The sequence below is a fragment of the Azospirillum sp. P4_B5 genome (genome assembly GCF_056402275.1).
On record NZ_JBFUHT010000043.1, the window covers coordinates 1 to 41,672 of the forward strand.

The following is a 41,672-nucleotide window of genomic DNA, read 5'->3' on the forward strand; positions in this document are numbered from 1 at the left end:
CACAACACGGTATCAACGATATCCAAGATCCCGCGGCTCCAGGAGAACCGCAATACCCCGCGCCCAGCCCCTTCGAGGAGCGGGCCGCCAGGGCCAGAATGTCTTTGTGTCCCGACCCGTCGGCGCCTCGTTGGCGGCCACCGCGTCGGTGGAGGGGGTTATAGGCGCCTCCTCCACGAACACGCAAGCGCTTTTTTGACAGGATGATGAAAATTCTGCCCGATTGTGAAAAATCAATGGGTTGGCGGGCCGCAGCCGGGCGAACCGATTACAGCAGGCCGAGAGACCGCAGTTCTGCGGCCAGATGGGCGGGCAGTTCATCGCCTTGCCCGCCCGCTTCGGACAGATCCCTGGGCGCCGTTTCCGGATTGAAATAGCGCCATCCCTGGAACGGGCGGTGGGGTGTCGGCACGGTGGCGACGAGCTGAGGGTCCATTCCAAGAATGCAGCAGCTCTCCCCTTCCTCGTCCACGGTGGTGTCGATGGAAATCACCCGCTGGCGGGCGGCGACGGCGCCGCGGACCACCCAGTAGATTGACCCACCGGCGAGGATTTCCTCCCCCCGCTTCGGCACACGGCGCGTAAAAACGGGAACCATCGACCGGCCGTCGACGGCCTGCGCGCGGCGCGCCTGCACCGCCGCCAAGTGGTCGAGGTCGTCGATCCCTACGGCGAGCTTGATGAGATGCAACGGCATGAACGGCTCAGGGAGAGAGGTTGGCGGAACGGGTTCGCTGCCGCAGATGGGAATCCACGGCGGCGTTTCCAGTCATGCGCTGTTGAATACGCGGCGCGCGGGTCAGGCCGGCACTTTGTTGAGGGAGCGGCAGCGCTCCTCAAACGGCGGCGTGACGAAGTCCGGCTTCTTGAAGAGGCCGCGCATCCAGGCCGTCAGCGTGCAGAGGTCTTCCAACCGCACGGTTTCGTTCAGGGTGTTCTCGGGAAAGGTCAGCTCGAAGGTTTCAGCGATGTGGTCCAGTACCTGTTCGAGCTGCTCGGCGGTGAGGCCGATTCCGCCGTCCAGCACGGCGTTGCGGGTCAAGACCTTTTCATCCACACCGTATTCGTCACGGATCAGCTTCACGATCCAGCGGAACAGATGCATCCAATTGGTGATCCCCAGGATCGGCTCCGACATACCCCGCCCCTTGTGTACCGCGACCTTGGCACGAAGAATGGCACGCATTCTTTGCAAATTCATTGCGTGAAAATGCCGCTTCCGTAAGACGGCGCCGGCGCCCATAGAATGCGGCCCATGCGCGCCGCTTATCTCAACCTCGCCCTGTCGATGACCCTGGTCGGCCTGTCCGTTCCGGCCTCCAAGGTCATCGTATCCCACATCCCGCCGCTTGTGGCCGCGGAAATGCGCTTCGCGCTTGTCGCGGCGCTGCTGGCGCCCTTTGCCCTCAGGGGTGGAGCGGCGGCGCTGCCGCGCAACGGTCGGGACTGGACGAGCCTCGCCCTGCTCTCCCTGTTCGGCATGGTGCTGTTCAACCTGTTCCTTCTCTATGGGCTGCGCGAGACCAGCGCGGTGGCCGCCGGAATCATCACCAGCACCATCCCGGCCATGACGGCGCTGGGCGCGGCGCTGATCCTGCGCGAGCGGATCGGAGCCGGCAGCACCGCGGCCATCGCCTTGGCGGTCGTTGGCATGGTCGCGCTGAATTTACGCCCCGGGGGCGGCGGTGGACCCGACGATTCCGTCGTCGGCAACGCGCTGGTTCTGGGCGCGGTGGTGTCGGAGGGGCTGTACGGGGTCTTCGCCCGGCAGCTCGGCGGGCGGATTCCACCTTTGGCGCTGACCTGTCTGGCAAACGTCCTGGCCGCCGCGATGATGGCGCCGGGTGCGCTGGCGACGCTGGACGGCTTCGATCCGGTCATGGTGCCCGGCTGGGTCTGGCTGCTGTTCGTGACGTCCGGCCTGACCGGCGGTTTGTTGGCGGTGGTGCTGTGGATGCGCGGAATCGCCCATGTGCCGGCCAACCGGGCCGGGTTGTTCACCGGGCTGATTCCGGCAGCGGGCGTGCTGGCCGCCGTGCTGTTCCTGGGCGAGGCCTTCACGCTCGCCCACGCGGCGGGGCTGTTGTGCGTTCTGTTCGGAATCGCGATGGGAACGGGGGCGCTGCGCCTGCCCAAGCGCTTCACGCCGGGATAGGCGCAGCGCCCGTCCGAATCACATCGATTCCTGAACCAGAGCCACACCCTTGATCTGAGCATAGACCGGCTGGCCCGGCGACAGCCCGAGGGCGTCCCAACTCTTGCGGGTGACACGGGCGAGCATGCGCGCGCCCCTGCCTTCCTCGCCCAAGGCGACGACGGCCATCATCTGGACGTCGTCGTGCCGCTCCGCCGCGACGATGCGGGCGGGAAGAGCGTTCAGGATGGTGCTGCCTTCCGGCGGGTTGCGGGCGAGGCTGACGTCGGATGCGGCGATGCGGGCACGCCGCGCCGTCCCCTGCGGCCCGAGGTCTCCTGGAACGAGCAGGTGACCGCCGTCCAGCCGCAGCAGGGTCAGGCCGTAGGCGTCCTCCCGCCCCGCCACCACCGCGGGCAGGGTCACCCCGGCTTCGGGCATGCGGGCGATGGGCAGGGTCGGATCGGCCTGAAGCTCCTGCATCGGGCCGGCGGCGACGACGCGCCCCTGGCGCAGCAGCACCAGATGGTCGGCCAGCCGTTCGACCTCCGCGATGTCGTGGCTGACATAGAGGACGGGGACGGACAGCACGCCGTGCAGCCGCTCCAGATAGGGAAGGATCTCCTCCTTGCTGAAGCGGTCGAGCGCCGCCAGGGGCTCGTCCATCAGCAGCAGCCGCGGTTGCGAGAGCAGCGCGCGGCCCACGCCGACCCGCTGGCGCTCACCGCCGGACAGATGCGCCGGCGAACGGTCGAGCAGATGCCCCAGCCCCAGCAGGTCCACCACGTCGCCCAGGCGGATGTGCTCCGGCACGCCCCGCCCCACCGTCCGGCGATGGCCGAACAGCAGGTTGGTGCGCACCGACAGATGCGGGAACAGGCTGGCCTCCTGGAAGACGTAGCCGATGGGCCGCTTGTGCGTCGGCCGGAAGGTCCGCCCCTCCTGCCAGACCTCGCCGTCCAGGGCGAAGCGCCCGTTCAGCCGCTGCAGCCCGGCCGCGCAACGCAGCACCGAGGTCTTGCCGCAGCCGGACGGGCCGAACAGCGCGGTGATGCCGCGGCCCGGCGCTTCGAACGCCACGTCCAAAGCGAACTGCCCGAGCGTCCCGTGGAAATGCACCGACAGGCTCATCGCCCGCCCCGCCCAATACGCTTCTCCAGCAGCATCATCGTCAGGATCACCGTGAAGGAGAAGACCAGCATGCCGCCGGCCAGCAGATGGGCCTCGTCCCATTGCAGCGTCTCGACATAGTCGTAGATGGCCACCGAGAGGACCTTGGTCTGGCCGGGGATGTTGCCGCCGATCATCAGGACGACGCCGAACTCGCCCATGGTGTGGGCGAAGCCCAGCACGGCGCCGGTCAGGAAGCCGCGGCGGGCCAACGGCACCGCCACGGTGAAGAAGGTGTCGAGCGGCGAGGCGCGCAGCGTCGCCGCCGCCTCCAGCGGGCGGTCGCCGAAGGCCTCGAAGGCGTTGCGGATCGGCTGCACCACGAAGGGCATCGAGTACAGCACCGACCCGATGACCAGCCCTTCAAAGGTGAAGGCCATGGAGCGGGCGCCCCACAGGGAGGCCAGCCACCCGCCGGGGCCGTTCGGTCCCAGCAGCATCAGCAGGTAGAAGCCCAGAACCGTCGGCGGCAGCACCAGAGGCAGCGCCACCACCGTGGCGACCGCCTCCTTCCACCAGGCTCCGGACCGCGCCAGCCACCAGGCCAGGGGGGTGCCAACGATCAGCAGAATGACCGTCGTCAGCGCCGCCAGCTCCAGGGTCAGGATGATCGGTTGCCAGCTCATCGGCGGGCTGTCCTTACCAGGGAGACCGGCATGATCAGTTCGGCGCCCTCGTGCCGTAGCCGTACTTGGAGATCGCCGCGGCGGCCTCCGGCCCCTTCAGGAAGGCGAGGAACGCCGTGGCGGCCTCGTTGCCGGCGCCCTTCTTCAGCAGGACAGCGTCCTGGAAGATCGGATCATGCAGAGCCTCCGGAACCGGCCAACGGGTGCCGTCCGGCTTGGCGATCACCTGGGACAGGGCGACGAAGGCCAGCTCGGCAGCCCCGGTCTCGGCGAACTGGAAGGCCTGGGCGATGCTGTTGCCCTGGACGATCTTTGGTTGGATCGACTCGAAGACGCCCATCTTCTTCATGGCCTGCACCGCGGCGGCGCCATAGGGCGCGGTCGCCGGGTTGGCGACCGACAGCTTCTCGAAAGCGCCCTTGCGCAGCGTGTCCTCGCCCAGCGGGGCGTCGCTGGCCTTGGTCCACAGCACCAGACGGCCGACGGCATAGGTGAAGCGGGAATCCGGAACGGCCAAGCCCTCCTCCACCGCCTTCTTCGGGGTCTCGTCGTCGGCGGCGAGGAAGACGACGAAGGGCGCGTCCTGCTTGATCTGGGCGTAGAACTGGCCGGTCGCGCCGAAGCTCAGGACGGCCTTGTGGCCGGTCTTCCGCTCGAAGGCGGCGGCGATCTCCTTCGCCGGGGCGGTGAAGTTTGCGGCGACCGCGACGTTGAATTCGTCGGCCCGGGCCGGTGCCGAGACGGACAGCAGAGCGACGGTGGCAAGCAGGAAATGCCTCATTCGAAAACTCCTTCCGATCCTATCGTCAATCCACCGCAAGAATGATGTGCGATGCGTCGATCAGCGCGCAGGCCGGGTCGCCGGGCTTCAGGCCGATGTCGTCGGCGCTGCGCAGCGTGATGATGGCGGTCAGCGTCTTGCCGCCGCCGATGTCCAGAGTGATCTCGCTGTTCACGGCGCCGTCCTCGCGGCGGGCCACCACGCCCTCCACCCGGTTGCGCATCGAGGTGCGCTTCGCCTCGTCCGCCGGGGCGAGGATCACGAAGGGCGCCTTGATCAGCGCCGTCGCCGCGCGCCCTGGGAACAGGCCCAGGTCGCGCACGCTGTCGCGGGTGATGATCGCGACGATCGAGGTCTGGCCCGAGACGGCCAGGGTGACTTCGGAGTTCACCGCCCCGTCGGTGATGGCGGTGACGGTTCCACGGAGGGTATTGCGGGCACTGGTGCGCATGAAGAATCCCCACATCAGACTGGCCGCCGACAGGCTGGTGCCGTTCAGTTCCGGTTCCAGCACCTGGAAGGCGCGGACCATCTCGCTCTGCAGACGGTGGAAGGTGGCGACCAGCCGTACGCCGTCCGGCGTCAAGGCGGTTCCGCCGCCGCGCTTTCCGCCGGCCTGCGCCTCGACCAGCGGGCGGCCGAACAGGTTGTTCATGGCGTCGATGGCGTCCCAGGCCGCCTTGTAGGTGACGCCCACCGACCGTGCCGCGCCGGAAATGCTGCCCTCGCGCCCCACCGCCTCCAGCAGCCGGATGCGCTCGGCGCCGATCGGCGACGCTTGCGGCCCGGCGAACGACACCTGCGGTTGGACGGACATGAGCGGGCACCCCGATTCGCTATATATGTTGGCTATATAACCATGCTCGGCGCAGGTGAACTAGCGCTTTCTGCCAATGCCGTCATTTCTTGAGGGATAGCGATGAGAGGGCGCTCGAAGCCGACTTGAGGATCGGGCCAAACCAAGAGGCGCGCCGCGCAAACAATGCACGTGATCTGTTCATTGTGCCTAATTTGCGGGCCTATTCTGGCGCTGATCGAAGCGTTATTGCTTCTCCGGTGTCGGACTCGATGGATTACAGACGCAAGATTAGCAGCTTCGACGTCAGAACGCCTCATGGAGCGGTGACACGCAACGCCGTCCGCCCCCCTCTGGCCGAGGGCGGTCTGATGCCGGGAACTTGATATATAGGATAACTATATAGCGGATGATGCGGGCGGAGCGCTATCGGCCCATCAATCCACCAATTCCCAGTCGAGCGTCGACACGACGCGGACGACCTTGTCGATCTGCCTGCTTTCCATGATGCCGGGGGCCTCGTCGCGGGCGAGGATCTGGAACAGGCCCTGGTTGGCGCGGCGGATGCCGCCCAGCGTCGCGCCGCTGTCGGTCGCGAACTGGGTCGCCGCCTCGCGCGCCTTGGCGGTCGCCTCGGCGATCATCTCGGTCTTCACGTCGTTCAGCCGCGTGAACAGGTAATTGGGGCCGGAGCCCATGCCCGGCTCCCCGCCCAGGGTCACGCCCTGGTCGAGCAGTTCCGCCAGATTCTGGCTGGCGCGGTCGATCCGCTCCACGTCGGGGCTGCGGATCATCAGGGTTCGGGTGAGGATGTAGCGCTGGTCCGCCGGTCCCTGGCGGTAGGCCTGGGCGAGCAGGTCCACGAGATCGAGCGACCGCGAGACGACGGCGTCGGCGCCCAGCCCGTAGTGCTCCAGAAAGGCCAACACGGCCTTCTCGTCGGCCGCCGTCTTCGCCTGGACGGCGGCCAGGTCATCGCCGGTGGCGACGAAGCGCACCGGCCAGAGGGCGAGGTTCGCCTTGACCTCGCGTTCGGCGGAGCCCTTCACGGTGACGAAACGGTCGGCCAGCCGGACCTGGGCGACCTCCCGCCCCGCCGACCAGCCCGCCACCGCGATCCCGACGGCGAGAAACCCCGCCGCGGCCAGCGCCGTCCGGTTTCCGATCATCCCACTCTCCCTCGTCGATCCGCACGGAGCGTGAAGGAGGATTGTGGCGAAGCTCAGGCCGGCCGGCGCCCGGACACCGCGTCACACCATCGTCAGCCAGACGCACATCAATCCGTAGGCGGCCGGAAACAGGACGAGGCACACCCGGTCGAGCAGGATCGACTTGGCCGCGTTCCGCTCGTAGATCATCAGCGACACCGCGCTCTGCATCAGGCTGAGGAAGATCATGCCCATGGAGGCGAGGTTGACCCGGTCCGACAGGGTGAATCCGCTGCTGCGCGGCAGGTCGCTGGCGATGACGAAGTAGCAGGCGACCACGGCGAACAGCGCGCCGATGCCCAGGCCGAAACGGGGGTCGAGGTCCACCGGCTTCACCAGGAAGGCCAGGAAGGCCACCACCGAGGAGATGAAGATGGTCGAGAAGGTCTTGATGTAATAGACCGAATCCGGCCGCTCCAACGTGATCGCGTGGGTGTAGCGGGAATAGACCGACTCGTGGTTCTTCGGCAGGGTGATGTCGCCGTAATTGGTGCGGTAGCGGTGCGCCGAGATGGTGGCGCCGTTGCTGGTCAGAGTGTAGCCCGAGACGTCGACGTCGGGATCGAGGGTGCTGTTGTCGGTGTCCGGCACATAGACGAAGTGCTCGGCCGTCAGGTCGCTGTCCTCGATCACCAGACGAATGGTCTGGGTGTCCAGGGGGAAGCGGCTCACGTCCCAGGGCTGGTTCAGAACCGCCTGGACGCGCGCCTGCCCGTAATTGGTGTCCTTCAGCTTGCGGACCGGGGTCGGCGTGCGGGATTCGATCCGCCCGTTCATCAGTTCGAACGTCTCCAGCGGGTTCAGGGAGTCGTCGTCCCAGCGGAACCAGACGTAGAAGTCCACATTGACCTGATTGTCGCGGAGGTTCACCCCGGTGATCTGGTTGACGTAGGTGCCGACCACCACCTTCGCCGGCCCAGGGGGCGTTTCCGCCCTCGACGCTCCGGGCAAGCCGGTCAGAAGGATGGCGAGGAACGCCAGCGCATACCGAATCATGATGCCATCTCCTTTCGTGCCGGACGTCAGTGCGCGTGGCTCTTCTTGACCAGAACGTCCATGGTCGCCAGCAGCACGCCGGAGACGATGAAGGTGACGTGGATGGCGACCAGCCACATCAGGTCGCGGTCGGAGACCTCCGACACGTTCATGAAGGTCTTGAGGATCTGAATGGAGGAGATCGCCACGATGCTGGCGATCAGCTTGACCTTCAGAGCGCTGAAATCCAGCTTGCCCATCCATTCCGGACGGTCGGCGTGGCCCTCGACGTCGATCTTCGAGACGAAGTTCTCATAGCCGCTGAAAATCACCATCAGCACGAGGTTGCCAACCATCGTCAGATCGACCAGCCCGAGCACGATCAGGATGATGTCGTTTTCCGTGCCATGAATCAGAAGCGGCAGTGCGTGCACCATTTCCAGCGCGAAGCGCCAGCCGATCATCAACAGCGCGCCCACCAAGCCGACATAGAGCGGCGCCAGGAGCCAGCGGCTCTGGAACATCACCTGCTCCAGGAAATGCTCGGCCCGGCGCCCTGGGCCGCGGCGCCCCGCGCCGTTGCGGGACAGGAAGGTGGTGTCGCCGGTCAGGGCCGACGGGTTCGACTGGGTCATGACTTGCTCGCCAATGTGATGTCGCCACGGATTTGGCCGATTTTCCGGCCGTCGATCTGGTGCTGGTAGGTCATCTGCAACTGGTCGAAGGCCAGCGAGATGGTCTCGGTCCCGTTGCTGCTGTCGTCGTCGTCGACCGACAGCACATACTCCGTGATCTGCGTGTTCTTCAGGATGATGGTCAGGTACGGCTCGGCGAAGATGTCGCTTTCACCGAAATACTCGCCGCCTTGCAACTGCGCGAAGGTGCGGAAGAAGTGGATCGTCGCGGTGACGTCCTTCTTCTGCGGATCGAAGGCCGCCTGCATCAGCTTGGGCGAGGCGAGGTCGAAGTGACGTTCCAGCTTCAGGCTGTCGACGCCGAGCTTGTCCTGCTTCTGCGCCTTCCGGCCGCTGAGATAGGAGTTGTCCTCGATCGGGTCGTCGTAGTTGAAGCCGCCGACCTCGCGCTTGCCCGAGGACAGGTCGAAGCTGACGCAGTCGGCCAGATTCTTGTAGTTGCGGATCAGCGATTCGCCCTTGATGCCGGGGTAGTCGAGCAGGATGCGGGGCATGGCTCAGCGCTCCTCAAGCCGCAGAAGGCCGAAGATCCGCCCGACCTCGCCGCGGTCGCCCAGCAGTTCGGCGTAAAGCTCCGGCAGGGACAGGTTCCCCCAAGCGGCGGCGCGGCGGACGAGGTAGGAGGTCGGGCTGTGCGGCTCCTCCCGCGCCAGGAAATCGGCGATCTGGTGCAGCATCGCGTAGGCTTCCTGCCGGGTCCGCGGCCCACCGGGGCGGGCGAAGGCGGCGGGAATGATTTCGGCGGACGCGTCGATGGCCCCCCCTTCCTCGCCTTCCGCCTCTTCCGCGGCGGCGGCGCCGTCCGGATCGATGCCGCGCTTGGCGAGCGCGTCGCGGTGGAACTGGATCAGGCTCTCCAGGGTCTTCAGAAGCTGGGTGAAGCCGGGCGCGGCGCGGCCGGCCACGGCGTCCAGCTCCGCCGCCAGGGTGCGCACCGCGGTTACCGTGTCGCGCAGATGACCGTGCTGGGTCTGGTAGAAGTCCGGCGGCGTGCGGTCCTGCGCGGCGAGGATCTGCTCGACCGTGACCTCGCCGTCGTCGACCGCCGCGTGGAAGGCGCGCGGGTCGCGGGTGGCGAGCTTGCGCAGGCGCTGGGCGTTCTGCCAGTCCTGGAAACGGTGCGTCTCGTCGGCGTTCGCCCCCGGCTGGGTGATGGTGGTCGCCATCAGGTCGCGCGACAACTGGCTGTCCAGCCAGACCAGCGGCGCCAGCCGCGGCTCCGGGTCGCCGTCGTCCAGGCGCGGGTAGAGGCCGTCCCAGAAATCCTCGACCAGCCCATGGACCAGCAGAAGGCCCGGCGCCAACCCCGCCGGACCATGCAGGCGGCCCAGCGCCTGGACCAGCCACGCCGCGACCTGGAGATCCTTCGTGCGAGTCGTCAACAGGTCCGAGGACTGCTGGACGACGCCCTTCCAGTCGGCCTTCTTGACGGTGGTCTGCCAGATGCCCTGGTCCAGATCGTCGTCCATCCGGCGCGCCTCGGTCAGCGCGTCGAATTCCGGGCCGTGGCGCAGGTCGTCGCCCGCCGGATCGTCGCCGGGGATGGGCTGGAGCAGGGCGCCGATGTCGATCAGCGGGTGGGACGTGGTGGTCATGGTGCTGCTCACGGGAAGCGTTGGGCCGCGGGGCGGAGCATCGGGGGCTGGGACGGCGGGGTTCCCAGGTCGAAGAAGGCGCGGTCCGCCGGGGCCACCGCGCCCGACGGTGCCGGCCAGCCGGCCAGCCCCGGCATCCGCCGCATGGTGCCGACCGGGGCCAGCGGCGGCGCCTGCGCGGGCAGCGCCGGCACGGCCACCTTCTCCTCGCGCGGCGGCTTGCCGTCGGACAGGACGGTGCGCTTGACCACCAGCGTCATGAAGACCCGCACGTTGGGCTTCACCGCCGGGGGCTGCGCCGCCTGCACGGCCGGAGCGATCGGCATCGGGGCCGCCGCGGCGGCCTCCTTGACCGGGCCGCTTGCCGTGGCCTCGAACAGCAGCAGCGGCTCGGTGTCCGGGCCGGGGCGGCGGTCGCGCTGCGGCGCGGCCTGTCGGCCGGCCAGGGCGAACAGCGCCCATGGACCGTCATAGTCGAAGCGCAGCGAGGGTCCGTCCACCGTCACCCCCGCGCCGACGCCGGACACCGGCAGCACGGTGCCATCCTTGGCCCAGCGCAGCGTCACGCTCAGCTTGTCGCCCGGATACCAGCGCAGCGGCGCCCGTGGCAGCATGCTGGACAGGGCACCGTTCGGCGTGGCGAGCTTCCATTCGATGATGTCGCTGCCCCCGGCCTCGCGCCCACGGTTGACGCGGAAGGCGGGGTCGAGCGCCAGACCGCCGCTCTGGTCCGGGGTCACCGCGGCGATCAGCAGCGGACGCGCCCGCTCCATCGTCTCCACGAAGCGCAGCGCCTCGCGTCCGGCGGTGCCGAAGCGCTCGCCTCGGCGCAGCCCCTCCAACACGAAGGCCGAGCGCGCGTCGAACCGCTCGTAGAAGGCGCGCACCGCCGCCGGATCGGCCTCCTCGCCCGCCACCGCGGCGGTGGCGAAGGGGAAGCGGCCCGCCAGCATCTCGTTGAAGGACGCGGCCATGTCGACATAGGCGTCGTAGACGCGGGCGTCGGCGGCCAGCACGCAGCGCGTGGCGATCCACTGCTTCAGCTCGGCCAGACGGCTGCGGAAGAAGTCGTCCGGCACCCCGTCGATGGCGCCGAGATTCTGGCAACCGGCGGCGTCCACCGCGGCGCTCTCCACCGTCACGAACTTTTCGAGCTGCGCCAGGGAGCTGTTGGGGCGCCCGCCGTCGTACTTGTCCAGCTCGGTGATGATGCGCGCCCACTTGGAGGCGGCGCCCGATCCGGTCCCGGCGCCCATCACCGGGCGCTCCAGGATCTCGACCACCGGGGCGGCGATGTCGCGGGCGAGCACCGTCACCTCCTGCCGGGCGTTGCCGAGATAGAGCGCCAGCCCGGCCGGCGTGGTCTGCCCGAACAGAAGGTGCGGCACCAGCGGCCCGTCCACCCAAACGTCCAGCGCATGCGCGTCGGGCCGGTAGAGCTGGTCGCCCTCCAGCAGCCGGTCGGCCTGGGCAAGCACGGCATTGGCCTGCCGGGCCACCGTGTCGCGGATGGTGTCGGCGGAGGTGGTCAGCCCGATCTGGCGGAAGGACTGCATCGTCTCGGCCAGCACCGGGAAGGCGGTGCGCAGGGCATGGGCCGAGGCGCGGAGCTGCGCCAGCCCGCCGGCCCGGTCCACACCGCCGCCCGCCGGGCTTCCCGCCAGGGCGCGGGCGAGGATGCGCTCCACCCTCTGGCGGAGCTGGTGCTGCGCCGCCGCCCGCATGGAGGTGCGGAGCATGGCCGGCGCCTGCGGCAGGTCCTTGGCGTCGAACAGCAGATAGTCCTCGACCAGCGGCGAGATGCTGTCCAGCGCGGCGCGGTCCCATCCGGCGCCCACGGCGGGCATCGCCAGCGCGCCGGACTCGTCCGTCTTCATGAAGCGGCGGGCCATCCACACCGCCAGGGTGCGACGGAGCTGCTCCGCCGCCGGAGCCAGCCGGGCGCCTCCGTTGGGGGCCTGTTCCAGCAAGCGGCCGATCACCGAGTCCAGGCTGCGGGCGCCGACTCCCGCCTCGTCGTAGCGGCGTTGCGCCAGATCCAGGATGTCGGCGCGCAGGTTGGGTCCGAGCAGGTCGGACTTCTCCAGACGGCCGAGCAGCGCCTCGAACTCCGGCGGCAGGACGGGGCCGTTGGCGCCGATCCAGGCGCCGCGCTCCGCCCCCAAACCGCGCGCGGCGTCCTCCAGGCTCGACAGAACCTCGGCGTAGGCCGCCGCCGCGTCGGCGGCGGAGCGCGCCCCACCGGCCAGCAGCTCCAGTTCGCCGGCGGCGACCGACAGCCGCGCGGCGGCGAGGCCGCCCATCGCGAGGTCGCGCAGATAGGCGTCGGCGTATTGCCGGAAGCGGCGGCCGACCTCCGCCCGATGGGCGGTCAGGTCGATGGGACGCTGCGCCCCCGGCCCCGGCGCCGGGATTGCGGTGCCGCCCGGCGGCTGGTCGATCTCCCAGCCGTGCAGCCGCGCGGAGAAGCCGCGCGCCACGCCGGAGCCCAGCGCGAAGTCCAGCACCTCGTCCAACGGCAGGGCCGGGTCGCGGGCGTCGACGTTGTTGTAGGCGCGGGCCAGCCCCTCGGCGATGCCGATCTCGCCCGCGAAGGCGCGCAGCCGCTCGAAGGCGCCCGCCCCCGCCGCTCCCACCCCGCCGTCGCGGGTCAGGCGGCGCAGCCGGTCCTCGGCCACGTCGCGCACGGTGGACAGGGCCAGCCGGCGGTAGCCGACGGCCAGCGCCCCCGACACCGAATCCGGGACGCCGCTGATCCAGGAGGCCGGCAGCGGGTTGAAGGTCCAATCGGTGGGCAGCATCGTCACGCCCTGCACGAAGCGGGCGGCGGGATCGCCGTAGGCGGCGGTCATCGGCGCTCCGGCCTCGACCGCCGGGCGCTGGTCGGCGAGTTGCTGGAGCCCGCCCGGAATGTCGGCCAGCACCGGAACCAGCCGGTCCGACAGGGTGGAGGCGCGCTGCACCCCCATCCACAGCAGCAGCACCGCGGCCAGCGCGGCGGCCCCCGTCCCCACCGGCCAGGAGTAGCGGCGCCACGCGCGGGACGCGGCCAGCGCGCGGGTCGGCTTGGGCAGGCCGGCTTCGGGGAAGATCTTGCGGTTCAGCAGGTCGCGCCCGAACAGCGCCGCCGCGTCCGGATCGGGACGGCCCGTGAAGTAGATGCCGCGGACGTAGAGAGTCTCCTGATAGGCGGTGCGCTTGAAGGCGGTGCCGAGCAGGGCGCGCAGCGCCGCCTCCGTCCCGGTCAGCCGCTCCGTCAGGGCGAACAACGGGGCGCCGTCCGGCGTGGCCGTGGCGCCGAACACCTCCAGCTCAACCGCCAGCAGGCCGTCCGCCAGCGACTGCAGCGCCTCGCTCACGAAGTCGGGGGAGAAGGCGGTCTCCAGCGCGTAGGGGCTCGACCAGCCGAGCATCCCGCCGGTCAGGGACGGTGGCAGAGCCTCGGCCAGCGTCGCGAAGCCGGGGGCCTCCTCGCAGCCCGTCACCACCACATAGACCGGCAGGGCGAAGCCCAACGTGCGCTGGATCTCCCACAGCCGGGCGTACAGCTCCGTTCCCCGCGCGGTGGCACGGCGCACGTCGTCCAGCTCGGCCAGCGGAACGGTCAGGATCAGCCCGTCGGCGGGCAGCATCGGACGGCGGCGGCCCAGCAGGTCGAGCACGCCCGCCCAGGCGGCGCGGGGATCATCGACATCGATGACCACCGCCCGGTCGTAGAAGCGCCAGGAGAAGCCGGCGTGCCGCTCGGCGGTCACCGGGGGGCGCACCTCCTCCGCGCAGGACAGCAGGCCGGCGTCGTCGGACGCGGCGACCCCGGTGCGCAGATACCAGGGCACCAGATAGACGTTGCGCGACAGCGTCTCGCGATAGGCCGCCAAGCCGTCGCGGAACAGGCGCCGGATGTCGCGGATGGTGACGTCGATCCCTGTGGCGGGCGCCATGCCGGCCAGCGTCGGGACCGCCCCACCCTCCTGCGCCGTCGCGTCGGGCGGCGGCAGGGCGGCGGGCTCCGCCGGGGCGGGCGGCGCCGCGCCGCGGGCGCGCAGCAGGATCGCCGCCATCACCGCGATGATCACCAGCACGAGGACAAGAAGCCCCGCGAAGACCCAGATCTGGTTGCCGGCGATGCCGGACAGGACCGCTGCCAGGAGTTCCATGACCGTCCTCTCCCGTCAGCGGGTCACGCGGACCGATGCCTGAAGCACCGCGTCCGCCGCGTTGGAAAGCTGTGCGGTGGACATCCACCAGAGCGCCTGACCCAGCACCAGCCACAGCCCGGCGATGGCCCCCAGGACCAGCGGCCAGCGTGGCCCGCGCGCCAGCGTGCGCGCCTTGCCGTCGGTCAGCGTGTAGGCGTAGGCGGCGGGGATCAGCGTCCGCCCGCCGGGCAGCACCCCGGCGCCCAGCTCGGACTCGCGGCCGGCGATGAACTCGAACAGGCGGGCGCTGTAGTCGCGCAGGGTGGACTCGCCGCCAGGCACCCGGCAGCGCCCCTTGAAGCCCATGCCGAGGACGCAGAGATAGACCGCCGCCAGCTGGACCAGCCGCCGGTCGTTGCTGGCGAGCAGCGCCTCCATCCGGTCGAACACCCGCTCGCCGGCCAGCCGGGTGCGGAACACCGCCTGCTCCAGCAGCACGCTGCGCCACAGCTCCCGCCCATTCCATTCCACATCGTGGATGAACAGGTCGTCGGCCAGCGCCGCCATGGCGTATTGCGCCTCGCGGTGCTGGCTGATCATCAGGTCGGTGCCGGTGCGCCCGACCTGGACCGCCTGGGCCTCCAGAAACTCCTGAAGGCGGCGGATGATGATCTCGGCGTCGGGCTCCAGCGCCAGGGCCGGCACCGCCGCGGCGGCGCCGCGTGGCGCCGGGACCGCCAGGGCGTCCTCGGTCAGGAAGGCCGGCAGGCTGTCCGCCGTCTCCCCCGCGGCGCCCTCGGGCTTCGCCGCAGCGCCAGGGCGCCCGGCAGCGCCGACGGCGGCGCGGTGTTTCTGGAGTTCCCGCGCGAAGGCGAGGAAGTGATCGACCAGATCCCGACGGTGCAGCATGGCGGTCATTCCCCGGCTCAGGCGCTGACGAAGAGGGTGATCTCGACGGGGCGGAAGCGGCTGCCCAGCGAGTCCGGATTCCAGATCTCCAGCCGCTCGCCGGGGACGATGTAGCGGGGATCGACCTTGATCTCGAACGGCACCACGCCGCGCGGGGCGGCCACCCCACCCTCGCCGCTGTCGTCCAGCGCGACGCGCTCGGCCCCCTTCACGCGCAGGCCGGACAGCGTCTCCAGCCGGGAGCGGGAGGCGACGATGCAGTTCTCCATCCAGGCGGCGACCTCGCTGACCGGAGCCGCGGCCGGGCCGCGCACGCCGACGACCAGCCGGCCCTTCAGCCAGGTCTCGTCCATCGGCAACCCGAACATGCCGTCCTCGAAGGTGAAGGGGATGCGGGCGACGCCCTCCTTCACCCGGTCGATCATGCGCAGGATGAAGTCGCGCACCTCGCCGAAGCTCGCCATCGGGTCGTCGTGGTCGTAGCGCGACAGCTTGGCCGGCACGGCGCCGCTGGCGAAGGCCGACAGATGCCCGGCCAGCGTGCACAGCGACATGTAGACGTCGAACGGGTGGCAGACGCCGACGCCGAGCTGCGCCTCCAGCGGCGGCAGGCCGGTGACGAGGCTGCGGATCTCCGTCCGCGCGGCCTCGGCCAGCTCGGTCGCCGGGTTGCCGTTGCCGACGCCGGAGCGCTCGGCCAGGAACAGCGCCTTCTCGCGCACGCGCCGCACCACCTCCGCCCCCAGCCGGCCGAGCGGCGCGTTGGCGGCGACGGTCAGCGCCGGCGGCACGAAGTCGGTCAACACGAAGGCGTCGTTGCGGAAGGTCGCCTGCGCGATCGGCATGGAAACGAACTTCTGCGGCGGCTTCTGCGTCGGGCCGGTGGTGGCGAACAGCGCCAGCCGCGGGCGCAGCCGGGCGATGGACAGCTCCTCCCCGCCATGCTGGTCGGCGACGGGCGCGCCCTCGACCGAGACGTAGCGCGGCGTCTCCCCCGGCCCCGGCGCGCGGTCGCCGCGGGCGGCGGGAACGATCAGGTGGATGGTGATCTGCGTCTGCCCCACCGGGTCCGCGTAGGCGGAGATGTCCACCTCCAGCGGCTCGTCGGTCCCGGCGCGGTAGTCCACGACGAGACCGTCGGGCAGGATCGCCTCCAGCTCCCGCACCTGGAGCAGCCCGGAGACGAGCTGCACCCGGTCGACCTGGAGATGGACGACGCCCCAATGGAAGGGCCGCGCCTGCCGGACATGGTAGGTCAGCTGCCGTTCGTGCCGCAGCGCCTGCTGCTGGAAATGCTGCGGGGCCAGCAGCATCCCGTCATGCCAGTCGATGGCGTCGGGAATGTCGCGCGCCTCGGTCATGCGGCCCTCACGGAAAAGGAAAGAACATCACGGAACCAGTTCGACATCCTTGTCCCCGGCGGTGAGGGTCAGCGTTCGTGTGTCCGGCACGCGCAGGCGGTGCGGTCCCGGCGTGGAATAGTTGGCGAAGATCAGGATCGCCCAGGCCGGCTCGCCCGGCGGCAGGTCCGTCTTCAGCGTCTGGCCGGGAACCAGCTCCCAGCTCGTCACGCCGAGCGTGGTCGGATGATCGCGCATGGACTGCTCGCGCTGGCCGAACCATTCCGCGGCGGTCAGCGCGCCCAGCTTGTCCACCAGCGCCTTGTCGCGGACGGACACGAGGTCGATGGCGACCGGCGTGGTGTCGTTGGCGGCGGGGGCGACCGTGAAGGACACGCTGTCCAACGCGGCGCGCGGCTTGTCCGCGCAGCCGGCGGCGAGCAGCGCCAGCGCCAGCGCGCCGGCCGTTCCCAATCGCGGGCCCAATCGTTTTCCGTTCACCGGACTCATGGCGTTCAGCGCTCTCCCGCTTCGGCAAGGGTGACGACGGTTCCGGACACGCCGTTGGCCCGCGTCAGCGCGTCGAGAGCGCGGGCGGCCTCGTCGGCGGCGGCGTAGCGTCCGGTGCGCACGGCGTAGGGGGCGTTGCCGCCCGGCAGCGGCGCGAAATCGACCGTGCCGCGCACGCCGCGCTGGGCGGCGGCGGCGGCGAAGGACTCCGCGTTGGACGGGGTGGCGAAGCGCCCGAGTTCGATGGCGTAGTGGCGGACCGGCGCCGGACTGCTTCCTCCACCATCCTCCTTCATCGCGTCCAGCCGGTCGTTCAGCGTGTCCTCGACGACGCCCTCCACGCTGTTGCCGGCGAATTCGGTGACGCGGTAGCCGGTCTTCTCGATGACGTGGGCGGCGGTGCCGGCCATCCAGCCGGGCAGGAAGCGGCGGGCCGCGTCCGCGGCGCCGCGGGTCATCGGTTCGGTGGCCGAGATCGCCCGTCCGCGCGCCTCGTCGCTGAAGATGTCCGCCGTCTCGATCACGCCCTGGCGGGCCTCGAAGCTGTCGGCGATGTTGCTCCGCGCCATCGCCCCCAGTCCACCGCCGCCGGCGGCGGGCGCCGCGGTGGCGGTGGCGGGAGCGGAGACCGACGCCACCGACGTGTCACCGCCGCCGGTCAGGATCAGCGCCGCCATCACCGCGCCCAGCAGCAGGGCCACGACGGTCAGCACGGCGACGCCGGCGGCCAGAGCCGCCACCTGCCATCGTCCGAGCGTGATCGTGGTCATCGCGGGAATTCCTGGGGAAGAAATCATCGGTCGGGCCGCCCACCGCGCAGGGCGGCGGCCCAGCCTGATAGAAGCATCCCGACGGCCCAAATCCGCGCGCTGTCTGGTTCGTTCTGGCGTAGTCCCGCGGGGGCCTCGCGGCGATGGACTGGAAGCCCACCCCGACATGCGGAGAAGCCCGCAAATCCGGCGGGTTACCCCCTTGGTCCGAACTGGATCATTCGCCGCCGCCGGCCTTCGCGGGCTGGGCGGCGGGAAGCGGCTCCTCGACCACCACCCCGCCGATCCCGGCGGTCCGCTCGAAGGACGGGCGGCGCGCCTCGGCCTGCCAGCGGTCGGCGAAGGCGCCGGCGCGCACGCGGTGCCACTGCCCCCCGGCGGCGTCCATGGTCTCGACGATCTCCACCGGAAGGCCCCGCCCGGCCAGCGCCGCCGCGAAGTCCTGGGCGTTTCCGGCGGAGCGGAAGACGCCGAGTTCGATGGAGAAGCGCGCGGTCGCCGCCTTGACGGATGCGACCGGACGGACCGGGACGGCGGCCGGCGCGGCCGTCTCCGGCTCCGCCTTTGCCGTCTCCTGCGGTACAGCGGCGGGCGCTGCCTTCGCTTCGGCGGGCGCGGGGTCGTCCGTGGCACCCGGGACGCTGCCCCCGGCCAGGAAATAGCCGCCCGCGAAGGCCACCAGGAGGAGGAGCAGCGCCAGCACGCCGACCAGGAGTTTCTTCATGGCTTCGCGCTCACGATTCCGGGCCACCGCACAGCCGGCGCATCTCCGCCGTCTCGCGCTGGTAGCCGAGCCGCACCCGCCGGTCGAGCACGAGGCAGAGATAGGTGTCCTGCGCCGTCGGATCGCTGGCGTGGTAGCGGCGCACCGCTTCCGTCCAGGAGCCGTGGCGGTCGTAGAGTTCGCGCAGGAAGCGGGCGGCGTAGGCGACGTTGACCGCGGGGTCCAGCATGTCCTCGCCCCCTGCGAAGGAGCCGGCGTGCCAGCGCGTGTGGATCTGCATGCAGCCGACCGCCACGTCGCCGCGCAGGCCGCCCTCGCCGTCCTGCATCAGCCGCAGCGCCTCGCGCCGCGTCGCCGGATAGTGCGGGCGGCCGGAGACGTTCAGCGCCCAGGGCCAGGGCATCCCGGCCCGCCCGGACTCCACGACGCTCATGGCGTGCAGAATGCCCGGAGGAATGCCGTAGAGCGCCTCCCCGTTGCGCAGGTAGCGGCTGCACTGGAACAGCGCCGGTCCGCCCTCGGACATCGGGCCAACCTCCGCCGCCACCGGCCCGGCCAGCAGGGCGCCCATCAGGGCGAGCGCGCCGGTCAGAATGCCGCGCGCCCTCATGCCCGCACCCGCAGGGCGACGCACAGCCGGTCCACCGCCATCGCGGCGCCGCCGCCATGCTCGGCCAGCCCGGCGGACACCGCCGCGGTGACGCTGGCCGCGGACAGGTCGTCGAGATTGCCGAGGATGCCGGTCAGCCGCGCCCGCCCGAAGGCGACGCCGAAGCGGTTCTCGCCGTCCAGCAGCCCGCCGTTGCACAGCACCAGCGTCGAGGGCACCGGCAGGTCGAGCGCGGTTTCCACCGCTGTCATCGCGGGGTCGAGGCCGAGCGGCGGGTTGGCCGCCACCGGCAGGTCCACCACATCGCCGAAGCGCCGCAGCAGGAAGGGCTCCGGCACGCCCGCGGCGGCGAAGACCAGCCGGCGCGACCGCGGCGACACGATGCCCATGGCGAGGCCGATCGACAGGCCCGCAGCGTTGTCCGCCGCCAGCAGCCGGTTGGCGCCGGTCAGGCAGGCGGCCGGCCCGAGCCCGGCCGCCGCCAGCGTCCGCAAGGCGGCGCGCGCCGTCACCGTCATGAAGCCCGCCGCCAGCCCGCCGCCAGACACCTGCCCGATCAGGACCGCCAGCGACCCGTCCGCCGTCAGGAAGAAGTCGTAGAAGCTGCCGTCGAACTCCGCCGCCGGACGCATCAGGCCAGACGCTTCCAGATCGGGCGCCGAGGTCAGGTCGGGCGGCAGGATGGCCGCCTGCATGCGCCGGGCGATCTCGAACTGCTTCTGCAATTCCAGAAGCTCCGTGCGGGTGTCCAGCGCGGATTGGAGTTGCCGGACCATGGCGTCGAGCGCGGTGTGCTGGTCGCGCACGCGCTCCGCCATTACCTCGAAGGCGACGGCGAGCGCGCCGGGATCGTCGGTGCGCGCGCAGGGCGTTTTGCCCTCCGAGGCGGCCTCGATGCGGGCGAGGTCGGCGAGAAGCTCCCGCCGCCCCTGCTCCGGCAGGGTTTCGGACAGACGCAGCATCTGGCGGCGGATGAAGGACTGCTGGCGCAGCCAGTGGCGGGCGCGCCGCTCCTCGGCGTCGCGCAGCGCGCGGCTGCGGCTGCGGAAGACCTCCACGGTGCGGGCGAGTTGCCCGGCCTCGTCGGTGCGCTCCGCTCCCAGCACGGCGACGCCGGTGTCCCCCGCCGCCAGGGCCGACAGGGCGGACATCGAGGCGTAGACCGGCGTGAAGATGCGCCGGAAATACCAGTCCAGCCCCAGCGTCCCCGCCACCAGAACCATCAGCACCACCAGGATGGCCGAGCTGTCGAGCAGGCTGTCGGCCATGGCGGCCAGCGTGGTCTCGCGCACGGTGACGAGGTACAGCGTGCCGTCCCCCTCCGTGCCGGCCACCTTGGGCAGGCGCAGCTTGCGCACGCCGTAGCCGCGGGCGCCGATGGTCGCCTGCACCTCCTCGCCGCGCTCAGCGGCGGGACGCACGTCCGCCCAGGCCAGCGGTCCGGCGTGGCCATACAATGCGCCGTCGCTGCCGATCAGGAAGGCGGAGCCGCCGAGAATGCCGGCCAGCGCCTCCAGGCTGCCGGTCAGCGGACGGGTGGCGACCAGCGCCCGGTCGGCCGGCCGCTGCGCGCCGAGGGGGCGGGCGAGCAGAAGCTGCGCGGCACCGCCGGTCAGAACCAGCCCGTCCTGCGTGTCGTTGCGGGCCAGCACCTGCCCGATGCGCCGCTCGTCGAGAAGGCGGATCGGCTGGTCGGCCGGGATGGCGAGCAGGGTCTGCCCGGCGCCGTTGATCACCGTTGCCGCCGTGAAGCCCAGAGCGCCGAGCCGCTCCGCCACCGCCGCGGCGTTGCCGCGCTCCAAGGCGTCGGTGAGGCGGGGATCGCCGACCGCCACCCGAGCGGCGGCGGCGGACTGGTCGAGCAGCCCTTCCCACAGCCGGAGGGTCATCCGCCCCTCGTCCTCGGCGTGGCGGGTGGCCCCGCTCTCGATGCGCAGCAGGGCGAAGACCGCGGAGGTGACGAGCACGGCGAGGACCACCGAGGCGGCGGCCACCGTCATGCGCTGGCGAAGACCGGTCATCGCGCGGCCTCCCCTTCGACCGGAACGCGCCGGCGCGGCGCGGCGTGGCGCCACAGGGCCAGCGTCAGCGGCGGCAACGCGGCGATCCCGGCGAGCAAGGCGAGGGAGGGCAGCGTTCCGGCGGCCACCACCGTGTTGCTCCCGCCGGACAGCCACAGCACGCCGAACGTCCCGGCCAGGGTCAGCGCGGCGCGGACCCCGGTCAGCCCCTCCCAATTCCCGGACGCCGCGAAGCCCGCATGGCCGGCGCCAAGCGCCGCGGCGGCGCCCAGCGCGACGGCCGTTCCCGGCTCCACCGGGCCAAGCGCCAGGAGAAGCCCAACCACCGCCGTCGCGCCCAAACCCACCAGCGTCGCCGCCCCCTGAGGCACCAGCACCGCGACCAGCGCCGCGGCCAGCCAAGCCGGGGTGGCGTGCAGCCAGAAAAGTTCCGAAACCCGGCGGGCGTCCATCGCCCCGCTGCCGTCGGCCCGGCTCAACACCGCCAAGGCCAGCGCCGTGACCAGCCATAGGCCCCAGCCTTTGGGCCGCACCGTCCCATCCACCCACCAGCGGTCCACCGCCAGCAAAGCGCGGAGGGTCACGCGCGGCAGCGTCAGACCGCTCCGCCGCTCCAGCCGGACGGCGGCCAGCAGGCCGGCCACCCCCGACAGCACCGCTCCGGCCATAAGAACAGTCGGCACGCCACCGCCGATGCACAGAACCGACAGCCCCGTACCGGCGACCAGACCACCGGCGGCGGATACCGCCGGCCCGGCGCGCAGGCTTTCCGCGGCGGGACGCGCCGACTGGAAGGGAAGCGCCGCGGCAAGCCCGCCCAGCACCGCCCCGCCAAGCACAACGCTGGTCAACCAGACCGCAGCCCCGTCGCCCAGTCCGGTCAACAGTGCCCAACCGCCCAGCGCCAGCGCTCCCGCGACGGGTGCGCGGCGGCCGAGCGCGAGGGCGAGCGGAACCGCCGCGGCCATGCCCAGAACCACCCCGCCGAGCGCCACGCCCGGCGGCAGGTGGCGCGCCGCCATGGCTGCGGCGACCGCCGCCCCCACGCCGGCGCAGAAGGCGGTGGCGTAGGGCAACGACCCGGCGTCCGGCGGCGCCAGCGCGGTCAGCCGATCCGGCGAGAAGCGGCCCAGCCGCTCGATCCGTTCGATCAGCGGCGCCACCTCCGCCGCGGCGTCCTTGTTGAAGCTGAGGTCGCGCACCTCGGCCAGATAGCTGCGCAGGCGGGCGAAGCGGTCGTTCACCCCGGTCACCACCCGGTTCATCTCGGCCAGCAGGGTGCCGATCAGGCTCTGCTCCACCGGCGGGGCGATGCGGTCGTAGGCGGAACGCGCCAGGTTGGCCTCCAGCGAGGCCGCCAGCCGCAGCGGCGCCATCACCTGGGCGTTCAGCATGGTGCGCAGCGCCAGCCCGCCGAGCGCCAGCGCGATGCTCAGCGCCACCGCGAAGTCGATCAGGATGCGCGGCGCGTTGGCCGGCTGCGCCACGGCGCTGCGGCCCAGCAGGACCTCACCCGCCGTCGCGGCACCCTGTCGAATGGGAAAGCGTTGCAGGACCAGCCCCAGGGCGGACCAGTCGGTTTCCGCCGGCACCAGCCGGACCGACAGGTCGGGCCGCGCCGCGTCGGATTTCTGGAACAAGGGACGGCCGGCGCCGTCCACCACCAGGATCAGCTTGATCTCCGGGAAGACCGCGCCGGCCTCGCCCAGATAATCGTCCATCCCGGCCATGCGGTCGAGCGGCAGGCCGAGGGCCAGCGCCTTCTCCAGGTCATGGGCGATGCCCGTCCCGACGATCTCGGCGCGGGAAGCGGTTCCCCGGTCGGCCAGCCCGGCCGCGGCGATCAGCGCCGCCGCCAGCGTGGCGAGCCAGGGCACCACCACCACCACCGCCATCAGCGGGATGAAGCGCCGCAACACGCCGCGCTGGGGGAACAGCGTCGCCGGGCGGGTCATCGCAGCACCTCCCCATCGATGCGGGCGGCCTCGGTCTCCGCCGCGCGCAGCCCGGCCAGGACGGCGGACAGCGCCGGATCGCCCACCGCGACGGCGGCGGGCGCGTCGGCCTGAAGTTGCCGCGCCTCGGCGGCGTAAAAGGCCGTCCGCTCCAGAACGGACCGGCAGACGCCGGACAGCAGAAGCCGCGTGCCCAGAACGGCGAGAAGCCCGATGGCGGCGAGGAAGACGGCGGTGACCGTCGCCGTCTCGCGCAGCGCGGCCAGAACCTCCACCCGCGCGTCCTGCTGCGGGGCGAGGCCCAGCACGGCGCCGGCGGGCTTGCCCAGCGCGTCGGCCACCGGCACGCCGACCAGCACGCCGTCGCGGTCCGCGAGGTCCCAAGGCTCCGCCGGCAGCCCCGCGGCGCCCCCCATCCAGGAGGCGGGCACCGGTGTTCCCGCCGCCTGGGCGGTGGCGAACAGCACGGTCCCGCGCGGGTCCACCACATAGAGCCGCACACCACCGCCACCGGTGGACGCTACCTCGATCAGCCTTTGCAGGTCGTTCTGGTCGGCAAGCGGAAAGCCGATGGCGGCGCGCTCCGCCGCGCTGGCCGCCACGCGGCTGGCCAGCGCCGACGCGCGCGCGGCGATTTCCGCCGTGTGTGCCTCCGCCACCGCGTTGTGAAAGGCGAACAGGGTGAACGCCTGCCCGCCCACGGCGCACAGCCACAACACAAGCGCCAGACGCCCGAAACCGTAGAGCATGGCCAGCCTCCCAGGGTCCGGCTATAGCGGCTTTCCACGGGGGCATCCCGTTCAGATTGGCCCAACTTGGTCTGATCTGCTTTTGCCGCTCCCCGGCCCCTGCGATACTGCCCGGCCAACCAGACCGGCCGACCAGACCGGCCAATCAGAGAGGACGCGCTCCATCATGAACCGGCCATCATGAACCGGGATGCCCGCCTGCACGCGATCCTCGCCCGGCTGCGCAGCGACTCCCCCGGCGAGCGGCTGGCCGCCCTCTCGGCGCTGGAGCGGCTGATGCCCGCCGGGACCTCCCTCTACGACGTCATCCAGATCGGTCTGTTCTACACCGACCGCGGCACCGTCGCCCCCTCGCTGGTCGAGGAGGTGGACCGTCTGCGCGGCGAGGCGCAGGAGGCCTTGCGGCGGGAGGAGCGGCAGCGCCGCCGTGTCCGGGCGCTGGAAACCGGCATCCGCGCCGTGATGGAGGAAATCCGCGGCGGCAAAGGCGTCTGACCGCCTTCGCTCCGCAACGGACGCAGTTCCGGCGGCGTGACTCCGGGAGTGGACCAACAAGGCGTTCCGCGGCGGGCCGCCATCGCACACCTTGCGGGGCAATACCGCCGTGCGTACCCGGAGGCCCTTTGCCCACCATCACAGCACCTTGTCAGCATGCCCTTTTCGCCGCCGTGAATTCCGCGGCGGCGGCGCGCGGCATGACGGTGCCCGCCCTGATCCGCTCCTGTCTGACGCTGGTCGGGCCGGAGGCGCTGACCCATCTGCCCGATCCCGGCAGCCCCGAGCCGGTGGACGTCTCCCACCGCACCGTGACGCTGAAGAGCGGCGGCACCCGCCGCGTGCGGGTGGTGCCGAAGCTGCGCGTACGCCACGCCACGCCGCTGGACGCGGCGACCGTGCGCAAGGCCGCCTGGGTCGCCGCCACCATCGGCAACGATGACGGCGCGCACCTCATCACCGCGGGCGAGCTGAACGCCGTGGAAAGCGAGATGAGCCGCTGCCGCCTGCGGCTGGAGCAGTTGACTGCGGCGCTGGAGACGTTGGCCTTCCGCCCGCTGCGCCAGCCGATCCGCAAGCCTTGGCAGGCCACCTACGTGCTGGGCTTCACCCATGAATGGGGCCTCGACCCGCAGGTGGTGAACAGCCGCTTCCGCACGCTGGCCCCGATCTTCCACCCCGACACCGGCCTGCTGTCCAGCGCCGAGCGGATGAGTCAACTGCTGGAGGCCCGCAACTTCCTCTTGCAGCACCTTCGAAGCTGAGCGGGCGATGCTTCGTATGCCGGACATTCCCTCCGAAACGGAGGTGTTCCGGGGCGATGTCGTCCAATTGGGGTCCATCTCGACTGGCCTCGACAGGGGTGCCTTTCGAATGATGGCGAAGCTCGACAGCCGGCGCGCGACGCGCACAACCCTATGAGGTCGTCAGATATGAGCGAGAGCAGTCAGAAGAAGCTGGAGCGCGTCCGCCCGCCGCGGGTGAAGCTCACCTACGAGGTCCACACCGGTGGCGCCCAGGAGATGAAGGAACTGCCCTTCCTGGTCGGTATCCTGGCCGATCTCAGCGGCAAGCCGGAGAAGCCCCTTCCCAAGCTGAAGGAGCGCAAGTTCGTCGAGATCGACCGCGACAACTTCAACGACGTGATGGCCGCCACGGCGCCGCGCCTCGCCTTCCAGGTGGACAACAAGCTGCAGGAGGACGGCGGCAAGCTGAACATCCTGCTGAACATGCGCCACATGGACGATTTCCAGCCGGTGGAGGTGCTGAAGCAGGTGCCGACGCTGAGCCGCCTGTTCGAAGCCCGGCAGAAGCTGTCGGACCTGCTGGCCAAGCTGGACGGCAACGACGAGCTGAACGGCCTGCTGAACGACGTCATCACCAGCACCGAACAGCAGGACGAGCTGAAGAAGCTCCTCGGCCCGGTGGCCGGCACCCCGGCCGGCGAGCCCGCGGGCGAGCCCGCCTGATCCCCCCTCCCGGTAAGCCCAACCAGAACCCCCTTCACGGAGCGAACAGGTGAGCACGGAAACGTCCGTTGAGAGCGCCGCCAGTCTGTCCCTGCTCGACCGCATGATGGTCGAAGGCAAGATGGCGCGCGAAGAGGGCCAGCGGCCCTACGCCCGCGACCTTCTGACCGAATTCGTCGACCAGGTCCTCGCCGAGACCGGCGACGCCTCCGCCATCGACGTGGTCGAGGCGATCAACCAGCGCATCGCGCAGATCGACGAGCTGATCAGCGACCAGCTGAACGAGGTCATGCACCACCCCGACTTCCAGAAGCTGGAAGCGACGTGGCGCGGCCTCAACTACCTCGTCATGAACACCGAGACCTCGACGACGCTGAAGCTGCGCGTCCTCAATGTCTCGCGCAAGGACCTCCAGAAGGACCTGGACAGCGCGGTCGAGTTCGACCAGAGCGCCATGTTCAAGATGGTCTACGAGGCCGAGTACGGCACGCTGGGCGGCACGCCCTACAGCATGCTGGTCGGCGACTATGAGTTCGGCCGCCATCCGCAGGACATCTCCCTGCTGGAGAAGATGTCGAACCTCGCCGCCGCCGCCCACGCGCCGTTCATCAGCGCCGTGTCGCCGGCGATGTTCGACATGGAGAATTTCGGCGAGCTGGGCGCTCCGCGCGACCTGTCGAAGATCTTCGAGACGGCCGAGATGGTGAAGTGGCGGTCCTTCCGTTCGTCGGAAGACTCCCGCTACGTCTCGCTGACCATGCCGCATGTCCTGATGCGCCTGCCCTACGGCCCGAACACCGTTCCGGTCGAAGGCATGAACTTCGTCGAGGACACCGACGGGCGCGATCACTCCAAGTACCTGTGGGGCAACGCCTCCTGGGCGCTGGCCGCGCGCATCACCGACAGCTTCGCCAAGCATGGCTGGACCGCGGCCATCCGCGGCGTGGAAGGCGGCGGCAAGGTCGAGGGTCTGCCCAGCCACACCTTCAAGACCGACGAGGGCGACGTCGCCCTGAAGTGCCCGACGGAGATCGCCATCACCGATCGCCGCGAGAAGGAGCTGAACGACCTCGGCTTCATCTCGCTGGTCCACTGCAAGAACACGGATTACGCGGCGTTCTTCAGCGGCCAGACCACGAACAAGCCGAAGGTCTACAACACCGACGAGGCCAACGCGAACGCCCGCATCTCCGCGATGCTGCCGTACATGCTGGTGTCGTCGCGCTTCGCCCATTACCTGAAGGTGATGCTGCGCGACAAGATCGGCGCCTTCCTGACGCGCAACAACATCACGGACCACCTGAACACCTGGATCGCCAACTACGTCCTTCTGGACGACGAGGCGTCGCAGGGCACGAAGGCCCGTTTCCCGCTGCGCGAGGCCCGCATCGACGTCTACGACGTGCCGGGCCGTCCGGGCGTCTACCGCGCCAACATCTTCCTGCGTCCGCATTTCCAGCTCGAAGAGCTGTCGGCCTCCATCCGCATGGTCGCCGAACTGCCGGCGCCGGAAGCCTGATCCCCTCCCCCCGAACGCATCGTCCGGAGTAAATCCGCATGTCTATGATCATTCTCGATATCCCCAACGTCCAGGGGGAGTCCGCGGTGGAGATCGCCGGGGGCGTGGTGTTCAAGGACATGATCCTGTGCGAATCCCTGTCGCAGGACATGACCGTCGAAATGGAAGTGTCGACCAACGCCCGCCGTACGGTCCACACCCCGAAGGTCGAGAACATCACGCTTGAGCGCAAGTGGGACCGGGCCTCGCCCAAGCTGATCTCGCTGCTGCTGCGCTCGGCCAACTCCGACACGGCCAAGAAGCAGTGGACCATCCACTGCCTGAAGCCGATCGGCGACACCCACCAGTGGGGCGAGTTCCTGACGATCGAGCTGACCAACCCGCTGATCGCCAAGCACAGCCTGAGCGTCAACGAGGGCGACACGACCGAGACCATCGAGATCAACGCCACCGAGATCTACTGGACCTACAAGCGCTACACCGAGGAGCAGAAGCACGAGGGCGGTGGCGGCGTGAAGTTCAACCTGCTGAAGGGCACCGTCTCCGACAGCTAATTCTCCACGCTTGCCGGAAGCCCTCTCCCCCCTGGGGAGAGGGTTGGGTGAGGGGGTTGTGCGTGTCGGCACGTCCAGCAAAAGCACACCCCCCTCATCCTAACCTTCTCCCCAGGGGGAGAAGGAACTGAAGCCCCCAACGGACACGGCGATGACCCAGCCCAAGACGATGACCGGCGGACGGTCGCTGCTGTTCGAACGGCTGATCGATTTCGAACCGGACCAGCCGACAGGCGACGAGCCGTCCGCCACGGTGCTGTCCATGCCCGACCTCAAGGCGTCCATCCGGCGCGAGGTCGCGCGCATCCTCGACAGCCGCAGCACCGGCACGCGCCGCCCCGACCTTGGCGGAACGGCGCTGGACTATGGGATTTCCGACATCACGCATCTGGACGCCGCCTCCGACGCCGACCGCCGTCAGGTGGAGCGGATGGTGCGCCAGGCCATCATCGATTTCGAGCCGCGGCTGAAGCGCCCGCGGGTGACCGTCAGCGCCGGAACCGGGCGCGGCACCATGGTCACCAGCATCTCCGGCGAGGTCGTGGCGGGCACCGTCACCGAACGGCTGGAGTTCGACGTGGGCCTGCGCGGCCCGGCCGCCACCGAGCCAAGCCAGTCCGGCTGAAAGGACGCACCAGGATGCGGCGCGAGGATCTCCTCGACCATTACGAACGCGAGCTTCTCTACGTCCGCCGGGCGGGCGAAGCCTTCGCGCGCAGCTATCCCAAGATCGCGCGCCGGCTGGCGCTGGGACCGGATCAGGCCGCCGACCCGAACGTCGAGCGGCTGATCGAATCCTTCGCCTTCCTGTCGGGTCGCCTGCAACTGAATCTGGAGCGCGAGTTCCCGCGCTTCTCCGAGGCGCTGCTGGGCATCCTGCACCCGCAGATGATCGCGCCGATCCCGGCCATGGGCATCGCGCGGATGGAGCCGACGCCCGGCGAGGGGCGGCTGACCGGCGGATTCCGCGTGCCGCGCGGCACCCCGCTGCACGCCGTGGCCGAGGACAACATCCGCTGCCGCTTCCGCACCGCCTACGACGTGACGCTGTGGCCGGTCGCGGTGACCGACGCCGCGGTGGAACCGGCGGACCGCTACGACTTCCTCGACGGCGCCGCCACCGCCTCGGTGCTGCGGCTGCGGCTGGAGACGCGCAACCAGTCCTTCGAGAATCTGCCGATCGACAAGCTGCGCCTGTTCATCGACGGCGAGACGATCCTCACCTCCGCCCTGCACGAGCTGTTCCTATGCGGCGTGGTCGAGATCGCCTACGTCCAGCCCGGCAAGCCGCCGGTGCGGCTGCGCGGCGAGAACCTGATCGCCCCCGTGGGCTTCGGCCCGGACGAGACGGTGCTGCCCCATCCCAAGCACGCCCAGCCCGCCTACGGCCTGCTCCAGGAATACTTCGAGTTTCCGCAGAAGTTCGACTTCTACGACCTGCCGCTTCCCCAGGGCCGGCTGTCGGGGGAGGTGGTGGACATCCTGATCGCCATGTCGCGCCCGCTGCCCAACCGGCTGACCCTGCGCAAGGACAGCTTCGTCCTCGGCTGCACGCCCATCGTCAATCTGTTCAACCGCACGGCGGAGCCGATCCGGCTGAACCACCGGCGCACCGCCTACCGTGTCGTCCCCGACGCCCTGCGCGAGCGCACGACCGAGGTCCATTCGATTCTGGAGGTCAGCGGCCTGCGCGACGGCGACGGCATGCACCACCGCTACGTCCCCCTCTTCTCCCACCAGCACGCCGAGGCCGAGACGGAGCCGCGCGGCTTCTGGCTGGCCGCCCACGAGCCGACCCAGCGGGAGGACGTGCCGGGCACCGACATCCATCTCAGCCTGCACCACCTCGACCTGACGCCGACCGACCCGGCGGACGAGACGCTTCTGGTGCGCACGCTCTGCACCAACCGCGCACTGGCGGAGCAGGTGCCGGCGGGGGCCGCGCTGATGATCGAGGAATCCGCCCCCATCGCCACCATCCGCTGCCTGCACAAGCCGACGCCCGGCCGCCCGGCCCCGGCGGGCGGTTCCTCGGCCTGGAAACTGATCTCGCACCTTTCGGTCAACCATCTCAGCCTGACCGGCGACGCCGAGGGGCTGCGCGCCCTGCAATCGATCCTGCTGCTGCATGCGCCCGACGACCCGTCCGCCCAGCACCAGATCCGCGGCGTGCAGGGCCTGTCCTCCCGCCCGGTGCTGCACCGCATGGGGCAGGACGCCTGGCGCGGCTTCGTGCGCGGGCTGGAGGTGACGGTGGCCCTGGACGAGCGGAACTTCGTCGGCGCCAGCCCGCTGGTCTTCGGCGGCGTGCTCAGCCGCTTCCTCGGGCTCTACGTCAACGTCAACGCCTTCGCCCAGCTTCAGCTGCGCTCGGTGCAACGGGAAGGGGTGTGGAAGGCATGGTCGCGCCTTGCCGGCAGCCAGCCGGTCCTGTGACGGACCGCGCGTCCCCGCCTCCCGCCCTGATCGACCGGCTGGAGGCCGAGCCCTGGGGCTTCGACCTGCTGCAGGCCATCGCCCTGCTGGAGCGCGCCGCCCCCGGCTACGCGCCGCTCGGCACCGGCATCGACCCGGAGCAGGAGGCCGTCCGCATCGAGCACGACCCCAGCTTCGTCTTCCCCGCCAGCGACGTCGTCGAGGCGCGGCGGACCGAGGACGGGCGCGGCGTCGTGCGTTCTCCCGTGCTGGGCGTGGCGGGCATCAACGGCCCCCTGCCTTACGTCGCCACCGAACTGCTCGTCGAGCGGGCGGCGCGGCGCGACACGGCGGGCTCGGCCTTCTACGACATCTTCAACCACCGCCTGATGTCGATCTTCTACCGCACCCGCCAGGGCAGCCTGCCCCTGCTGGAGCGCGACCCCGAACGCACCCTGATGGCCCGCGTGCTGCGCGCGCTGGCCGGAATCGGCACGCCCGGCCTGGAACAGCGCCTGCCCGGCACCCCCGACCGCATGCTGCTGGCCTTCTCCGGCATCCTCGGAAACCGCCGCCGCTCGTCGGCCGGGCTGGAAGCGATCCTCGGCGCCGTCTTCCGGGTCAAGGTGCGGGTGGAGAGCTTCGTCGGGCGCTGGCTGCCGTTGGACGAGGAGAGCCGGACCCGTATCGGCGGCGGCTTCGGCGCGCGCAACAACAGCCTCGGCCGCACGGTCGTGCTGGGCCGCCGCGTCTGGGACCAGCAGAGCTGCTACGCCATCGAACTGACGCTCGACAGCCTTGAGCGCTTCCGCGAGTTCCTGCCCGATGGGCGGCATCACCAGACGCTCTGCGCGCTCGCCCGCTTCCACACCGGGGACGGCATGGACTTCCGTATCGTGCTGGTGCTGGAAGCCACGAAGGTGCCGCCAACGCGCCTGTCCACCAAGCCGCCGGAGGGCAGCCGCCTCGGCTGGACCTCCTGGCTGCGGGCGCCGGGCCGCCCCAACTTGAAGGACGGGCGCCTGACCCTCGACCCCGCCCCCTTCAACCCTCTCCCCCCCGCTCACGCGCAAACGAAGTTTGCGCTGACGCGACAGGCGGACCTTTGGTCCGCCGAAAGCGGGGAGAGGGTGGCCCGGAGGGCCGGTGAGGGGGTCGCGCTTGTGCCGGACGTACCAACAAGCGCACCCCCCTCACCCTAACCCTCTCCCCAGGGGGGAGAGGGGACTTCACAAGCACCTGACCCCGCCCCGCCCGCAACGTCACCCCAGGGAGCCGTCCCGTGACCGCCGACATCAAGTCCCTCATCGGAAAGCTCGACCGCGACGGGCGCAAGGTCCTCGAACGCTCCGCCGCGCTGTGCGTCTCGCAGACCCATTACGACGTCGAGGCCGAGCATGTGCTGCTGGCGCTGCTGCGGCTGAAGGACGCCACCGTCGCCGGCATCCTGCGCCATTACGGCGTCGAGGCGGGCCGGCTGGAAACGGAACTCGAAGCCGCGCTGGACCGCATCCGCCGCGGCAACAGCCGCACCCCGGCCTTCTCCCCCCGCGTTCCGGAGATGCTGGAGACGGCACTGCTGATCTCCGTCACCCATCTGGACAGCCCGCAGATCCTTCTGCCGGCCATCCTCTGGGCCGCGGTCGCCTGCGATTCCGTGCGGGCGGTGGTCACGGAGTCCGCCCCCTCCCTGCTCGCCCTGCCGCGCGAGCGCACCGCGTCCGACCTGCCGGAGCTGGTGCGCGTCCTGAAAGAAGGCGGACCGTCCGCCGCCGCATCCGAATCCTCTCCCGCCGCCGCTCCGGTCTCCGCCGCGTCGGACGGGCGGGCCATGCTGGACCAGTACAGCCAGGACCTGACCGCCCAGGCCAAGGCCGGGAAGATCGACCCGGTGATCGGGCGCGACCGCGAGATCCGGCAGGTCATCGACGTGATGATGCGCCGCCGCCAGAACAACCCGATCCTGGTCGGCGACCCCGGCGTCGGCAAGACCGCCATCGTCGAGGGGCTGGCCCTGCGCATCGCCGAGGGCGACGTGCCGCCGCCGCTGCGCGGCATGGTCATCCGCACGCTCGACCTCGGCCTGCTCCAGGCCGGGGCCGGGGTGAAGGGCGAGTTCGAGAACCGGCTGAAGTCGATCATCAAGGAGGTCTCGGCCTCCCCCGTGCCGATGGTCGTCTTCATCGACGAGGCGCACGCGCTGATCGGCGCCGGCGGGGCCGCCGGCCAGGGCGACGCCGCCAACCTGCTGAAGCCCGCCTTGGCGCGCGGCGAGTTCCGCACCATCGCCGCCACCACCTGGGCCGAGTACAAGAAGTATTTCGAAAAGGACCCGGCGCTGGCCCGCCGCTTCCAGCCCGTCTCGGTGCCGGAACCGGACGAGACGGCGGCGGCGGCCATGCTGCGCGGCCTCGTCCGCCGCTTCGAGGAGCATCATGGGGTCCGCGTGCTCGACGACGGCATCGCCGCCGCCGTGGCCCTGTCCGCCCGCTACATCCCCGCCCGCCAGTTGCCCGACAAGGCGATCAGCGTGCTCGACACCGCCTGCGCCCGCGTCGCCATCGCCCGCAGTTCCAAGCCCGAGGCCATCGAGGCGATGGAGCGCGAGGACGTCATCCTGGCCCGCGAGGCGGAGCGGCTGGAAGCCGAACCCGGCACCGCCCACCACGCCCGCCTGACGCAGATTTCGCAACGTCGCGGCGCGCTGGCCCTGGAGAAGGCCACATTGGACGAGCGCTGGAGGCGCGAGCGCGATCTGGTCGATGCGGTGGAGGCTGCCTTGAAGGCCGGCCACGCGGTGGAGGCCGCCGCGGCCATGGAGAAGCTGAAAGCGATCCAGGGCGACAGCCCGCTGGTCCCGCACCGGGTGGATGGTGCCGTGGTCGCCGCCGTGGTGTCGAACTGGACCGGCATCCCGGTCGGCTCGATGTCCAAGGATGATCTGGAGGTGGTCGCCACTCTGGAGGACCGCATGGCCGCCCGCGTCGTCGGCCAGCCGCAGGCGCTCCAGGCCATCGCGCGGGCCGTGCGCGGCTACCGCGCCGGTCTGGGCGAGCCGCAGCGCCCCATCGGCGTCTTCCTGCTGAGCGGCCCAAGCGGCGTCGGCAAGACCGAAACCGCCCTGGCGCTCGCCGAACTGCTGAACGGCGGCGAGGACAGCCTGATCACCATCAACATGTCGGAGTATCAGGAGGCCCACGCCGTGGCCACCCTGCGCGGCGCACCGCCGGGCTATGTCGGCTACGGCAGCGGCGGCGTGCTGACCGAGGCGGTGCGCCGCCGCCCCCACGCCGTGGTGCTGATGGACGAGGTCGAGAAGGCCCACCCCGACGTGCTGGACATGTTCTACCAGGTCTTCGACAAGGGCGTGCTGGAGGACGGCGAGGGCGTGGAGGTGGACTTCCGCAACACGCTGATCCTGCTGACCAGCAACCTCGGCGACACCGAGCTGTTCGCTCTGGGCCGCGAGGCGCTCGACGCCGGGCGCATCGGTGAGGCGCGGGAAGAGGGGCTGGCCGCCATTTCCGACGTGCTGCGCCGCCGCTTCCGCCCGGCCTTCCTCGGCCGCCTGTCCGTCGTGCCCTACTACCCGCTGAGCGAGGCGCAGATCCGCAGCATCGTGACGATGAAGCTGGACAAGCTGCAACGCCGCACCGCCGGCAACCGCGGCGCCGAGCTGGCCGTCACCGACGCGGCGGTGGAGGCGCTGGTGCTGCGGGCGCTGAACTCCGACGCCGGGGCGCGCATGATCGACACGTTGCTGTCGGAGTTCGTGGTGCCGGAGGTGGCGATCCGCATCCTCGACCGCGTCGCCGCCGGCCAGCCGGTGGGCCGCATCACCGTGGACCACGGCGCGGACGGCCGCTTCACCGTCAGCGTGGACGGCACGGCGGCCTGAGCGGGGAGCGGCGAGGATGGCGAAGCGCTTTTCCCAGGACGGCCAGTATCTGTCCATCACCACCCCGCTGGGGGCGGACGCGCTGGCGCTGCGCACCATCGTGGGGGAGGAGCGGCTGTCGTCGCTATTCACCTACCGCATCACCATGATCTCGTCGGACGAGGACATCGCCTTCGACCGCGTCGTCGGCAAGGCGGTGACCGTCGCCATCACGCTCGGCGACCAGGAGACGGTGCGCTACATCAACGCCATCGTCGGCCGGATCGAGCTGACCCACGTCGACGACCGCGGCCAGGTCGCCCATTACGAGGCGGAGCTTCACCCCTGGCTGTGGATGCTGACCCATTCCGGCGACTGCCGCATCTTCCAGGAGAAGACGGTCCCGGAGATCGTCGAGGAGGTCTGCAAGGGCGCCGGCTACACCGACCTCAAGAAATCGCTGACCGGCACCTACGCCAAGCGCGAATATTGCGTGCAGTACCGCGAGACCGACTACAACTTCGTCGCCCGTCTGCTCGAAGAGGAAGGCATCTTCTATTACTTCGCGCATGAGGACGGGAAGCACACGCTGGTGCTGGGCGACGGGGCCAACGCCTTCGCCAAGAGCCCGCTGCTCGACACCTTCGAGTACCGCAACACCGAAGGGCACGACGACGAAGACCATGTGCTGAACGGTCTCAGTGTCGAGCGGCGGGTGACGACCAAGAGCTACGGCATCGACGGCTACCATTTCGAGACCCCCTCGACCGACCTCTACGCCACGGCGGAGGGCGCGTCGGGATTCGGCACGGTCAGCGACTACATGGGCCGCCACACCACCTCGTCGGATGGCGAGGCGATGGCCAAGCTGCGCCAGCAGGCGCTGGCCTTCCCCGGACGCCGGGTGCGCGGCAGCGGCGAATGCCGGTCGCTGGAGGCCGGGACGCGCATCACCGTGTCCGGCCACAGCAAGAGCGACCTGAACGCCGAGTATGTCCTGTATTCCGTGCGCATCGACGGGGCGAGCGGCCATTTCAACGCCCATTTCACCGCCTTCCCGCCGGACCTGCCCTTCCGCCCGCTCGACACGGCGGTGAAGCCGCGCATCCACTCCACCCAGACCGCCATCGTCGTCGGCAAGAGCGGGGAGGAGATCTGGCTCGACAAGTACGGGCGCATCAAGGTGCAGTTCCACTGGGACCGGCTGGGCAAGAAGGACGAGAAAAGCTCTTGCTGGGTCCGCGTCGCGCAGAACTGGGCGGGCAAGAACTACGGCATCATGTTCTTCCCCCGCGTCGGGCAGGAGGTGGTGGTGACCTTCCTCGACGGCGACCCAGACCGCCCGCTGGTCACCGGCTCCGTCTACAACGCGGAGCAGACCGTGCCCTACACGCTGCCCGACGATTCGACCAAGAGCACCATCAAGACCCAGACCTCGAAGAACGGCACCGGCAAATTCAACGAGATCCGCTTCGAGGACAAGGCCGACGCCGAGGAGATTTTCGTTCACGCCCAGAAGGACATGAACGTCGAGGTGTTGAACGACGTGACCCGCCTCGTGAAGCACGACGAGGTGGAGACGGTCGAGAACGACAGCACCATCGACATCCAGCACGACCGCAAGCTGACCGTGAAGAACGATCACAGCATCACCGTGTCGGAAGGCAACGAGACGCACGACGTCGCGAAGGGCACGCGCGCCGTGACGGTGAAAGGCAACGAGACCCACACCAACAAGGCCGACTTCATCCACAAGGCCGACGGCGACTACACCCTGACCGTGAAGGGCAACCTGACCATCGACGTGACCGGCGACGTGGTCATCAAGGGCAAGTCGGTGAAGGTGACGGCCACCTCCGGCGAGGTCGGGGTCAAGTCCGGCACGGACATGAAACTCGACGCCGGCGGCGCCTTCAACGCCAAATCCGGCATGGCGATGGAGATCAAGTCGGGCATGGGCATGGACATCAAGGCCAGCATGGGCATGAACCTGAAAGCCGGCCTCGCCCTGTCCGCCGAAGGGCTGTCCGCCGCGCTGAAGGCCCAGGGCATGGGCGAGGTCAGCGCCGGCGGCATCCTGACCGTCAAGGGCACCCTGGTGAAGGTGAACTGAGATGGCCGCTGAGACAGCCGACCACGCTGCATCCGATCCCCAGCCGGTGGAGGAGCGCGACGAGCAGGGCCGCATCGTGCGCAGCGGCGAGATGCGCGACGAACAGTTCCACGGCCTCTACACCGCCTACGGCGACGATGGACACCCGATCCTCCGCGCCCGGCTGCGCGCCGGGAAGCTGCACGGGGAGGTGCGCAATTACGCCCCCGGCGGCGCCCTGATCCAGGTCGCCGAGTATGTGGACGGCGTGCAGCACGGACTGACGACCTTCTACGCCAATGCCCGCCCGACCTGCCGCATGACCTACCGCGACGGGCTCTTGAACGGGCCGTCGGTCTTTTTCCACGAGAGCGGCACGGTGGCCGCCGTCTTCCAGTACGGCGACGGCAAGCGCGAGGGCGAGGCGCTGTTCCACAGCCCGCAGGGCCGCCCGATGCGGCGGGAGAGCTACGCCAACGACCGCCTGCACGGCCCGGTCCTGGGCTATTACGACGACGGCACGGTGAGCGAGCGCGGGGCCTTCCTGGACGGGCTTCAGGACGGGGTGCTGCGTCGCTACTTCCCCTCCGGCGCGCTGATGCAGCATGGCGTCTACCGCCGTGGCCTGCTGATCGAACCGCTGCGGACCTATTCGGAGGACGGCAAGGAAATCGCCGTGCTTCAGCCGCCGGCGGGGTGAGGGCACTCCGAGAGCGAGGACGTTGCCGCCAACCCCGGCCCTCCCCCGCTGGCGCAGGGGAGGGTGCCTTCTGCGAAGCGGCGGTAGTCCCCTCCCCTGCGATAGCGGGGGAGGGCTAGGGAGGGGGCAAGCCCCCCGCACACCCTACGGCGTCTGAACCGTGAACTGCCCCGGCAGCGTGATCTGGATCACCCCGCCCCAGTTGCACATCAGCTTGCTGGTGGAGGTCAGGGCCGGCATGTTGCCGACCATGACCGTGGGTGCTCCAGGCACCCAGGGGGCGACGGTGCAGGGAACGCAGGGCTGCGGCTTGATCACGCCCGGCGGCGGCACGGGGATCATCGAGGCCACCACCGGGTTGGCCGGGCTGGTGCACACGCCGAAGGGCGGGATGTTCATGATCGGCTTGTTGTCCATGATGTTCGCCATCGGCGGCCCGCCGGCCATCGTCCGGTTCAGCGGCAGCACCACCAGGGCGGACGGCGCCGCCCCGAAGCTGCAGGTCATCATGGCGCCCGCGCACACCGCCTGACTCATCCCGTCTCTCCATACTGAAACGTCCAGGCGAAGAGTGGGCGCCGCCGCCGCCCTGCGGCAAGCGATCCCTGGACCGGAATGGTCCGAATTCGCTTCAACCCGGCGGAGACGGGCCGAACCCGTCGAACAGGCCCGGCTCCGCCTCGGTCTCCGGGTCGAGCAGGTCGGTGCAGCCGACGCCGATCAGGCGGATCGACCGCCCGTCCGGCTCGGCGTCCAGCATCTCGCAGCCGGTCTGCCAAATCAGCCCCGCCGAACGCGCGGGCGGATCGACGCGGCGGGAGCGGGTGATCGTCTGGAAATCGGCGGTCTTCATCTTCAGCACCACGCTGCGCCCCCGCAAGCCCGCGGCCGACAAGCGGCGCGCCACCGTCTCGGCCAGCGGAAGCAGCGCGTCCTTCAGCGCGGCCTTGTCGGCGGTCTCCCAATCGAAGGTCGTCTCGGCGGAAATGCTCTTGCTCGGCGAGCCCGGTTCCACCCGCCGGTCGTCCTGGCCGCGGGCGAAGCGGTGCAGCAGGCGGCCCATCTTGCCGTGGCGGCGCACCAGATCGATCTCCGACCAGCCGCGCAGGTCGCCGACCGTGCGGATGCCGTCCGATTGCAGCTTGCGCTGGAGCACCGGCCCGACACCCCACAGGATCGACACCGGCTTGGGCGCCAGGAAGTCGAGCGCCTGCCCCCGCCCGATCACCGAGAAGCCGCGCGGCTTCTCCAGGTCAGAGGCGATCTTGGCGAACAGCTTGTTGTAGCTGAGCCCGACCGAGGCGGTGATGCCCAGCTGGCTCTCGAACCGGCGAATCAGTTCGGCCAGCGCCTGGGCCGGGCTGATGCTCAGCCGCTCCGCCACGCCGGACAGGTCGAGAAAGGCCTCGTCGATGGACAGCGGCTCGACCAGCGGGGTGAATGCCTGCATCAGCTCCCGCGCCTGCCGGCCCACCGCCTTGTACTTCGCCATGTCGGGCCGCAGCACGACGGCGTCCGGACAAGCCTCCAGCGCCTGCCACATCGGCATGGCCGAGCGCACCCCGGCCATCCGCGCGATGTAGCAGCAGGCGGCCACCACGCCACGCCGGTCGCCGCCGATGATCAGCGGGCGGCTGACCAACTCCGGCCGGTCGCGCTTCTCCACCGTGGCGTAGAAGGCGTCGCAATCGATGTGGCCGATGGCGAGGCCGTGCAGCTCCTCATGCCGGACCAGCCGCCGGCCACCGCATTTCGGGCAGCGCGGCTCGCTCCCGCGGACAGCCGCCGCGCAGTCGCGGCACAGGGCCTTGCAATCGTCGAACACAACCATGGCCGCAGTCTAGCAGCAGAGCGCCCGCGGCGGGGCAGGAATGTTCCTGTCCCGTTCCAGTTTCCCGCTCAGAAACGGAAACCCCGGTTGAGCAGCCAGCCGAGAGGGCCGGTGAACACCAGGGGCTGGTCCTGCACCAGCAGGCACAGGCATTCCCCGTCCGCGTCGGCCACGGCGTGGTGCGGCGTGCCGGTGTCGTAGGACGCCACGTCGCCGACCCGGTAGGCCCCGAACTCGTCGGAGAAGCCGCCCTTCATCACCAGCAGCATCTCGCTGTCGGTATGACGGTGGGCCGGCACCCGCGACCCTGGCGCCATGCGCAGCAGGCAAGCCGAGGCCGTTCCGGCGCTGACGCCCCAGGCGGACAGGTGGACGCCCGGAACGACGCGCACCCACTCCAGCGCCTCCGGCTCCGCCCCGATGGCGCGGCGCAGCGGACCGGGAAACAGGCTTTTTCCGGCCGGCGCGGGAACGGGCGGCGGCGATGCAACCGTGGCGTCGAGCCGGGTCATCAGGGTGCCGAACAGCGAATCGGACACCGGTTCGGGGGGCAGATCAGCCAGCAGGACGCCGCCGCAGGCCTCCATCTCCGCGACCTGCGCCCGGCAGTCCGGGCAATAGGCGAGATGCGCGGCGACCAGCAACGACTGCACCTCGCGCAGGCTGCCGGCGGCGTAGTCGAGAAGCCGTTCGGGGGCGGGATGATGGGCCGGCACGGTCACGCCCCCTCCCCGAAAGCCCGGCGCAGGCGAACGAGGGCCAGCCGCAAGCGGGTCTTCACGGTTCCCAGCGGGATGCCGCGTTCGGCGGAGATTTCCGCATGAACCTTGTCCTCGTAGTAGGCGAGCCGCAGCACGTCGGCCTGCTCCGGCGGCAGGTTGCCGATCACCGCGCGCAGGCGGAAGGCCGTCTCGGCCGCTTCGAACTGGTGGTCGGGCGTCGGCTCCTCCCCAACGTCCGACATCAGATCATCGGGCTGAAGCTCGGGCCGCCGCTCCTGCCGGACGCGGTCGATCCGGCGGTTGCGGGCGATGGTGTAGATCCAGGTGGAGGCGCTGGCCMGCGCCGGGTCGAAGCGGTCCGCCCGCAGCCACACCGCCATCATGACGTCCTGGACCAGTTCCTCCGCCGCGCTGCTATCAGCGCCCAGCCGGCGCATGTAGGCCTTGATCCGCGGCGCGAAGTGATCGAACAGCGCGCGGAACGCGGTGGAATCGCGGTTGCGCGCGACGGCAAGCAGCAGTTGCTCGTGGTCCGGCATGGTCGGGTCGTTCGAATCGGCCTTCGGCAGCATGCCAGGGACAAGTCTTCAGTCGGTCAGCGTCGTGCCGCACCATACAACAGCGTGTCCCGCGGCACACGGCGTAATTCGGCATAGTGTTGCTGCCGTGCGTATGGGTCAAGCATCCCCCAACTGGATTCCCTGGTATGGTGCCCCCACTTGATGCTAGGTCCGCGACGCCCTCCACCAAGCCCCTCATCAAGAAGGAAGAAGGCATGAGCCTCGAACCGAACTTCGAACATCTACGGGCAAGGGCCGTGGAGTCGCTGTTCCAGCATCTGGCGGACGCCTGCGTCGGGCTGATCGTGGTCGACCAACATGCACGGATCGCCTGGATCGGCGACCGCTATCTTGAGTTGCTCGGCTATTCGGGCAACCCGGAGAACGCGCTGGGCCGCCCGGTGGAGGAGGTCATTCCCAACAGCCAGATGCGCCATGTGGTGGAGAGCGGGCAGACCATGCTGCTCGACCTCATGGACATCGGGGAGCGCACCATCGTGGTGACCCGCCTGCCGCTGCGCGCGGAGGATGGGACGCTGATCGGCGCCATCGGCTTCGCCCTGTTCGACCGGGCCGACCGGCTGCGCCCGCTGATGTCGAAATACCAGAAGCTCCAGGAGGAGCTGAACCGCACCCGGCAGGAGCTGGCGCAGGAGCGGCGCGCGAAATACTCCCTGTCGCAGATGATCGGCAACAGCGACTCCATGCGCGAGGTGAAGCGCCTGGCCCGTCGCGCCGCGCAGCTCGACAGCACAGTCCTGCTGCTGGGCGAGACGGGCACCGGCAAGGAGCTGCTGGCCCACGGCATCCACGCCGCCAGCCCGCGCGCCGGGGCGCCCTTCGTCGGGGTGAACGTCGCGGCGATTCCGGAAAATCTTTTGGAATCGGAACTGTTCGGCGTCGCCCCTGGCGCCTACACCGGCGCCGACCGCAAAATGCGCGAGGGCAAGTTCCAGCTCGCCGACGGCGGCACCCTGTTCCTCGACGAGATCGGCGACATGCCGCTGCCGCTCCAGGCCAAGCTGCTGCGCGTGCTTCAGGAGCGGGAGTTCGAAGCGGTCGGCTCCAACAAGATGGTGCGCGTCGATCTGCGGGTGATCGCGGCGACCAGCCGCGACCTCGACGCCCTGGTTCGCGAGCGGCAGTTCCGCGCCGACCTCTATTACCGGCTGAACGTGGTTCCGATCACCCTGCCGCCGTTGCGCGACCGGACGGAGGACATCGGCAGCATCGCCGACCGCATCCTCGACGAGCTGGCCTTCACCACCGCCGCCGCGTCGCGGGAGCTGACCGCCGGGGCCATCGCCGTTCTGGAGGATTACGACTGGCCGGGCAACGTGCGGGAACTCCGCAACGTGCTGGAACGGGTGTCGGCCATGACTGACGACGCGGCCCTGACCGCCGAGCACATCCGCGCCGCCCTGCCGCGCACGGCGGGTCCGGCCGGCTCGGCCGACCGCCCGGCGGAGGGTGGAAACCGTCCCTTGAGCGACGTGCTGAAGGACACGGAACGCGCGGCCATCGTCGGCGCCCTGTCGCGCACCGGCGGGGTGAAGGCGAAGGCCGCCAAGCTGCTGGGGATTTCGCGGGCGTCGCTCTACGAGCGGATGCAGGCGCTGGGGATCAAGGAGGATGCCCAGGGGACGGTGTGAGGAGGAGGCGTATTGCCCCCGCCCTTCCCACGGCTTCGCCGCGGGCCCCTTCCCTCCCCCGCTTCGCAAGGGAGGGAGA

At 70.2% G+C, this 41,672-nt stretch carries 38 protein-coding genes; 13 read left to right on the top strand and 25 right to left on the bottom strand.

What is annotated here, in order from left to right:
• Positions 1–268: 268 nt before the first annotated feature.
• Both AC1DVI_RS25585 and AC1DVI_RS25590 read right to left on the bottom strand, forming a co-directional pair.
• Positions 269–697 (bottom strand): DUF1489 family protein, encoded by a 429-nt coding sequence (locus AC1DVI_RS25585; protein ID WP_476960370.1) that lies wholly within the window; start codon positions 695–697, stop codon positions 269–271.
• A gap of 102 nt (positions 698–799) precedes the next feature.
• Positions 800–1,186 carry an acyl carrier protein gene (locus AC1DVI_RS25590; RefSeq protein ID WP_476960371.1) on the bottom strand — a complete coding sequence of 129 codons (387 nt, stop codon included), beginning with the start codon at positions 1,184–1,186 and terminating at the stop codon, positions 800–802.
• 69 nt (positions 1,187–1,255) lie between these two features.
• Here AC1DVI_RS25590 and AC1DVI_RS25595 point away from each other — a divergent pair, with 69 nt between their 5' ends.
• Complete coding sequence (locus tag AC1DVI_RS25595) at positions 1,256–2,155, top strand: DMT family transporter (RefSeq protein WP_476960372.1); 900 nt, start codon at positions 1,256–1,258, stop codon at positions 2,153–2,155.
• An 18-nt stretch (positions 2,156–2,173) separates the two neighbouring features.
• Here the strand turns inward: AC1DVI_RS25595 and modC are convergent, their stop codons facing one another.
• The 19 genes from modC to AC1DVI_RS25690 form a co-directional block, all read right to left on the bottom strand.
• On the bottom strand, positions 2,174–3,265 hold the full coding sequence (gene modC / locus AC1DVI_RS25600) for a molybdenum ABC transporter ATP-binding protein (protein WP_476960373.1): 1,092 nt from the start codon (positions 3,263–3,265) through the stop codon (positions 2,174–2,176).
• Entirely contained in the window at positions 3,262–3,930 is a 669-nt protein-coding gene (gene modB / locus AC1DVI_RS25605; protein WP_149168076.1) for a molybdate ABC transporter permease subunit, read from the bottom strand. The genes modC and modB overlap by 4 nt, the downstream gene beginning before the upstream one ends.
• A 34-nt stretch (positions 3,931–3,964) precedes the next feature.
• A complete protein-coding gene (modA, locus tag AC1DVI_RS25610; protein WP_476960374.1) occupies positions 3,965–4,711 on the bottom strand; it encodes a molybdate ABC transporter substrate-binding protein in 747 nt (248 codons plus the stop codon).
• Between the two features lie 25 nt (positions 4,712–4,736).
• Positions 4,737–5,528, bottom strand: a complete 792-nt coding sequence (locus tag AC1DVI_RS25615) for a TOBE domain-containing protein (RefSeq protein ID WP_476960375.1) — start codon at positions 5,526–5,528, stop codon at positions 4,737–4,739.
• Between the two features lie 416 nt (positions 5,529–5,944).
• Positions 5,945–6,676: an SIMPL domain-containing protein gene (locus tag AC1DVI_RS25620; protein ID WP_476960376.1), complete on the bottom strand. Its 732-nt coding sequence runs from the start codon at positions 6,674–6,676 to the stop codon at positions 5,945–5,947.
• Positions 6,677–6,757: 81 nt separating this feature from the next.
• A complete protein-coding gene (locus AC1DVI_RS25625; RefSeq protein WP_476960377.1) occupies positions 6,758–7,711 on the bottom strand; it encodes a ligand-gated ion channel in 954 nt (317 codons plus the stop codon).
• 26 nt (positions 7,712–7,737) lie between these two features.
• Positions 7,738–8,325 carry a TIGR00645 family protein gene (locus AC1DVI_RS25630; RefSeq protein ID WP_476960378.1) on the bottom strand — a complete coding sequence of 196 codons (588 nt, stop codon included), beginning with the start codon at positions 8,323–8,325 and terminating at the stop codon, positions 7,738–7,740.
• Positions 8,322–8,879 (bottom strand): Hcp family type VI secretion system effector, encoded by a 558-nt coding sequence (locus tag AC1DVI_RS25635; RefSeq protein WP_149168071.1) that lies wholly within the window; start codon positions 8,877–8,879, stop codon positions 8,322–8,324. Before AC1DVI_RS25635 ends, AC1DVI_RS25630 begins: the two co-directional genes overlap by 4 nt.
• A gap of 3 nt (positions 8,880–8,882) precedes the next feature.
• Positions 8,883–9,980, bottom strand: coding sequence for a type VI secretion system protein TssA (tssA, locus tag AC1DVI_RS25640; RefSeq protein WP_476960379.1), 1,098 nt, complete (start codon positions 9,978–9,980; stop codon positions 8,883–8,885).
• An 8-nt stretch (positions 9,981–9,988) separates the two neighbouring features.
• Positions 9,989–14,137, bottom strand: a complete 4,149-nt coding sequence (locus tag AC1DVI_RS25645) for a type VI secretion protein IcmF/TssM N-terminal domain-containing protein (protein WP_476960380.1) — start codon at positions 14,135–14,137, stop codon at positions 9,989–9,991.
• A gap of 15 nt (positions 14,138–14,152) precedes the next feature.
• Positions 14,153–15,028 carry a DotU family type IV/VI secretion system protein gene (locus AC1DVI_RS25650; RefSeq protein WP_476960381.1) on the bottom strand — a complete coding sequence of 292 codons (876 nt, stop codon included), beginning with the start codon at positions 15,026–15,028 and terminating at the stop codon, positions 14,153–14,155.
• 17 nt (positions 15,029–15,045) lie between these two features.
• A complete protein-coding gene (gene tssK / locus AC1DVI_RS25655; RefSeq protein ID WP_476960382.1) occupies positions 15,046–16,389 on the bottom strand; it encodes a type VI secretion system baseplate subunit TssK in 1,344 nt (447 codons plus the stop codon).
• Positions 16,390–16,416: 27 nt separating this feature from the next.
• A complete protein-coding gene (locus tag AC1DVI_RS25660) occupies positions 16,417–16,842 on the bottom strand; it encodes a hypothetical protein (RefSeq protein WP_476960383.1) in 426 nt (141 codons plus the stop codon).
• Between the two features lie 41 nt (positions 16,843–16,883).
• Positions 16,884–17,648 carry an SPOR domain-containing protein gene (locus AC1DVI_RS25665; protein ID WP_476960384.1) on the bottom strand — a complete coding sequence of 255 codons (765 nt, stop codon included), beginning with the start codon at positions 17,646–17,648 and terminating at the stop codon, positions 16,884–16,886.
• Between the two features lie 217 nt (positions 17,649–17,865).
• The gene (locus AC1DVI_RS25670) at positions 17,866–18,372 is read right to left on the bottom strand and encodes an SPOR domain-containing protein (protein ID WP_476960385.1); all 507 of its coding nucleotides are present in this window, start codon (positions 18,370–18,372) and stop codon (positions 17,866–17,868) included.
• Between the two features lie 10 nt (positions 18,373–18,382).
• On the bottom strand, positions 18,383–18,982 hold the full coding sequence (locus AC1DVI_RS25675; protein ID WP_476960386.1) for a lytic transglycosylase domain-containing protein: 600 nt from the start codon (positions 18,980–18,982) through the stop codon (positions 18,383–18,385).
• Positions 18,979–21,003: a PP2C family protein-serine/threonine phosphatase gene (locus tag AC1DVI_RS25680; protein WP_476960387.1), complete on the bottom strand. Its 2,025-nt coding sequence runs from the start codon at positions 21,001–21,003 to the stop codon at positions 18,979–18,981. The genes AC1DVI_RS25675 and AC1DVI_RS25680 overlap by 4 nt, the downstream gene beginning before the upstream one ends.
• Positions 21,000–22,958: a hypothetical protein gene (locus AC1DVI_RS25685; protein WP_476960388.1), complete on the bottom strand. Its 1,959-nt coding sequence runs from the start codon at positions 22,956–22,958 to the stop codon at positions 21,000–21,002. The genes AC1DVI_RS25680 and AC1DVI_RS25685 overlap by 4 nt, the downstream gene beginning before the upstream one ends.
• A complete protein-coding gene (locus tag AC1DVI_RS25690; protein ID WP_247874224.1) occupies positions 22,955–23,707 on the bottom strand; it encodes a hypothetical protein in 753 nt (250 codons plus the stop codon). Before AC1DVI_RS25690 ends, AC1DVI_RS25685 begins: the two co-directional genes overlap by 4 nt.
• A 180-nt stretch (positions 23,708–23,887) precedes the next feature.
• Between AC1DVI_RS25690 and AC1DVI_RS25695 the strand changes: the two genes are divergently transcribed.
• From AC1DVI_RS25695 to AC1DVI_RS25745, 11 genes are all read left to right on the top strand, one after another.
• The gene (locus AC1DVI_RS25695; RefSeq protein WP_476960389.1) at positions 23,888–24,202 is read left to right on the top strand and encodes a hypothetical protein; all 315 of its coding nucleotides are present in this window, start codon (positions 23,888–23,890) and stop codon (positions 24,200–24,202) included.
• 200 nt (positions 24,203–24,402) lie between these two features.
• A complete protein-coding gene (locus AC1DVI_RS25700) occupies positions 24,403–24,966 on the top strand; it encodes a hypothetical protein (RefSeq protein WP_476960390.1) in 564 nt (187 codons plus the stop codon).
• 168 nt (positions 24,967–25,134) lie between these two features.
• Positions 25,135–25,671: a type VI secretion system contractile sheath small subunit gene (tssB, locus tag AC1DVI_RS25705; protein ID WP_109071733.1), complete on the top strand. Its 537-nt coding sequence runs from the start codon at positions 25,135–25,137 to the stop codon at positions 25,669–25,671.
• 49 nt (positions 25,672–25,720) lie between these two features.
• A complete protein-coding gene (gene tssC / locus AC1DVI_RS25710) occupies positions 25,721–27,190 on the top strand; it encodes a type VI secretion system contractile sheath large subunit (protein ID WP_476960391.1) in 1,470 nt (489 codons plus the stop codon).
• Positions 27,191–27,228: 38 nt separating this feature from the next.
• Positions 27,229–27,744: an Hcp family type VI secretion system effector gene (locus AC1DVI_RS25715; protein WP_109071735.1), complete on the top strand. Its 516-nt coding sequence runs from the start codon at positions 27,229–27,231 to the stop codon at positions 27,742–27,744.
• 151 nt (positions 27,745–27,895) lie between these two features.
• The gene (gene tssE, locus AC1DVI_RS25720) at positions 27,896–28,369 is read left to right on the top strand and encodes a type VI secretion system baseplate subunit TssE (protein ID WP_476960392.1); all 474 of its coding nucleotides are present in this window, start codon (positions 27,896–27,898) and stop codon (positions 28,367–28,369) included.
• Between the two features lie 14 nt (positions 28,370–28,383).
• Positions 28,384–30,180 (top strand): type VI secretion system baseplate subunit TssF, encoded by a 1,797-nt coding sequence (gene tssF / locus AC1DVI_RS25725; RefSeq protein WP_476960393.1) that lies wholly within the window; start codon positions 28,384–28,386, stop codon positions 30,178–30,180.
• A complete protein-coding gene (gene tssG, locus AC1DVI_RS25730; protein ID WP_476960394.1) occupies positions 30,177–31,361 on the top strand; it encodes a type VI secretion system baseplate subunit TssG in 1,185 nt (394 codons plus the stop codon). The genes tssF and tssG overlap by 4 nt, the downstream gene beginning before the upstream one ends.
• An 80-nt stretch (positions 31,362–31,441) precedes the next feature.
• Positions 31,442–34,057, top strand: a complete 2,616-nt coding sequence (tssH, locus tag AC1DVI_RS25735) for a type VI secretion system ATPase TssH (protein ID WP_476960395.1) — start codon at positions 31,442–31,444, stop codon at positions 34,055–34,057.
• A 16-nt stretch (positions 34,058–34,073) separates the two neighbouring features.
• Positions 34,074–36,149 (top strand): type VI secretion system Vgr family protein, encoded by a 2,076-nt coding sequence (locus AC1DVI_RS25740; RefSeq protein WP_476960396.1) that lies wholly within the window; start codon positions 34,074–34,076, stop codon positions 36,147–36,149.
• Position 36,150: 1 nt separating this feature from the next.
• Complete coding sequence (locus AC1DVI_RS25745; protein WP_476960397.1) at positions 36,151–36,828, top strand: toxin-antitoxin system YwqK family antitoxin; 678 nt, start codon at positions 36,151–36,153, stop codon at positions 36,826–36,828.
• A 144-nt stretch (positions 36,829–36,972) separates the two neighbouring features.
• On the opposite strand, the gene AC1DVI_RS25750 is transcribed toward AC1DVI_RS25745, so the two are convergent.
• The 4 genes from AC1DVI_RS25750 to AC1DVI_RS25765 form a co-directional block, all read right to left on the bottom strand.
• Entirely contained in the window at positions 36,973–37,365 is a 393-nt protein-coding gene (locus AC1DVI_RS25750) for a DUF4280 domain-containing protein (protein WP_137104949.1), read from the bottom strand.
• Positions 37,366–37,459: 94 nt separating this feature from the next.
• Positions 37,460–38,659, bottom strand: coding sequence for a DNA polymerase IV (locus AC1DVI_RS25755; RefSeq protein WP_476960398.1), 1,200 nt, complete (start codon positions 38,657–38,659; stop codon positions 37,460–37,462).
• Positions 38,660–38,727: 68 nt separating this feature from the next.
• Complete coding sequence (locus AC1DVI_RS25760) at positions 38,728–39,381, bottom strand: ChrR family anti-sigma-E factor (RefSeq protein ID WP_476960399.1); 654 nt, start codon at positions 39,379–39,381, stop codon at positions 38,728–38,730.
• Complete coding sequence (locus AC1DVI_RS25765; protein ID WP_476960400.1) at positions 39,378–39,953, bottom strand: sigma-70 family RNA polymerase sigma factor; 576 nt, start codon at positions 39,951–39,953, stop codon at positions 39,378–39,380. Before AC1DVI_RS25765 ends, AC1DVI_RS25760 begins: the two co-directional genes overlap by 4 nt.
• A 203-nt stretch (positions 39,954–40,156) precedes the next feature.
• On the opposite strand from AC1DVI_RS25765, the gene AC1DVI_RS25770 reads away from it, so the two are divergent.
• Positions 40,157–41,593 carry a sigma-54 interaction domain-containing protein gene (locus AC1DVI_RS25770; protein WP_476960401.1) on the top strand — a complete coding sequence of 479 codons (1,437 nt, stop codon included), beginning with the start codon at positions 40,157–40,159 and terminating at the stop codon, positions 41,591–41,593.
• The last annotated feature ends 79 nt before the right edge of the window (positions 41,594–41,672 follow it).

Excerpts from the sequence above, each read along its gene's own strand:
- AC1DVI_RS25615 (WP_476960375.1), bottom strand. The coding sequence starts at position 5,528 with ATGTCCGTCCAACCGCAGGTGTCGTTCGCCGGGCCGCAAGCGTCGCCG.
- modA (WP_476960374.1), bottom strand. The coding sequence starts at position 4,711 with ATGAGGCATTTCCTGCTTGCCACCGTCGCTCTGCTGTCCGTCTCGGCA.
- AC1DVI_RS25695 (WP_476960389.1), top strand. The coding sequence starts at position 23,888 with ATGAACCGGGATGCCCGCCTGCACGCGATCCTCGCCCGGCTGCGCAGC.
- AC1DVI_RS25585 (WP_476960370.1), bottom strand. The coding sequence starts at position 697 with ATGCCGTTGCATCTCATCAAGCTCGCCGTAGGGATCGACGACCTCGAC.
- AC1DVI_RS25635 (WP_149168071.1), bottom strand. The coding sequence starts at position 8,879 with ATGCCCCGCATCCTGCTCGACTACCCCGGCATCAAGGGCGAATCGCTG.
- AC1DVI_RS25715 (WP_109071735.1), top strand. The coding sequence starts at position 27,229 with ATGTCTATGATCATTCTCGATATCCCCAACGTCCAGGGGGAGTCCGCG.
- AC1DVI_RS25625 (WP_476960377.1), bottom strand. The coding sequence starts at position 7,711 with ATGATTCGGTATGCGCTGGCGTTCCTCGCCATCCTTCTGACCGGCTTG.
- AC1DVI_RS25590 (WP_476960371.1), bottom strand. The coding sequence starts at position 1,186 with ATGCGTGCCATTCTTCGTGCCAAGGTCGCGGTACACAAGGGGCGGGGT.
- AC1DVI_RS25690 (WP_247874224.1), bottom strand. The coding sequence starts at position 23,707 with ATGCTCTACGGTTTCGGGCGTCTGGCGCTTGTGTTGTGGCTGTGCGCC.
- AC1DVI_RS25650 (WP_476960381.1), bottom strand. The coding sequence starts at position 15,028 with ATGCTGCACCGTCGGGATCTGGTCGATCACTTCCTCGCCTTCGCGCGG.
- AC1DVI_RS25620 (WP_476960376.1), bottom strand. The coding sequence starts at position 6,676 with ATGATCGGAAACCGGACGGCGCTGGCCGCGGCGGGGTTTCTCGCCGTC.
- tssF (WP_476960393.1), top strand. The coding sequence starts at position 28,384 with ATGCGGCGCGAGGATCTCCTCGACCATTACGAACGCGAGCTTCTCTAC.
- tssE (WP_476960392.1), top strand. The coding sequence starts at position 27,896 with ATGACCCAGCCCAAGACGATGACCGGCGGACGGTCGCTGCTGTTCGAA.
- AC1DVI_RS25755 (WP_476960398.1), bottom strand. The coding sequence starts at position 38,659 with ATGGTTGTGTTCGACGATTGCAAGGCCCTGTGCCGCGACTGCGCGGCG.
- AC1DVI_RS25645 (WP_476960380.1), bottom strand. The coding sequence starts at position 14,137 with ATGGAACTCCTGGCAGCGGTCCTGTCCGGCATCGCCGGCAACCAGATC.
- AC1DVI_RS25595 (WP_476960372.1), top strand. The coding sequence starts at position 1,256 with ATGCGCGCCGCTTATCTCAACCTCGCCCTGTCGATGACCCTGGTCGGC.
- AC1DVI_RS25750 (WP_137104949.1), bottom strand. The coding sequence starts at position 37,365 with ATGAGTCAGGCGGTGTGCGCGGGCGCCATGATGACCTGCAGCTTCGGG.
- AC1DVI_RS25630 (WP_476960378.1), bottom strand. The coding sequence starts at position 8,325 with ATGACCCAGTCGAACCCGTCGGCCCTGACCGGCGACACCACCTTCCTG.
- AC1DVI_RS25680 (WP_476960387.1), bottom strand. The coding sequence starts at position 21,003 with ATGACCGGTCTTCGCCAGCGCATGACGGTGGCCGCCGCCTCGGTGGTC.
- AC1DVI_RS25685 (WP_476960388.1), bottom strand. The coding sequence starts at position 22,958 with ATGACCCGCCCGGCGACGCTGTTCCCCCAGCGCGGCGTGTTGCGGCGC.
- modB (WP_149168076.1), bottom strand. The coding sequence starts at position 3,930 with ATGAGCTGGCAACCGATCATCCTGACCCTGGAGCTGGCGGCGCTGACG.
- tssA (WP_476960379.1), bottom strand. The coding sequence starts at position 9,980 with ATGACCACCACGTCCCACCCGCTGATCGACATCGGCGCCCTGCTCCAG.
- AC1DVI_RS25700 (WP_476960390.1), top strand. The coding sequence starts at position 24,403 with ATGACGGTGCCCGCCCTGATCCGCTCCTGTCTGACGCTGGTCGGGCCG.
- modC (WP_476960373.1), bottom strand. The coding sequence starts at position 3,265 with ATGAGCCTGTCGGTGCATTTCCACGGGACGCTCGGGCAGTTCGCTTTG.
- AC1DVI_RS25745 (WP_476960397.1), top strand. The coding sequence starts at position 36,151 with ATGGCCGCTGAGACAGCCGACCACGCTGCATCCGATCCCCAGCCGGTG.
- AC1DVI_RS25770 (WP_476960401.1), top strand. The coding sequence starts at position 40,157 with ATGAGCCTCGAACCGAACTTCGAACATCTACGGGCAAGGGCCGTGGAG.
- AC1DVI_RS25670 (WP_476960385.1), bottom strand. The coding sequence starts at position 18,372 with ATGAAGAAACTCCTGGTCGGCGTGCTGGCGCTGCTCCTCCTCCTGGTG.
- tssK (WP_476960382.1), bottom strand. The coding sequence starts at position 16,389 with ATGACCGAGGCGCGCGACATTCCCGACGCCATCGACTGGCATGACGGG.
- AC1DVI_RS25665 (WP_476960384.1), bottom strand. The coding sequence starts at position 17,648 with ATGACCACGATCACGCTCGGACGATGGCAGGTGGCGGCTCTGGCCGCC.
- AC1DVI_RS25675 (WP_476960386.1), bottom strand. The coding sequence starts at position 18,982 with ATGAGGGCGCGCGGCATTCTGACCGGCGCGCTCGCCCTGATGGGCGCC.
- tssB (WP_109071733.1), top strand. The coding sequence starts at position 25,135 with ATGAGCGAGAGCAGTCAGAAGAAGCTGGAGCGCGTCCGCCCGCCGCGG.
- AC1DVI_RS25740 (WP_476960396.1), top strand. The coding sequence starts at position 34,074 with ATGGCGAAGCGCTTTTCCCAGGACGGCCAGTATCTGTCCATCACCACC.